The following is a 57671-nucleotide window of genomic DNA, read 5'->3' as shown; positions in this document are numbered from 1 at the left end:
GCGCACGTGGACATCGCGCTCTACGCTGTTCCGGAAAAGGAATTCGCAACCTTGGTCGAGACGGCGATGGCCCAAGAACGTGTGATCAGGGATGGTTTCATGGATTTGCGCGATGACGACTTTGGCAATGAAATCTATGGACGGCTCTCTGCTGACCAGATGCGTTTGGCCTGTCGCGACGATGACGGGCGCGGAAAGTGGATCCCGTCCGACCCGCGCAAACTTGAAGATTGGTTCCGTGATGCCGTACGGGAGCACGGAGACCAAGTTCGCTTCGTATCTCGTTACTTGAAGGCCTGGCGAGACGAACAAGACTTGGCTGGCCTTGCCTCGATCGCGCTTATGTGGGCGGTCGTTGAAGTGTTCGAGAACCATCAGGGTTATAGACCGTTCAGTGGCCGGGATGATCTTGCCCTTCTTGCCGTAGCACGCGAACTGCCCGAGATATTGCGCCAAGAGATACCGAACCCGGTTGTCTCAGGCGCGCGCCTTGACCAAGGATGGACCCAGGCCGACCGCCAGACGTTTACTGCAGCGGCAATCACATTGGAGGCACAACTTGAGGCGGCGCTGATCACATCGAGCACGCTACAGACCACGTTAAAGCATATGTTGGCCGCCCTCGGTTCAAGGTTTCCGACAGATGTGAGTCTTCTCGCTGACGACGTGGCCCAAGCGGTGGGAACTGTTGCGGCTCCGGAACTTCTAACCGTCAACTTGCTCGAGACTAAAGATGAGCGGCCCGCAGTGAAACTGGGCGGAGATGAACGCTACGCCTGAACTTGCGAACATGAGTGATGTGCTCGGGAGGGTAAGTCGGGCTGCTGAGACCCAATGGCGCGGGCAGAGACTTGCTGCCGACGAGCTGCGACTATTGCCAAAGGGGCCTTGGCTTGCAGGTTGGCGCTTCAGGGTGCCAATTGGGGCGGACGTCAAGGACGTCGACATGGTGATCGACGCCGCCTTCCCTTGGTCGGCACCACGGCTCTACATGCGGCGCCCGCCGACGCTCGGCACCCTTCCACATTTGGAAGCAGATGGGTTCATCTGTGCCTTTCCAAGCCGAACTCCAATAGATCCTGGCAATCCGGTCGGGATTGCACATGCCTACCTAAAGAGGCTGTTGGAGCTTGTAGCGGATTGGTCGAACCCAGCATTCGTCGAGCGTGAAATCTCCGAAGAGTACCTATCCTATCTTGGGCGTGAGAGCGCGCTGCGGCCGATCCGATCGCTTTTGGCGCCTAGCGATTACGCCGGGCCAATTGGTTACATATGGAGAGGTCAAACGGCTGTCGTTCTATCCGACAACGCGCAACACCTAACCGAATGGCTGAATCGTCGGCACGGACGCCAAACGCGGCCCTGGGTGTTCGAGCAGGCGGTAGTGCTTAGACCTGATGCCCTACCAAACCCGCAAGAACTACCCAGCAATGCCAAACAGCTATTGGACATGGCGGCACCGGGAGAGGAGCGCGCTGCCTTGATCGAGCCGCTTATGGGCGGCCCGGGTGCCTTGCTGGTGACTGTCGCGCTACCGACGCGACCACATGCGACGATGATCGCGTATGAGATCCCACGCGCGCTGAAGGAGACCGAGCGCGGGCGCAAGCATGTAACGGCCGGGTTCAGAGCCAATAAGATGCCGCGCGAAGTTTTGATCCGACGGAGAGCCGGCGCATCGTTAAAGATTTCACCCTTTGAGGTAGAGCGCCTTGATGCGGCATGGGTGCATGGGCGAGATCAACTGCGGGAAGTGCGAGCACTTCAAGGCAAGACTGTCACGGTGTTGGGATGCGGTTCCCTTGGATCTGGAGTTACCACTCTTCTAGCAAAAGCGGGTGTGGGCGGGCTAAACCTAATCGATCCCGAAGTCCTCGCGAGTGAAAATACAACCAGACACGACCTAGGTATGTCAGATGTGGGGCGCTGGAAGGCAGACGCGTTGGCTGAGAGGTTGCGCAATGAGTTCCCAGATCTCCCAAATGTGCGCGAGTATCATGTCCGTTGGCAGACGATCGCGGAGACCAAACCGGAGGTCTTGCGCGGCTCGGATATCATTCTCGTTGCGATCGGATCCTGGATGGATGAAGGCGCTTTCGAAGCATGGCGTCTTGCCCAAGATCGTTCGCCTACGGCGATCTACGGGTGGTTGGAACCACACGCAGTTGCCGCGCATGGTGTGTCGGTTTCGGAAGGAGGACCATGTTTCGGGTGCGGCTTAAGCACGTTCGGCGAAAGCCTACTCCGTGTCGCCGAATGGCCAGGAAGCACGATGACGCGGACGCATCCCGCGTGCGGCGGTGCTTTTCAACCCTACGGAGCATCGCAACTTGCGCGCGGCCACGGCCTGATAGCTGATCTGTGTCTTGAGCAGCTGATGGGCGACCCGACACATGTTCACCGGATCTGGTCCGGTCCTGCTCGTTTACTTGGTGCCGTTGGTGGAAACTGGTCCGAAGAATGGAAAAAGTTCGTTGGCCAGTCGTGCCAGGCCGGAGGAGAGTTTGAGCGCACTTGGACCCGCAGCGATCATTGTCGAATTTGCGGATGCAAATCATGACTGTCTGGGTATGTGATCGTTTCGGACTTCGATATAACCTTGCGCCTAAAGCGATGGAGGTTTTGTGGAAGCACCGCCAATTGAGGTGGAGAGACTGTGAAGCCGGTGGCCCGCTTTTTTCCAGTTCACCTGGGCGGCACTGCACAATCGATGTAGCGTCCGGACCTTTCCCCCAAGACCGTAGAACTCGGAATGGCTACATTCCTCACCGGACGAGCGTGCAAGCCGATGTTCTCCAAAAGCATGGGTCGGGTCTGCACTTCATCGGAACTTGGCACACGCATCCATCGCAGCGCCCAACGGCGTCGCCCTCAGATGCTACGTCCATCCTCAATCTCTATAGGGAATCAGACCACGATCTTGACGCGTTCATCATGTTGATTGTTGGCACTAACGTTGATCCAACAACATGGGAGCTATCGGCGCAAGGTAGCTTCGGCAAGGTCGTTCTCACGGCGACAGCATTGACCGCGACCAAGGGTTTTGCTGCTGGAGGCCGCGAGATCGAAGGCAAATCTCCAGACCGGTAAGTCAAACGAGACGGTTAACCCTTCTTTGATGTACGGTTCGCGGACAAAGCAGCCTTTCATTTTAGATCTCTGAATGACCGGTTTGCCGCGCACTCTGGTCGGTCAGTCGGCCGTCAATATCGCGGAAGGTGCAAACGGCTGCAATGCGAGCTGCGACCGCAACAGCCGGAAGTTCCACTGGATGTCGGCTTTGGGCCAGGTGCGTCGTCAACCCAACCTGAGGTCAAGCGCGAGCGGCTTCCTTTTCCAGCAACCCTCGCACCAGTGCTAACCGATCACCGCTGAATTCACCCTCCCTGAGGGTCAGCCCCTGCATTGCCCTTACGAAAAACTGGCGGAAATCCCTGCGCTCCTCGCACCAGGCAAGCAATTTCACCCCCTGGGGCGGATGCACCAAGGCTAGGGGCAGGACCGTGCGCGTCGTCTCTTTCCCCGAAAGGCCGGTGTAACCGAAGGCCACCGGCTGGCTGGCACGGATCGCCCCGTGGAGCGCGGAAAGATCTGCCGCCGCGGCCGCAGGCAGGTCTCCGCGCCAATAGGCGGCGGGACGCACGTCCAGCAACTGGTAGATTCGACCGAGAAGGGCGGCTTCAGGATCGGTTTCCGCCAGTCGAGCAATCGTTGCCTCGGCAGCTTTTGCGGCCACCGGATCGCCGCGATGGCTTGCCAAGGCGAGACCTCTGAGGGCTGCATCACGCAGTTCGCGATCTATAGCAGACGCTGGTTGGGCTGCCACGCTGGTCGCTGCACTTTGCCCAAAACCGATTGCGGCAGCAAACCCAGCAAGCCGGGTGCCGAGCGCGCGGCGCGTCAGGGTCAAGTGCGTGGGGCGACCGGGTCGCATTGCAAATCCTCGTGGGCATTGGAAAAGACGCCCTTGTTCGCACGGAAGGTGCCGATTAGTCCACTATTTTCATTGAAAACCATCGCCCCTGAACCTGGAAAATGCCTGCATCCGCAAGATCAAAGGTCAGCTCAAGATCGCGAAATGGGCCGAAGTTGATCCCCAGATGGCCCTAGAGCTCCAAGCCTGCGAGGTTGTGGGAGAACTTGCTTATCCTCGAAACCACGATTGTGATGGGTGGTCTCAAGGCTGCGAGATCAACCTCGGGCGCTGCGATGGCTTCGGCCTGTTCCACCGTGACGAGCACCTCAGCTGCGACTGCATCCAGCTCGGCCTCTGGCGCGACCTCCCCCCGCGCCACAATCTCGGCCGCAAGTTTCGGCTCTGGCTCGACGGGGGCTTCCGCCTTCACCTTCTCCGGCCTCACATAATCCACCACCATACGTTCGGCCAACCGTCGTTCCAGCGCCTCCATCCTTTGGGTCAGCACCTGCACGTCCGCAGCCTCCTTGGGCGGATAGGGCAGTGCACCCTTCTGAGCATCGAACAGCTTCTTGAACGTCGGATCCTGGAAATACACGATCCGGTGGACCAAGAGCGAGTTCTGCCGTTCAGGGATGAGGATTGCCTGATCAGGATTCAACCGCCGCACCTCATCGGGTGTCAGAAGTGGCCGCTCTTCCATCCGCCGACTGACCGACCGCCGCTGCATGAAATCCCTGTCCCTTGACACGCTGTCCGAGACTGAAAGCTTGGTGGTCTTGCCCAACGCATCCGAAATCTCACCCGCGGTCTTCTTGTCGTTCGCCGCGAGGTAGAGCTTCATGCCGGCCGCAGACTCGAGCGACAGGCGAACGTTTTCGCCATAGATGTTGTCGAGACCGGGGATCGACTGGGTGATGATGGACACCCGCGCACCGTGACCGGCAAGCTGCTTCAACGCCTGTTCGACGATGGGCATGGGCCCCAACTGGTCGAATTCATCCAGCATGACCATGACCGGCCAGGGCTCGGATTTCGGGTCGGGGAGGGTGGAGCGCATGGTGGCGATCAGCTCGCCGAAAAAAAGGCGCACCAGAGGTGACAGGGTGCGGATATCGTCTGCGTTGACCACAACATAGATCGACATCGGCCGCTTGCGGAGATCGGCAAAGGAAAAGTCGTTGCCGGAGGTGGCGCGATCCACGGCCGGGTTGTTCCAAAGCGTCATGCCCGCGCCACCAAGAACGGAAGCGTGGGACGACAAGGTCCGGTCAGAATAGCCCGCGAACTTGCGGAAGGTCTGGGCCGCGTTGGGGTGTTTTACCTCTTCGGCATGCTCGCCGTAAACCTCTTGGGTAGCACCCCGGCCAAATAGGATCCGGCTGATCTCGCCGATGGTCGGCTTGCACCTTTCAATCGCAAGCAACCCCGCGGCGACGAAGAGTTCACGCCCCTCGGTCAGGAAGTCGCCAGCCGTCCCTTTGTCCGAAACCGTCAAGAAGTAGTCGGAGATCTTGGCCAGTTCGGTGTAACGTTGTTCGAGATTTTCAACGCGGGCGACCCGCTCCAGCGGGTTGTAGCGATGCGTCGGATGTTCAAAGTCGAAGGGTGAGAAGCGGTAAACCGCATCGCCTTCAGCCTGACGGTGCCGGGAAGTGGCCTCAAAGATTTCGCCCTTCACGTCGAGCACCACGATGCTGCCGTTAAACAGAAGCGTGTTCGGGATTACATAACCCACGCCTTTACCCGCCCTGGTGGGGGCCACGACAAGACAATGCGGAAATTTCTGGAACGTGGCGCTGACGTAAGCTGCCGTCTTTGAGGGTGCCCCGAGCTTGCCGAAGACCATTCCCGCCCCCAAGGGCTGCAGAAGGCCATTTGCTTTCATCTCAGCGCGCGCCTGGAACTTAGCCTGACCGTATTCGGTGAGCTGCTGGCGGAAGGTTAGGGCGACGGCCGCAACCGTGAAGAGCACGGTCGATGCGCCGACGATCTGCCAAGGCAGGACCCAGGGCACGGAGGTCAGCCGGGCGAAACCGGGGAACTCAGCGATCAGGACAAAGATGCCGGTTGCGTTCGGATCGCGCCCCAAGATCAGGTTGAGAACAAGGCCCCCGGCGATGAGACCAACCAGCAAGCCAGAGGTGAGACCAAGGGGAAGAAGCAGAGCAACGCGTTGCATGATCAAAACTCTCTGTCGTTGCCATGAGCGCGATCATGAACATGTGCCCGCGCGGGTTCCGGCGGTCTCGACGCCGCTTGTGCCACCATTCTGCGTTCCGCCGCTTCCGCTTCATGCGCGCTGAGGCCAAGCGAGGGATGTTCCTTTGCCGCCGAAACGACGGCAACTGCCATCGCCGCCCGTGCGGCCGGGTCCGGCACGTCCTTGGCCAGTGCCTCGGTCCGGCCCGCGGCGATGTCCTTCAGAACCGACGCCCCATAGCGCTCCTTCATTTCTTCCGCGAAATCCCGAGCCTGATTTTCATTTCGGAAGGCGACGGATCCCTGGCTGGCATGGACGCGCGCTAGTGAACCCAAAGCCTCAACCAGCGTGTCAGGTCCGCGGGTCACATCGATGCTGCGGGCGGACTGGATCAATTCGGCTGCACGCTCGTAGAAACGATCCACCCGCTCAGCCGCCGAACTGCGACCTTGAGCGCTGTCGAGATCAAAGCCGTGCCGCTTGGCGACATCGGCAATATCGGATTTCACCCACGACTCTTCTTCGCGGGCATTGGCGGCCCCGGTTTCCAGACGCTTCTGGAGTTTTTCGCCGTCGATGCCTGCCAAGCTGGCGTTGAGGCTTAGGTCTGCCTTGAGCGTATTGGCGCTGCCCTTATGAAACTCGCTCTCCGCGCCACCAACGACCAAAGTGTCAGCGCCGATGGATGTGCTGTAGAGCGTCGAACGGGGCGAGGCTGCTATTTCCGCCTGAACCTGATCCAGTCCAAAGGCTGCCGCCGCCTCTTTGGCGATCCCCTGCATTTCGGATCGCAGGTCGTCTTGTCGGTCCGACGGCAATCTGTCGATCTGGGCCGTCGATTGCGCCACCCAGGCCGAGATTGCCCGCGCCGGGTCTGCCGCAAAGTCACTCCGCTGCCGTTCTTCTTCGACAAAGGCCGCCATCACCGAACTTTGCGCCAGATGCTTTGCCAAGGCTTCACTGAGCGGACCCTCATCGGGGAACTTCGCCAAAACCTCAGCTCCGCCATCGCCACCGTAGGAGGTAACGGCCAAAAGCTCGTCGGGCAAAAAGCCGCTGGAGCCTTCGCCGTCGACAAAGCGACCGGTGCCAAGCGTTCTGTCCGCATTAGGGATATGCTCGGCCACCACCTTGCGAAATTCCGGGTCGGCAACGAGCCGCTCGGCTAGGTCACGGGTGTCTTCATTATCCCGGCCAAGGGTCAGGACGAGCTGCGCCTCGTCGCCTGCGTAGATTGCGGTCTCGGGGCGGGCGAACTCGGGCTGTGGCCGATGCTCAAGGACAAGCCCTTCTGGCCCGCGGTCGGGTTCTTCCAGCAACTCGCGGTCCATTTCGGCCGCGCGCTTTACCGCCAGCTCGAGACCTTCCTCTCCACCTTCATAGAAATCATAGGCATGACGCAGAGCCTCGCGCGAATTTGGGAAAGTGCGCTCAGAGACCGTAAGCTCATTCTCCCCTCCTGGCAGACTTGCTTCATAGCCCGTGTGAACCCCTCGGTCGGTAGCCACCGCCACGGATCGCAGATCGACATTTGCATCGGTGGTGACCCAATCGCCTGTGGCGATAATGGGCGGCTTTTCAGCTGGGGCTTCTTGACATGCGGCCACTTCGCGATCCACGATTTCTTCCCGGGATTGCACCGCCGCGCGCAATTCCGGCCCGGGCGGGACGGCATCACTGTGATCGGCCCAAAGCGCCGCTGCCTTTTCAGGGGCTCGGCGGGCGAAGGCCTCGAGATCATCTCTTAGGCCTGTATCGAGCCGCTCGGTCACGGCAGGACCATCCTTGCCCCACGCGACCTTGCCCAACCGCTCCGTCAGCGAGGCCTCCATCGCATTCAGAAACCCGGCGCGGAACTCCGCATCCGGGGCATGTGAGTCCGGCAGGCTTTTGAAATACCGCGTCTCGCCCGTCTCATGGACCCCGTGGATCTCTGTCCGGGCCATGGTGCGCGCGGTGTTGCCATCGATATGCGCGACCGAGGGCCGCTCGGCTGGATCGGCGCGGAAGAAGGCCTCGCCCGCCTGGCGGGGATCGTCGAATTCCTGCGCGGTCCCAGACAGCGTCAAACGGACAGAGAAGTATTCCTTTGGTCGCTCGACAGCCAAACGTTCCGCAGCGCCGCGCTCTGTTCGCGGGCGCGCCGCGCCTGCATTGATGTCGTTTTCCATGGTGTACCTGCGGGGCAAAGAGCCGGAAATGGGAAAGGGGAGGGCGGGTGCTGCCCCGATGTCAGTCGTCGAGGCCGGGGAAATACATCTCCATGATCCCGCGCTGATCGCCGATGCGGCCCATCTGGAGGATCACGTCGATCGAGGTCTGAAGATACCGGATGACCTCGCCAAAACTGAGCTTGGTGCCTTGGGCCATCACCAGAAGTGCCAGCCGGTCCATCGCCTTGCGGGCCGAATGGGCGTGCAGCGTGGTGAACGAACCCGAATGCCCGGTGTTGATCGCGTCCAGAAACGTGGCGGCCTCAGCCCCGCGCAATTCTCCGAGGATAATCCGGTCTGGTCGCAGGCGCAGAGTGGCCTGCAAGAGTTTGTCGGCCGAGCGGGGCGAGCCTTCATCTCGCTGCGCGATGAGGCTCACGGTATTGGGCTGGCCGGGCAGAAGTTCGAGGGAATCCTCAATCGTGACGATCCGCTCATCGGAGGCGACCATTTCCAGAAGCTTGCGGCCCAACTCTGTCTTGCCGGTCGAGGTGCCACCAGAAACGATGACGTTCAGCCGCTCGGACACCAGCTTGCTGAGGAAAGCCTCGACATCCGCCCCTTCAGAACCGGCGCGGATTTCCGCCACCATCGCGCGGCGCTCCTCTTCCAGGGAGTTTTCTTGGCCGCGCAGGAAGCTGAAGGATTTGGCCACGCGCCGAACATCCCCCTGCCGGGATCGAAACACCCGAATGCCAATCACCGTGCCGCCGGAAACGGCGGGTGAGCCCACCACCTGACAGCGTAGCATCAGATCGCGGTAGCGCACTGCCGCCGAGACCAGAGGCGCCGTTTCCGTGAAAGTGTTCGAGGTCGAATTGGCAATCTGGGAGGCCAAGTCGCGCACCGCCCTGGCGGGCAGGGCGGCAAGGCCGCTTGAGGTCATGTGAATCTGCCCCGCGCGCTCCAGCCAGATTGATCCATCGGCATTGATTGCCAGCTCGATGACGGCCGGGTCCGACAGGGCGGCATCAAGTTGCCCGAGATAGGTGTCGAGATAGCTCATCAGTAAAACGCCAGATCCGCATCGACGCGGATCATCACGACAGCGCCTTGGTTGACGCTGATCGTCGGCGGGATGCTGAGATAATCGGCCATCACCGTATTGACCGCCTCGCCGAGATCAGTGCCGACGTTTTCGGCGGTGTCGGAGGCCACCTCATTGGCCGCGTACTTGTCGGCTGCCAGTGTTGGCACGGCACCAATTAGGGAAATGAGCGCGGCGGTGCCAAAACGCTGGAGGAAGTGGTTTCGGACTGCGCCGGGCAGACCAGAGCGCCCGATGCGGTCCGTGCCATAGGCAGCAAGGGTGACGGATTGCCCGTCGGTCGTCACCAGCCTGTCCCAGGCGATCAGCACACGCCGCTGACCGGCATCGACCTCAGAGTCGTAACGACCGAAGAGACGCGAACCGCGTGGGATCAGCACGCGGGACATATCAAACGACCAAACATCATGGCTCACGATGGCAGAGACATTGCCGGCAAGATCTGTGCTGATCGCGGTCTCAAGCGCGGCCTCAATCAGCGTGCCTTGCATCACAGTATGGGCCGGATCGGCGATGACCTCTGCCTGCCGGACCTCGGCCGCCTTGGCCCCGGCCCTGCGAAACGCCTCATCTCCGGTGGCGGCCTGTCCGGGAGCACCGGGGGCAGGGGCCGCAGCGCCAGCCTCAAAACCCATGTCCATGCTGGAGCGCAGCGCCACCATGTCGGAATTGATTTGCGCCTCATTGAGCATCTCGGCTTCCTGCCTGCGCCGAGCCAGTTCTTCTTCCCGAGCGCGCGCCGCCTCAGCCTCAGAGTCGCCATCGATCAGCGCCTTGGTCTCAAGTTCGGTCTGCAGCCGGATGTTCTCGCGCTCTAGATCGGAGAGAGCAGCCGCCCGGGCCTTTGCATCGGCATCAAGAGCTGCGACCTGCGCTTTGAGGTCAGAGAGTGCGGCCTCATCCGTGACGGTCACCGGATTGGCTTTCAGATCGGCGATCTGGGCGTTCAACGCCTCGATCTCTGCCTGCAGCCGTTCCGCCTCCGAGGTGTCCGGCGCTACCGGGACGATCTGCGGCTTTGGCCGTGAAACGCTGAACCCGTCGGTTCCAGTTCCGTCGCCTTGGAAATCGCTGACCGAGGCCGTTTCAATGGCGGGTGCCGGGGCAGGGGCGTCAGGTGCGGCCAAAACCAGCCATGCCCCGACGCCAACACCGGCCACGGCCGTCACGGCGGAAAGCGCGTACGGGTTTATGCCCCGGCGGCGCTTGGGGGCCTCGGAAGGCCTCATGCGTTCCATGCGGGCAGTGAGTTTTTCGGCTTGGGTCTCGTCGCTCATTGGCTGACCCCCGGCTCGGCCGTGACGCAGACGTAGTCTTCGCCATAGCGCAGAACCCAGCGTTCTGACCGGGTACTGACGGTGATGGTGGTGCCGCGGACGGAAGAATTGACCGAGTATTCTTGACCCTTGGCATCGGCCCGGAAGATCGTCGGCATCGGCGCGCCCGGCGGGATGATGAAGGTGGTCTTGCGCCCATCATCCGAGATCGACACCGGTGCAAAACCGGGCAGGGCGCGGCCCTTTTTCATGATCTTGTAGGTCATGGGCAGCGAGGCGGGGATCTCGCTGCCGGCAGTGGCGGCGCGCGTGCTTCCCGGCACCGTGAACTTGACCGAATAGTTCGGATTGCCCTTTCCGCCTTCAGTTACCTGCAGGAAATAGATGTTGCGCTGCGTCTCCACCGTCAGGTTGGTCGTGGCCCCGGCGACCACGGGTTTGATGATGAAGAGGTTGGCCCGCTCCAACTTGTCGATCTTGAAGCTTTCGAGATCGCCGATGGCGATGGACTGGATTTTTTCACCCTCGCCAAGTTCAACAAGGGTCACGTTTCTGAGCCGGGTGTTGATCCGGTAGACCTGCCCTTCCTGATAGGTGGCATAGGTCACTCGGGCATCATGGCTGCCGGGCTTCGGCGCAGTTTCGGCCAAAGCGGGCAGGGCGGTCATCGAGATCAGAAGCCCGAGCGCAGGAAGGGTCAGTGGATGGGTCATGTCATTCCTCCGTGGGGGCGAGGGTTTCTGCGGTGATGCGGTAGTCCGTCACCAAAAATCCGGTCGGGTTCTGCCAAACGAGATCGAGCGCGGTTTGTTTGGAGGGCTCGAAGCGATAGGTGACAGTGGCGGTGAATTTGCCGATCCGGTCAGGCACGCCCTCACCATCGGAGACCCAGGTCTTGGTGAAGCGCACTTGCGCGGTGGTATCCGTCACCGGCGTGATCGACAGGATGTCGATGACCACCTTTGAATTCTGACCGTAGAGCTTGGGCGGATAGTTGGCGTTGCCTTCCGTCCAGAGGCTCACGAGGCCTTGGCGGGCATTGCCTTCGGACCAGGTGTAGGCGCGCAGAATGCGGCTTTCATTGTCATGCTGGTCATAGGTTTCACGGTCGGTGACATAGGCAAAGAGCAGGCTTTGGCGGATGGCCTCGGCCTGTTCGATCCCGGCCTTTTCCACTGCGACCACGCGTTCGGCGACCCCGGTGTCCTTGTCGACGATGGCGAGGAAGGCTTCGGTTTGCTTCAATGGGAGCATTGTGACGACAGCAATCATGCCCATGAGACCGATGGCCAGCCCGCCGCCCGCCACCAGATAGGCAATCCGCTCGCGCTTTTTGACGCCGTAGAACATCTCGGCTTCGAGAAAACTTCTCAATTCAGGGGGTGATCCTGTCATTGTCTTGCTCCGAAAATGGGAATTTGCGCGGTAGGCGGCTGTGTGGCGTGGGCCAGTTCGTCAGCGTCAACTGTCGCGGATGAATTGACCCAAACGCGCCCTTGCGGCCTGGCCGCGCTCGGCATCGGATCGCGCCTGATCGCGCAAATGGTGGTGTTCGGTCTTGCCGTGCATGAAGCCCGAGCGCACTTCGTTCATCCGGCGCGCCGAATAGTCGGAAGCCTTTTCCAGCGGTTTGCCCGCAACCCGCAGAGCCTGTGGCGCAATGCTTGCGAGACTGATCTGGCCGGTGATGTGCGTCACGGCGTTCGGGATCGCCATCAGGGCAAAAATGCCGACAAAGACGATGACGAAGAAGCCGAGGATCGAGCCGAGGTCGGTGACTGCATCCGCGTTTCGGAAGACGTCATGGGCAACCGTCACCACAGCGACAATAACGCCGGCAGAGGCGACCGGATACATCAGATAACCGATCATGGCTGAAAGCCAGGCCTCGAATATTCCCTTGGTCTTCTCGAAAATGGTGGCGCCGATGGCGAGCGGCGCGACCCCGAGAAGGAACGCGATCATCAACTTCGAGAAGCCAACAATGAATACATAGACGGCCATGAGGACGCCCAAGACCACATAAAGAACCGCAGCAACGAAACCGCGCATGATGGACGACATTGCTGAAGACACGGAATCCACGTTCCCTGCCATCATATTCGCCATGTCATCCATCGCCGCCGTGGCAGAGGACCCGACACCACTGCCGCCCAAGCGGAAATACTCCAGCGCAAGCGCGCTTAAGCCGTTGCTGGCGGCTTCATAGATCTGGGTGAAATTTGACCAGGTCAACCCAAACATCAGGACCATCACGATCCGAAACGACAGCTGAACCGCATCTCGCATCGAGATCCGATAGACATTCAAAGCCGCGTTGATCCCGACCATGACGAGGAGCAGGGTCAATAGGCTGGTGTAGAGCGGCCCAATCGCCCCCGCTGTCGCCTCGAAGTACTGCCGACCAGCGGCGGTGATCGCCGAGTCCAGCGTCGCCAGTATGGTCGAGACGCTGTCCATCAGAAGCTGCCCCCGCACATTGTCTCTGCGATCGGGAACAGGGCATTCGATGCTTCAAAGACTTCGAGCGTTTGCTGCCAGGTCAAGCGCTCGACGGCCTTCGCGTTCCGCAAGTCGGCGGCCAGGGCTTCGACAGCTTCCCAGTTCGCGACCTTCCCGCCACAAGAGCAGTCCTGAGTTTGAACCACATTCCTGACTTTGATGAACCCGTAGATATCCCGATAAGCGCGGGCTTCAGGGCCCTTCTGCGATAGCTCATACTCAGCAGGCCACAATGCCCGGCAGTTCCGGAATTCTTCGTTCACTGCTCCCGGGATTGGCTGCACATTTTCAGGGATCTCGACTTTGGGCAAAACGTCGAGATAGGCTTCCTCTTGGGCAAGGTTTGCCGGGGCTGGGGTTTCGGCCCAAGCCGCGGCCGAGAAAACCGCGATCAGCCCAAGGGCACCGCCCATCATTCGCACTTTGAAGGCGTTGGTCATGCTCATTCTCCCCCAAGGACCTTGATGAACTTCTGCTCTTCAGCGGCGGTGGCAGCATCCATGACGCCTGCCTCGCCCATACCCATCAACTGGGCGGATTCCATATTCCAGATATTTGCGAGCGCGATTGACAGTTCCGCCGTCACGCGGGTGTTGAGGTCGATGGCCTCTTTCAGCCCCTCGGTGTCCGGGATTTCCTGCACAAGCTCGTGGACCCGCTCGAGGCTTTCTGAGGCCTTGACCGAGGAGGTTTCTGCGGCGGCCGAGAGGAAAGCGGCGGTGTTTGCTTGCGTGCCAATCCGGGCGGCCCCCTCGTCTTCACTGTTCGCAAGAGTATCGACGGTGGCCACATCAAGTCCGGCCGAGGCGAAGAACTCCGAGACATATTGCGCGGCGGGCTTGTCGCCGACCTTGCCGGAGGTGGTCATCAGGGAATACTTGCCATCTTTCGCCGAGATCAGCCCGCCGGTCAGGTCCGCAACATCCGGAAGAATGTCATCGAAAAAGGTGTCCGGGTCCGGGATGCCCAGGGCCTCCAGAGTCAACCCGTTGCGCAAGGCGTCCAGCTGCGCCTTCAGGGTGGCGATCTGTTCGATTTGCTTCAGGATCTGCTCATCGAGCTTCAGGTTGGAGGCGATCATCTCCTTTACCTGCAGCTTGGCCTCGGTCAGCACTTCGCCAATCTTGGCGATGCTGGTGAGGTCAACTGTTGGCACGCCCTGCGCGAGGGCAGGGGAGAGCATCGCGGCAGAAATCAGAAGAGGGCCAAGACCCCGGACAAGATTGCGGATCATTCGGAACCACCCTTCACTTTGATGAATGTTGCGTCGATGGCATAGGCCTGCAGCCAGAGGGCGTAGCGCGCTTGATCGACCTTCACGCGGGCTGCCTTGACCCGCTCGACCATGAGCCCAATGCGGACGGCTTCCGCCCGGGCATAGCTGTTGAGGTCCAGCGCCTCTTTGGTCGATTTGGTTGTCGGGATGCGCTCGATGATGGCGCGCAGCCGCTTCAGCGACGCCTCAATCTCCAGAGAGGCGGCCATGCCATAGTGCAGGCCAGCATCAGATGTGTTGCTGGCCTCGGCGATCGCCATGTCGCGTGGATCGAAAGTGCCGACCTGATCCACGCCAGTGATCTTGCCGGCATAGGCATTGAAGAACCCGGTAATGCGGACGACGTAATTCTGCGTCTCTTCAAACGGCGGGATGCCGCCGTACTTTGTGACGTTGCCCGGACCGGCGTTATAGGCCGCCAAGGCCAGCGGCACCGAGCCGAAGGTGTTGAGCTGGGTCAGGAAGTACCGCGCGCCACCATCCAGCTGCAGCATCGGATCGTCATAGTAGGCGGGGTAAATGCCAAGATCCTTGGCGGTATCGGGCATAACCTGCGTCAGACCAAAGGCTCCGACGGGCGAACGTGCACCGATGGAAAACCCGGACTCCTGTTTCACGAGGCTTTGGAACCAGATGCGAAACTCGACCGGGTTCAATCCGGCACGGGCAAGGCCGGGGTGCCCTGCGTATTTCTGCGCGGTGGCGACGATCATCTCTTCGATGCTGGTCTTGGCATCGCCGAAAAGCCGGGCGGCATAAGGGTTGTTGTCCTCAACCGCATAGAGGACTTCCGCCTCGGCGCCGGGGATCACTTCGAGATCGCCGATCCACGGTGTCTGACCCGTCATCATCGCCAACGTGGCATCCAGCGCATCGAGTTGGTCCTGGTGCAATTCGTCGATACGACGCTTCTTGTCGGCCTCAAGTTCGCGCCCACCGGTCAGATAGGACATCTGCGCGATCTCCAACCCGTGCTGGATGATAGATTTCGGGTCGACAATCGGCACGCCTTGCGCCGTCGCAGGCCAAGGCAGGACCGCCGCGCCCAAGGCCAATGCCCCGATCATGCCAAGAGGTTTATTCGCAGGGAATGACATCAAGACCCGAAGTGTTGCCGCGTGAGACAAGCGCCGCATCCGGGCTTGCGCCCTTGGTGGAAGTGGTCACAGTGGATCCAGCGGTGGCCCAGCAATTGGTCTTGGCAATCGGCACGCCGGTGCAGGCGGCGAGACCGAGGGATGCACCCATCATGACAGCCCAAAATCGGACTCGCATAATCAAGGTTATGTAATATATTGATTTCATTGGACAATCATTCCTTCCAGAATTTGGGCCGGTTGGCATAGTCCGCGCCAAAGGCATTGAGCCCGGCCTGACCACCGCCAAGCGCTGTCAGAAGTGGCCCCAGAGCTTTGAGATCGACGTTCAGCACGGTCGAGCTGCGCGGCGTGCGTGACAGCACCATCCGCTGGCCTGGGATCGGGCTCAGGACAAAATCCAGCTCGCCATCGGACAGCCGGAACCCGTCATAGTCGGCACTTGCTGCTTCACCGTTTGGGAACAAGAGCTGGTTCGGCAGGGCTTCCAGGATCGAGCGGGCTTTTGAGCCCCGGATCTGGTTTGGAAACTGGGTCATCATCACCACGACGACGTTTTTCTTGCGCGCGGTCACCAACCATTCGGCGAGCTTCTTGGCGAAGTATTCGTCGTCGAGGACCTTCCATGCCTCGTCGATCAGAATGAGCGTCGGGCGCTTTTCTTCGATCAGCATCTCGATACGGCGGAAGAGATAGCCGAGGATCGCGGTGCGTTCGGTGCCGAGGTCGAGAATTTCTGTCAGATCCACGGCCGTCACATCATGGCTGGTGAAATCCACCACCGGCTCTTCGGCCTCGCCGAACACCCAGCCGTAGCGCCCTTCCGGCCCCCATTCGCTGATCCGCTGCGCGAGATCGAGCCCATCGCCGACATCACCGAAAAGCTCCTGAAACGCGCGGAAGTTCCGCAACCCTTCGCGGGCTTTGCCATTCTGAGAAATGGCGGATTTGAGGGCCTCAGACTGCATCGGTGTCATCGGCCCGCTGCGCTGTTCGAGAAGGGCCACCAGCCAATCCAGAAACCACGCCTCTCCGCGTTCGCCGGATTCTGTGGCAAGCGGATTCAGCCCGGTCGGCCGTCCGGCACGGATTTCTGCATAGCGGCCACCAAGGGCACGGACCGCCATTTTGAGCCCCGCTTCCTTGTCAAAGATGATCGTACGGCCCCCTACCCTTTGAGCCTGGGCCGCGAGGAAGGCGACAGTGGTGGTCTTACCACCGCCGGACTTGCCCAAGACGAGCGTATGGCCGTTGGTCGGCTCAGCTTTCGGGTCGCCGGGTTCATGGAAACTGAACCGATGCAGACTGCCCTGCAAAGTTTGAAACAACGTCAGCGGCGTTTGCCATGGCAGGCGCGCGGCTTCCGTCCCGGTATCTGCGGCATGTAGTGCTGCCATATCGGCGAAGTTCAAGGACGAGACCGTCATGTCCCGCGCCCGGTAGTCCATGTTGCCGGGGTGCATGGCGAAGAAGGCGGCCTCGAGCGCTGTGACTTCGCGAACCAACCGCATGCCGTTTTGATGCGCGATTCCGCGGATGCGGGCGACTTCGGTATCCAGTGCCGCCTGATCACTGGCAAAGACCGTGATGGTCATCTGATGGATACCAAAGCCGAGCTCGCCGCTTTCGGATTTGTCAGCAGCCTCAAAAAGTTGGGCCTCGATCGTCGCAGCGATGTCTTCGGAAGCCCGCATTTGCGCCACGCGGCGTTTCACGCGTTCGGTGATGCTGCCTCGCTCAATCGGCGTGTAGCTGTGGGTGATAATGGTATTGCGGGAGGCCCCGAGTGCATCCAGCATGCCGGGCCAGGTCGAGGTCGCATAGGATTTGACATAGAGAACAGCACCGACGCGCGGCGTATCTGCCCCCTCCTCCACCGCGAACTGACCTTTGCCGAAGCGAATGGCGGCATCGCTGGCATCTTCGGCGATGATGCCAAAGGGACTGCGTGGTTTGCTGCGCAACTCGCCGGTCAGGAGCGAGGCGTAAAAGCCGATCAGGCTGCCATCGCTGATCTTGAGCCGATGGGATTTGACGCCAAGTCCGGTCTCGAGGATCGAAACCACCTCGCGCAACTCTTCCAAGCGCCGGTCGGTATCCTCGCCCCAGACCTTTGCCGCCGCTTTGCCAAAGAGCGGGACAGCCAGCGGAGCAACTTGCCGCCGGACGACCGTGAGGATCAGCACGGATTCCTGCAGGTTGCGGCGCTGCAGTTCCGTGTTCCATGCCCGGTCGATATCGGCTGCAAAGCTTTGGCCGTGGATCGGTTTCAGCTGAGCTTGGGCCGGGCGCATCATCCGGTGCAGATAGAAGCTGAAACGTTCATCCAACGTGTCGAGCAGATGCGCGAACCCCGCCCGAAGGGCGGTGACCGCCGAAGACCCGGATGTGATCCCGTCAATGCCGGTCACTTCGAGCGAGATCATCAGCCCGTTGTCGCGGGTGCGCACCACCTCGTCATCAAGCTCAATGACATAAGGCAGATGCGCATAGATCTTCGGATCCGCCGGGATCAGCGCCCGCGCCCTGCCCCGCAGGCCTTCTCTCTCAAGAAACATGACGCCGCCCTTTCCGCAGGATGGCCATCGGCGTCACCTGCATCATAACGGCAAAGACGTGATGCCCATTCGGGTTCAGCTTCGTCGCAAAGCGGGCAAGCCCGTACCAGATCGGTGCGGTCAAGAACCACCAAACCGGCTTGAACAAGATGAAGGGCAGCACGGTCATCGCTCCCACTGCCATGGCATAGGGCATCGGCAGGCCAAGAAACTTGGCTTGCCGCGAGAGCCCGAGGATGACCGCGCTTTTCTCCATGGGTCTGGTCTCGCCTCAGCTGAAGGACGAGCGCAGGTTGGCGACAATGGCGGGGCCGGCAAAAACAAGGAAGGCACCTACCACAACCAATGCCACCCAGGCCCAGGAAATCCGGTTGAAGGCCGCGAGGAAGCCGGTCACCACGAAGGCGATGCCGAAGAAGGCTGTCGCGAGGGTGCCCCGGAAGGAGGCCAGAACGCCGGTGGCCACGGTTTCGGCCTTGGTGAAGACCACCTGCGCGAGTGCTGGCTCGGCTTGCGCCAGAAAAAGGGTGCAAAGGGTCAGGCCCAGAAGAGCCACGTTTTGGTTGCGCATTGGGTGAGTTGTCCTTCTTGGTTCAGAGCTCGGTGAGGATGCGGTCATAGACCGCCATCACCTTGACGATGTGGGATTGTGTCTCGGCGTAGGGTGGCACGCCGTCGTATTTGCGCACGGCCTCGGGGCCGGCGTTGTAGGCGGCAAGGGCAAGCTCTAGGCTGCCGAAGGCGGCCATTTGTTCCAGAAGATAGCGTGCGCCGCCGTCGAGGTTTTCGATGGGGTCCGAGGGGTCAACGTTGAGATAATCAGCCGTGCCGGGCATCAGTTGCGCGAGGCCAAGCGCACCGGCATGGCTGACAGCCTCTTGTGTGTAATTGCTCTCGACCTTGATCATTGCCTGAAAGAATGCGGCCCATTCAGCGGGCGAAAGCTCCAGTTGCGCCAAGGCCGGATGGTCTTGATAGCGGGTCGCAATCAGCCGGACCTGTGGCAAGACATCCCTTGGGGCTGCAACCCCTTTGGTGCTGAAGGAGACATCAGCGGCGACTTCTGCCCCCTCCCCTTCCCGCGTCTCTTCTTCAACTGGTTCAGGGTGAATAGGAACGATGAGCTGCCCCTGACCGTCATAGCGCAGGACGGATGAATCAAGTGCTGCAAGGTGGACTTCTCCGCCCTGCCCTTCCGGATCATTCCAGCGGATCACTTCCGCCTGGGCGGCTCCGCATGCCAGTGCAGACAGCGCCAGCGACAGCAGGCACGTCGAGATGGTCGAGGTTGAGCTTGCCGAAGGCGAGCCCGAACATACCGATCGGGGAATTGACGATACGTTCCCGCGCAAGCGCCGTGACCAGAAGGAAGCGTTCGCCCGCGGGGCTGACAACGTAGAACAGCCATTCCCCCGAGAACCGTTCGTCGGGGTTGGGCGCACTGACACACTCGATCTCAACAGTCGCTCCTTCGGATGCGGCCAGCTTGCGGAAGTCACGCTCCAGCAAGACAGGCAATGCGCGCCGTTTGGTATTCATGGGGTCCCCTCGGATCATCTGTTGGGAACGTTGTATCGCAGATTTCTTTGTGAGGCGATGCCTAACAGAAAGTATGGCGCATTCAACACAAAAATGACAAACACAATAGAAGAAGGGCGTATGCCCGAACCTGCGGTTGAACCGGACGGCGTGTCATGAAGGCAGCTGCACCGGTCGGTCCTCGAGAAAATGGAGCCACGTAATGAGACGCAGACGTTGAGAAAAGACCAAGAAATATTGGCATTTTTGCGGGTTCACGGATCGGTTCAATCGGCCGGATTAGCACTTCAGATGCGCAGACGAGAGATGAATTTGGCCGCGATCATTGTGTTCATGTTTATGAACTCCGCAGCCATTGCACAACCAGAGGTGATTCGTTGCCTGCCGCCCGAAGTGCCGGTCACCGACCTCCCCGAGGCGGTTCTCGCCGAGTACCGCGCAGAGATCGCGGCCGAGTTCGAAGCCTATTTTGCGGCCGTCAGCACCCACATCGCCTGCCTCGACACAGAGCGCAATCGCGCCCTGTCGGAAGCCCACAGGGCAACCGAGGCCTATTCAACCTTCCTCAACATCCAGCCAGCTCAGAAGGACCTCCCGTGAAACCTCTCCTCCCTGCCCTCCTCCTGGGTGTCGGTCTCTCAACCGTAACCGTCACTCCGGCAATGGCTTACCCAGTCGACTGCGCGATCCTTCTTTGCCTCGCAGGGGGCTGGCCGGCCTCGGCAGAATGCGCGCATGCCCGTGCAGTCTTCATCCGCCGCATCACGCCGTGGCCGATTGAGCCGCCGCTGCAGATCTGGAACTGCCCGATGCGGGTGAGTTTCCGGGGCGAGGCGAAACCGATAGAGCGCCTGTTCGACATCGCGCTCCGCGGTGAGCCTGTGCCGCTCGTCTCGGTCCCGGAAACGCCCTTCGCATTTCAGCTTGTCCAAGATCGGGCGGATGTCGACATATCGGACCCGGCGTTTGACTTCGTCCGCTCGATCCGCGTGTTCGAGATCACTTACCAGCAGCGGCGCAGCTCTGATGGCGACTGTAACAGTTGGGGCAGTGTCTACATGGGCAGCTACGGCGATCAAGGCGAATACAGCCGCCGTCGGAGCAGCGTTTCTGCGGTGCCGACCGCCTCAGACTTCGCCGTGCCGACCGACTGTCGCAGCTATTGGCACCGGTCGGTCTTCGTCGAGTGGCGCGACTATGAAGGCAGCTACGGACACGAAGAAGTTCACTACTGAGAACCTGAACGACTACCCCCTCCGAAACGATCTAAAGACGTAACCCCTAGAAACAGAAACGACGCCAGACCATAGGCCCGACGCCGCACTGATTTCCTCGTGGTAGTGGGACTTTAGCGCGAGCTTTGGGTCCGTTCAACCGGCAAATACCTTTGCCGGAACGAAATTTTGCACGCCTCGCGGTCTGATGTCGCCCCAAGACGGAACGACACATCATGGAACTCACCACGGGCGCTATCTTGCGCCGCATCACGGAAACCCCATTATCCACGGCGGCCCATAAGCTCGCGACGATCATCCTCGACGGGATTGCCTGGAAAGATGGGTACAACGGGCTCGAGCGCGGGACTGCCGCTTTCACGCTGGCTCATCTTGCGGAAAAAATGAGGGTGTCGCGGCAACATCTGACGGTGCTTTTGGTCGAGCTCGCAGCCTCTGGCCTGGCGCTGGTCCGGTGGAAGACGAACGGCAAGTTCGCGCCTTGGCTTTTCCGGTTCGCGGGGAGCAGCGATGTCGATGCGTTGCCAGATGTCGTGTCAGCCCCAGGCGACACATCACAATCTAGAGAGTCTAAGAACAAAACTATCTTTGCAGGAAAGATCGAGATCGGCGTAGGAACGAACGTCTATCGAACACCCTGGGCAGCCTTGATCAAGGCTGCGAAGACATCGCTGGCCTGCTGGAACGTCGACACGCAGGTCATCTGGGAACGTTTCCTGACCTTCAACCGGTCGCGCGGCAATGCCCATGTCCCGGCTGGCTACTTGCTCGGCTTCATGCGGCGCTGGCGGACCAGTTCGTCAAGCCGGGCTCCAACGGTTTTTTCTGAGCCGAAGCTGCTGGCCAACCAAGATCCCAAAACGCTTGAGCTCCATCAGCAGATTCGGGCTGCTCCGAGCGCCAACCGACAGTTTCACGAATCGGATTTGTGCAGCCTGATTGGCCAAACCGCCTACGATGCTCGTGTCCTAGATGTCGTGCGACAGTTTGGCTGTCCAAGGTTCGCTGCAATCCTCGCCGTGCACGGACGCGCCGTTTTGGCAGGAGAAATCTCCCGATGAGATGGCTTGACGCGGAAGAGAGACCTCGGAATTGCTTGCTCCAATCAGTTTTGCTGGGGTTTTTCCGACTACTTTCAGGCCAGGGATTGACCCATTGGCTTTACGACTGCACCACCCTTGGCAATGTCTTCTGCCTTCGCCAGCCCGCGCCCCTTGATCAGTGCGTAGACAGCCGGAATCACGACCAATGTCAGGATGGTGGACGACACCATGCCGCCAATCATCGGCACGGCGATGCGGCTCATGACCTCGGATCCAGTGCCATGCGCCCAGAGGATCGGCATTAGACCCGCCATGATTGCGACGACAGTCATCATCTTGGGCCGGACCCGTTCGACAGCGCCGACCATGATGGCGGCATCGAGATCGGCGCGGGTGAATGGGCGGCCTGCGCGGGCAACCTCGGCCCGGCGTTCGGCCAGTGCGTGGTCGAGGTAGATCAGCATGATCACCCCAGTTTCTGCCGCTACGCCTGCCAGCGCAATGAACCCGACGGCGACTGCCACGGAGGTGTTGAACCCCATCCACCACATCAGCCAGACCCCGCCGACCAGCGCGAAGGGCAGCGACAGCATGACGATCAGGGTTTCGGTCAGGCGGCGGAAGTTCAGAAAAAGAAGCAGGAAGATCACCGCCAGCGTGATCGGCACGACGATCGCCAGCCGGGCCTTGGCACGTTCGAGGTATTCGAACTGACCGCTCCAGCCCAGCGAATAGCCGGGCGGCAGGATCACTTCGCCAGCCACTGCCGCTTGTGCCTCGGCGACATAGCCGCCCAGATCGCGGCCCGCGATGTCCACGAAGATGTAGACGGCAAGCTGACCGTTCTCAGTGCGGATCGACGTCGCACCCCGTGTACGCTCGACAGCGGCGACCTCGCCCAAGGGGACAGTGCCACCACCCGGAAGCGCGACCTGAACCTCTTGCGCGATGGCATCGGGATCCTGTCGCAGCGCTGCGGGATAGCGCAGTGCTACGTTGTAGCGTTCGCGCCCCTCGACGGTCTGGGTGATCGCCTCGGCCCCAAGCGCCATGGCGATTACTTCCTGCACGTCCTGAATCGACAGGCCGTAACGCGCCAGCCGTTCGCGGTCTGGGACAATGTCGAGGTAATAGCCGCCGATCACCCGCTCGGCATAGGCGCTGGTGGTGCCGGGAACATTGCGCAACACCGCCTCGACCTGTCGCGCGACGGCCTCCATTTCTGTTAGGTCGGTGCCGAACACCTTTACCCCCACCGGCGTGCGGATGCCGGTCGCCAGCATGTCAATGCGCGCCCGGATCGGCTGGGTCCAGGCGTTCGAGACGCCGGGGAATTGCAGCGCGGCGTCCATTTCCAACCGGAGGCTTTCCATCGTGACGCCCTCGCGCCACTCATCCTTCGGCTTCAGCTGAATGATCGTCTCGAACATTTCGGTCGGGGCCGGGTCGGTTGCCGTTAGCGCACGTCCCGCCTTGCCGAAGACAGTCTCGACTTCCGGGAAGCTGCGGATGATGCGGTCCTGCATCTGCATCAGTTCCGCGGCCTTGGTGACCGAGAGGCCCGGCAGGGTGGTGGGCATGTACATCATCGTGCCCTCGTCCAGCGCAGGCATGAACTCGGACCCCAATTGGCGCGCGGGCCAGATCGTGGCGACCAGTGCGACCAGCGCCAAGAGTATGGTGAACACCCGCGCCCGCAGCACCCATTGGATGACGGGGCGATAGAGTGCGATCAGGACCCGGTTCACCGGGTTCCTGTGTTCGGGCACAATCCGCCCGCGCACGAAGATCACCATCAGCGCGGGCACCAGCGTCACCGACAAGAGTGCTGCTGCCGCCATGGCGAAAGTTTTGGTTGCAGCCAAGGGGCCGAACAGGCGGCCCTCTTGCCCTGCCAGCGCGAAGATCGGCAGGAAGGAGACGGTGATGATCAGTAGGCTGAAGAACAGAGCGGGGCCGACCTCGGATGCGGCTTCAATCAGCACCTCAACCCGTGGCTTGCCGGGTTCTGACCTCTCCAGATGCTTGTGGGCGTTCTCGATCATCACGATGGCGGCGTCGATCATGGCACCGATGGCGATGGCGATACCGCCAAGGCTCATGATGTTGGCCCCGATTCCAAGCGCGCGCATGGCTGTGAAGGCCATCAGAAGACCCACGGGCAGCATGATAATCGCCACCAACGATGACCGAACGTGTAGCAGGAACACGAAGGTGACCAGGGCTACGACGATACTTTCTTCAAGCAGGGTCGTCCGCAGGGTCTCGATGGCCGACAGGATCAGGTCGGACCGGTCATAGACCGTGACGATCTCCACCCCCTCGGGCAGGCTTTGCGCGATGGTCTCGATCTCGGCCTTGGCATTGTTGATCACGTCGAGAGCATTGGCGCCCACGCGCTGAAGCACGATGCCGCTGGCGACCTCGCCTTCTCCATTCAGCTCAGCAATGCCCCGGCGCTCGTCGGGCACGATCTCGACCCGCGCAACATCGCGCAAAAGGACCGGGACGCCGCCTTCGGCGCGGATCGGGACCATCTCAAGATCACCGATGCCGTCCAGATAGCCGCGCCCCCGCACCATGAACTCGAATTCCGACAGCTCGACCGTGCGCCCGCCGGTGTCCATGTTGCTGGCCGCAACTGCCTCTCCGATCTCGGACAGGGTGATGCCAAGCGCCCGCATCCGCACCGGATCCACGGTGATCGAGTATTGCTTCACAAACCCGCCGACACTTGCGACTTCCGACACGCCATCGGCACCGCTGATGGCAAAGCGCATCACCCAGTCCTGCAGGGACCGCAGCTCGGCAAGGCTCAGGTTCTCGCCCTTCAGCGCGTATTGATAGACCCAGCCCACGCCCGTCGCATCCGGCCCAAGCGCGGGCGTCACCCCGTCGGGCAAGCGCGCTGCGGCCGCGTTCAGATACTCCAGCACCCGTGAACGCGCCCAATAGGGATCCACGCCGTCTTCAAAAATGATGTAGACGAAGGAGATTCCGAAGAAAGAAAACCCCCGCACGACCCTTGATTGCGGCACAGTCAGCATGGCCGAGGTCAGGGGATAGGTGACTTGATCCTCGACGACCTGCGGTGCTTGCCCCGGGTATTCGGTCAGCACGATCACCTGCACATCCGAAAGGTCCGGAATGGCGTCGATCGGCAGCGTGCGTAGCGACCACAGGCCTGCCGCGACGGTAAAGACGGTGGCAAACAGAACCAGCAGCACATTGCGGGCCGACCATTCGATAATACGGGCGATCATGGGTTGGCCTTCGGGGTGGCTTCAGGCGCTGCCAGGGCAGCCAAAGCCGCATTGAGGTTGCTTTCGGCGTCGATCAGAAAGGTGGCGGCGCTGACAACCGTGTCACCCGCCTCGATGCCGCTGACGATCTCGATCATGCCGCCGCCTTTGCGCCCCACGATCACAGGTTCGGGCCGGAACCGCCCTTCGCCCAGATCAAGGATCACCACCTGCCGGTCGCCGGTGTCGATCACAGCACCCTCGGGCACCTGCACCACGGGTGCGCCGCCGAGCATGATTTCGACCTCGGCAAACATGTTGGCGCGCAGACGCCCGTCCGGGTTCGGCAATTCAATCCGCAGCTTTCCCGTGCGGGTCATCATATCGACTTCGGGGTAAATGGTGTCGATACGGCCCGAAATCGGGCCATCTGTGAGGCCCCGAAAACTCACGCGAACCTCTGCTCCTACCGCAATCTCCATCAGTGCCGCTTCAGGCACTTCGGCGATGACCCAGACGGTCGAGGTGTCAGCGATGCGGAACAAGGTATCGCCCGCCTCCGACATCATGCCCTCAACCGCCATTCTCTCCAGCACCACGCCGCTGCGCGGGGCCATGATTGGGATGCTGACCGTCGTCTGGCCCTCGGTCGCGATGCGGTCGATCACCTCTCCCGGCACGCCGAGGTTTTCCAATCGCTGCCGCGCGCCCTCCCTTAACCGCCCTTCCGACCGCACGTCGGTCAGGAACTGTGCAAGAGCGGCAGCGATCTCGGGTGAATAGAGCGTCACAAGCGGTGCACCTTCGACGATCGTGCTGCCAGTGGTCACATCGGCAACCGTTTCTATGAAGGCGTCTGCGCGCAGCGAGATGACACTGATCCGGCGTTCGTCCAGTTCCACGATTCCCGGCGCGCGCAATTTGGCCGCCAGGGGTGCCAACACCGCTTCGGCCGTTCGAACCCCGGTGCGCTGCAACTTGCCAGGTCTGACAGTGACCGAGCCGTCATCACTGTCTTCACCGTCATAGACGGGGATGTAATCCATCCCCATTGAATCCTGCTTCGGCACTGGCGAGGTGTCGGGCAGGCCCATCGGGTTGCGGTAGTAGAGGATGGTCCGCTCACCTGTTTCCGCCATGGCCGTTTCTGCGGCGGGCTCGGGAGCAAGGCCCAGTGACAGATCCTCGCTTGCCAGGACAGGCAGGAAGTCCCGCCCATCCGCCGTCTGCCGCTCGGATACCGACCATTCGGGCAACCCATCTGGATGCCTCCAATAGATCACCGGGCCGGTTGGCTCTGCTTCAGGGGCGTCACCACCTGGCATGGCGACTGCGTCATTGCCCATCAACGCGGCAAGCTGCATCTCGGCCATGCCTATCAGGCTGGCCACGGTGATTCCCTTTTCGCCAGCGGTCAGCCCGATCCATCCGGCACTGCCTGCAACAAGGACTGCGGCAGTCAGCTTGCCAACCGCGCTCATGGCTCGGCTCGCAATTCCAGTTCTGCCTTCACGGTTTCAGGTTCACCCTGCACCTTGGCCGCCACCGAAAACCGCCATCCGCCCGCCATGGTGAGATCCGTGCTGAACAAGTAAGTGCCCGGACCTTCGGCCGGCAATGCGGTGACGGGTGAGGTCATCATCTCCATCCCGTCGGGGGCCATGTCCATGCGCGTGGCATAGATAACCGCGCCCTCGACCGGCTGGCCGGTGCGAAGATCGGTCAGACGAAGTTCAATCGTCACCCCAGATCCGACTCGATGGTCGGTCGAGACGACTTCGAAACGGTAGTCGTCGGCACCTGCCCAGAGGGCAGATGCGCCGATGAGAAGTGCCAGAACGGAGCCGCAAATGCGGCGGAACATGCTTGTCATGAGGAAGACCCTTTGATTGCAACGATCGCGCACCCGCGAAGCCAACTGGCGCAGGTGCAAACGGCATCATCCGCGCGCTGACGCACGCGGCAGGGTCAAATGCGGGGAGGTCGCCTCAAGCCATCCGGCGGAAGCCCGGATGGAGGATGCCGGTCAGGAAGCATCAGGACAGCAGCAGATGCCTCCTCGGTAACGGACAGCCCTGGGACTTGTACCAGAGCGAGCATTGTCATTCCGCCACGCGCCATCATTTCGCAGGCGACGCCGCATGCCGTGTCCTCAGGGCAATCGCCTTCGCAGCACGGGTCGGCAGCTGCCGCAATCTCCGCTGCAAGTCCGGCCGATACCTCACTGACTGCGGCCCCGAACAGGGACACAGCCAAAAGCACCGCAAGAAATGATCGGACAATCCACGACATTCGACGTGCATGACATGAGGAGACAATTTCGACAACGCACAAACGGTTGACCGAGTGTTGTTGTTGATCAAGCCGCCCGGGGCGCAAGAAGGATGATTGCTGCGCCGAGCAAGCAAATCGCAGCACCCGTCATGTCCCAAGCATCCGGACGCTGCTTCTCGACAAGCCAAAGCCAGACGAGAGAGGCAGCGATGTAGACACCGCCATAGGCCGCATAAGCGCGCCCCGCGAAATCGGCCGGGGCAAACGTGAGAAGCCAGGCGAACACGGCGAGGCTAACCAGGCCAGGCAGCAGCCAGAGCGGGCTTGCGCCTTGCCGCATCCAGGCCCAGACGGCAAAGCAGCCGAGGATTTCGGCCAGGGCCGCTCCGGCATAGATGGCGAGTGTGCCGGGCGCGGTCATGACGGCACCTCGCTTTCTGGGTAGCGGTGATCTGTCGCGCACAGGGAATGGTCTCCCAGCACCTCTATGACCCGGCAGTCGGCGATCTTCCCGCCTGCGCATTGCACGACCATGCGTTCGAGTTCGGCCTTCAGCGCGGTCAGGCGGGCAAGGCGGCTTTCAATTTCGGCCAGTTGCGCCCTTGCGATGGCATCTGCGGCGGCACACGACTGGTCGGGTCTGTCCGACAAGCTGAGGAGATCGCGGATCGCTTCCAGCGTGAAACCCAGATCGCGCGCATGCCGGATGAACGCCAGACGCTCCATCGCCTTGCGGCCATAGAGCCGCTGGTTGCCCGCGCTGCGTTCCGCCTCGGGCAAAAGGCCGATCTGTTCGTAATAGCGGATCGTCGGAACCTTCACCCCGGCTGCCTCGCCCAGTTTTCCGATGGTCAGCATCAGATTCCCCTTGAAGCTATAGTTGCTAGAGACATTAGGTTCTTGATTCGATGAAAGCAACTGCCCGCCCTGCGGCAGGAGGAATGACAATGTCGGAAGCTGCACGCGAAACGTACTGCGACTGGACCGTGACGGGCATGGACTGCGGGTCCTGCGCGACCAAGATCAGGGATGCGGTGGCGCGTCTTCCGGGGGTAAGCGGCGTCGAGGTCGGGATCATGACGGAGCGCCTGCGGCTGACCCTGGACGAGACGCAGACCAAGCGGGACAAGATCGAGAAGACCGTCCGTGCGCTTGGCTATCAGATTGCGCCACGCGCGGCTGGGGCGAAGAAGGACTTCGTTCTGCCCGGTGCCCACGATGGGCATGACGATGACCATGCGGCACATGAGGGCCACGATCACGCCGGGCACGACCACGGCCCGAAGGCGGCCGCCGCAAAGCGCGACGACAGCGGTCACGGCAGCCCCGGCCATGTCCATGATGACCCCGCCGACCGGGGCAAGCGCTGGTATCAGACGGCCAAGGGCAAGCTGGTCATCTTCACCGCGCTGTTGCTCGGTGCGGCCTGGATCATCGAGTATCTTGCGCCCGAGATCGGCAAATGGGCCTTTGTCGCCGCCTGTCTGATCGGCGTGGCCCCAGTGGCGCAGCGTGCCTTCTCCGCCTTGCGCATGGGTCAGCCCTTCACCATCGAAAGCCTGATGACCATCGCGGCCATCGGCGCGCTGTTCATCAACGCGGCGGAAGAAGCGGCGCTGGTCGTTTTCCTGTTCGCCGTAGGCGAGGTGCTCGAAGGCGTGGCCGCTGGCAAGGCGCGAGACGGCATCAGGGCCTTGGCGAACCTTGTCCCGAAAACGGCACAACTGGTCACCGGCGACACCACGCGTGAGGTGCCCGCCGCAAGCCTGACCATCGGCCAGACCGTGCTTGTTCGCCCCGGCGACCGGATTCCGGCCGATGGCGAGATCCTGGATGGCACCTCGGGCGTGGACGAAAGCCCGGTCACCGGCGAAAGCGTCCCCAAAACGCGCGGGCCGGGGGATGCGGTCTTTGCAGGCGCAATCAACACTGAGGCCGCGCTGCGGGTGAAGGTCACCAAGGGCGCGGAAGACAACACCATCGCCCGCATCATCCGCTTGGTCGAAGAGGCCGAGGAGGCGCGCGCGCCGACCGAACGCTTCATAGACCGTTTCAGCCGCTGGTATATGCCCGCAATCGTCGCCGTTGCGGCGCTGGTCGTGGTGGTACCGCCGCTGGCATTCGGTCAACCCTGGGACACCTGGGTGTATCGCGGCCTTGCCTTGCTCCTGATCGGCTGCCCTTGCGCGCTGGTCATTTCGGTCCCCGCCTCCATTGCCTCCGCCATGTCCACCGGGGCGCGGCGTGGGCTGTTGATGAAGGGCGGCGCAGTGATCGAGGCGGCGGCGAAGGTGGAGGTCGTGACCTTCGACAAGACCGGAACGCTGACGCATGGCCGCCCGCAGGTGACGGATGTGGTGCCGTTCGGGGCAACGACCGAGGCCGAGCTTCTTGCCGTTGCTGCGGGCGTCGAAACAGGGTCGAGCCACCCGCTGGCGATTGCGATCCTGAACAAGGCCAAGGACGCGGGCGTTTCCGCGCTGCCGTCGCAGGATGCCAAGGCCCTGATGGGCAAAGGCGTTGTTGCAACCGTGGGCGGCGCGGTGGCCTATGTATCCTCGCCCCGTTATGCGATGGAGCATGGCGGGCTCGATGGCATCGGTCTTCGGCAGGCCACGATTTTTGAGGAGGACGGAAAGACCGCCGTCGCCGTGTTCCGCGAAAAGAACCCGCTGGGCCTTATCGCCATGCGAGACGAGCCGCGTGCGGATGCCAAAGACGCGGTGCGCCAGTTGACGGCCATGGGAGTGACATCGGTGATCCTGACCGGGGACAACCCGCGCACGGCCGCCGCGATTGCCGGAAGTCTTGGGCTGAAGTTCGAGGCCGACATGCTGCCCGAGGACAAGCTCGCCTATATCCGCGAGATCGGTACCCAAGGCAGCGTGATGATGATCGGCGACGGCATCAACGACGCCCCCGCGCTCAAACAGGCAAGCGTTGGCGTGGCGATGGGCTCGGGAACTGATGTGGCGCTGGAAACGGCCGATGCGGCCATTCTTCGTGACCGAGTGACCGACATTCCCGCCACGATCCGTCTGTCGCGCGCTGCGATGGCCAACATCCGCCAGAACGTGACCATCGCGCTCGGGCTGAAAGCCGTCTTCCTCGTGACCTCGGTATTCGGTCTGACCGGTCTCTGGATCGCGATCCTGGCTGACACCGGAGCGACTGTGCTGGTGACGCTGAACGCGCTGCGCCTGCTGCGGTTCAATCCGGAACGGGAGGCGTAGGACGATGATCTCCGGTTTCGGCTGGGCCGCACTGGCCCTTCTCTTCGGCTATCTGGCCCTGTTCTTTTGGGGCAGCGCGCTGGCCGCGAAAGCGGCGGGTCGGCCTGTATGGCTGTTCGCCCGCGCCACGGGGCGCGATCGGCTGGCGGCAATCGGGTTTCGCGTGGCCTTTGCCTTGGCGTTCTTCGGGCCGCTCCTCTGGCTCGCCGTGCCTATCCTGCACAAGATCGATCCGCTTTGGACCGAGGGGCGCGGCGTCCTCCTTGGTCTGATCGGGGTCTTTGTCGCGGGGCTTGGCGCGATGGTGGCCTTTGCCGCGCAGATGTCGATGGGATCATCCTGGCGCGTCGGCTTGGTGGGCGGCGAGACGGGCGATCTGGTTTCGGGCGGGCTTTACCGTTTCAGTCGCAACCCAACCTTTGTGGGTCAAGCGGCGCTGCTGGTGGGTGTTGCGATGGCGGTTCCGGCAATCCCTACGGTCCTGGCCCCGCTCCTGTTCCTCTGGTCGGCCAGCACGCAAGTCAGGTCGGAAGAGGCCGCCCTGCGCGCGGCGATCGGGCCGGACTATGATCGTTACGCCGCGTCGGTCCCACGCTGGATCGGCATCAAGAGCAAGGCCGTAGAATGACCAGGGTGATGCTGACTTCGCTGATTGCTGCCGCAGTGGTGGCAGACCAGTTGACCAAGACCGCAGCGCTGTCGCTGCTGTCGCAGGGGACTGCGGTCCCGGTCCTGCCGGGCCTCAACCTTTCCCTCGGGTTCAATACCGGCGCGAGCTTTGGCATGATGGGCGGGTTCATGGCGGGTAAGCCCCTTCTGATGGCTGCGCTGACGGGCGCACTGACCATCGCCTTCGCCGTCATGGCATTCCGGGCGCAACCTGCTTTGGAAAGGGCAGGCTTTGCACTGGTCGTGGGCGGGGCGCTTGGCAACATCATCGACCGGCTTCGGCAGGGTGCCGTGACTGATTTCCTTGATTTCTATTGGCGTGACTGGCACTGGCCCACGTTCAACGTCGCCGATATTGCGATCACTCTCGGCACGGTCCTGATCCTTGCCGCCTCGCTTCCCCTTCGTCGCCGCAAGGAGCCGGTTCTTGACCAAAGCTGACCCGCAGAGCCTGTCGCGTGACGACCTTTCCTTGACCGTCGCTTTCCTGATCGCACTGGCGGCCACGCTTGGTGCGCTCTTCATCGGAGAGGTGCTTGGTCAGATGCCCTGCACGCTCTGCTGGTATCAGCGTATCGCCATGTTCCCCTTGGTGCCGATCCTTGGCCTGTCGCTCTGGCGGGGAGACGGGATGGCGCGCACCTATGGCTTGCCGTTGGCTTTCGCCGGGCTCGCACTTGCGGCATGGCATTCGGGCCTGTACGCAGGGATCCTGCCCGCACCGATCGTGCCATGCACTGAAAATGGCCCCTCCTGCACCGGTGAGGCGCAGATGATCCTTGGCCTGCCGATCCCCTATCTCTCAGCGGTCGCCTTTGCGGCGATCCTTGCCTGTCTCATCCTGCCGAAAGGACACCGCACATGAACCGCCGCACCCTTATCCGGGTCATCCTCAATTTGTGTGTCACGGTCTGACCGAGTTTCACAGATTGAAGGGATCAGGCCGTGGTATCGAAGAAGCATTGGGCTCCAACCGCCAGCGTCGAGGTTGGTGAGGTCCGCCAGTCTGAGACGGGTGCATGGGTCGTATCTGGCAGACTGGCTCCGAATGGCACCTGCCCTGAGTGCGGGACGTCCTCAAGACAACGACATGGTTGGCGGCGCCGGCGGATCGAGGATTTTCCTGCTCAGGGCCAAGCGGTTTGGATCGAGCTCAGGGTTTGTCGATGGCGATGTTTGAACTCGGATTGCCGCCGCCGCACGTTCTCCGATCGCGAGGGGGCGGTGGCGACCCCTTATGCGCGCCGGACGTCGCGACAGGCACAACTCTTAGGCCATATGGCGCACGCCGCTGGCGGCACCCCAGCTGAACGGCTCTTGCGGCGACTGGGTATCCGGGTCAGTGACGATACTATTCTCCGACAGTTGCTACGCGCAGCTCAAGTTGTTCCACCACGCGCACGGATCATCGGGATCGATGATTGGAGTTGGCGAAAGTCGCAGAACTACGGGACGATCATCATCGACCTCGAGCGTCGCGCTGTCATCGATGTTCTCGAAGATCGTGATGTCGTCACATGCACCGACTGGCTAAGGCGTCATCCTGAGGTGGAAGTCATAAGCCGGGATCGCTGCGGTCTCTACGCCCAAGCCGCCCGACAAGGAGCGCCGCAGGCGGAACAGGTCGCCGACCGGTTTCATATCGTGCAGAACCTTCGCATGGCAATCGAGGAGCAAATGAACCTGCACGGTCGTGCAACTGGAAGGGCCTTGCTCTCCGATGCAGACAACATCAGCACAGCTCAGAACCTTCTGAAATCACGTCTTGCCCATCGCAAATCCCGAGAAGAGATTTTCAAGACCATTTCGGTACTTAGGCAGCAAGGGCTGACGTGCAGCGAGATCGGACGGCGAACGGGGTTTCCCCGGCGTAGCGTCGCGAAATGGCTGCAGTTCGAAACGCCACCTGACCGAAAGCGCGCCGTCCTCAAGCGCTCCTCCGCATGGTATTTTGAAGAGTACCTGAAGCAACGCTGGGAGAACGGTATTCGCAGCGGCAATGCGCTGCTCCCTTTGATCCAAGAACGTGGTTATGAGGGCAGCCTGTCAAACTTGCAGCGGCTCTTGGCCGGATGGCGCAGAGCCGAAAAAGAGGAACAGGAGGGACCCACCAAGGAAGATCAGGTCCTTGCACCGGTCCGGGACCCGGAAACGGGGCACGCGATTTCCCCGGTTATCGCGGCCGCACTCTGCATCAAACCAAGAGGAAGATTTACCTTGGAGCAGGCGAGAAAAGTCGAAGTTCTCAAGGAAGGCTCGCCTGCCTTCACAACAATGCGGCGCCTCGCCATGCGTTTCAATGGCATCTTGCGTGGTCGAAAAGCAGACCCGCTGCCCGCCTGGATCGACGATGCGATCGAAACGGACCTGGCGCCCATCGTGCGGTTCGCCCGAACCTTGAACAGAGACATTGATGCGGTCAGGAATGCCATCGAAATGGAGTGGAGCAATGGTCAAGCCGAAGGCCAGATCAACCGATTGAAGACCTTGAAGCGCGCGATGTATGGGCGAGCCGGCCCGAACTTGCTCAGGGCCCGAATGCTCCCTCTGCACCACACAAATTGAGGATGACCCTAATTAAGGGCTACGCGACATCTTGCGTTTTGACATGTTTTGATCTCCTCGTCCTAAGGACAAGCAGACTTCAGATCCTAACTTCCGTCATTGTCCGATTTTCGGGGGAGTAACTCATTTCGATAGCTGTTAATGCCATGAAGGACCATCACGCCTGACCACGATAATCCCGTGGCCTTCGTGCTGCGAACGCAGCGTAAAAATTAAGCTCATGCCAAGACCGTATCAGATCGGTTGCTGCATGGTAGCTGATCTAATCTGCGGTGCTGACCCAGTGTGGCGCATCAATCGGCGTTCGACCAGCCGCATAATGCCAATCAAGACCAGATTCAGCACCAAATAGAGCACCCCTGCGATGGCGAAAACTTCGAAAATCGCAAATGTCTGGCTCATCAAGCGTTTCGCGTAGCCGGTGATTTCCAGCACGGTGATGGTCGAGGCAAGGCTGGTGCCTTTGACCATCAACACAATTTCGTTGCCATAGGCGGGCAACGCCTGCCGGATCGCCAGCGGAAACTCGATGCGGCGAAAACGCGTCATGCGCGACATACCGCAGGCTTTGGCCGCTTCGACCAGACCAGCGGGCACGGCAACAAGTCCGCCGCGCAAAATCTCAGACGTGTAGGCTGCGGTGTTCAGCGCCAATGCCAGAACCGCGCAGCGTGAACCTTCGCTGACGACCCACCACATGGCTGGCGTGTCGTGGATGAATTTGATCTGCCCAAGGCCGTAATAAATTAGGAAGATCTGCACCAAAAGTGGGGTGCCGCGAAAAACAATACTGTAGTAGCGCGCAAACCCGGAAAGCCACGAATTGTCTGACCCGCGCAGGATCGCAAGGCCCAAGCCCAGATTAAAACCGATAGCCACGGAAAGGGCCGTAAGCGTCAGGGTCATCCAAAGACCTTTGAGCAGCACAGGCACGGCAAGCTGAATAAGCTCCATGGCTCAGGCACCTTTCCGAGGAGACAAAAGGGTTTCAACCCTATTGAAGCCGACCTGGCTTGTCAGAGTGATCATCAAGTAAACTAAGGCGGCAATTGAATAGAAGATCAGGGGATTATGGGTTGATCCCGCGCCGATAAAGGCCGTCCGCATCAACTCTTGCAGTCCAACCACCGACACCAATGCCGTGTCCTTGATCGTGGTTTGCCAGACGTTGTTTATGCCCGGGAAGGCAATGCGTAGCATCTGCGGGGCGATGATGCGCGCGAAGATCCGGCGACTTGGCAGGCCAAGCGCCACAGCCGCTTCGATGTGGCCTTTCGGGATTGCAGCAAGCGCACCGCGGATGACCTCGGTTGAATAAGCGCCCGAAATGGCGCTGATCGCGGCCACTGTGATGAAGAAGGCATAGCCCGCGTCGGCAAGTTCCGCAAAGCCGAAGGCCGTTGCAATCTTGGTAACAAATTCCACGGACCCGAAAAACAGCAGGTAGATGATCAACAGTTCCGGCACCCCACGGATGACCGACGTGTAAAGATCAACCATTTGTGACAGCCCGAAAACCGCGCGCCATTTGATCAGGCCGCAGATTGTCCCGATGATCAGCCCGAAGATCATGCTAGCCACACCGACGGCAATGGTGACTGCGGCACCACGCAGAATTGCACCGACCCAGCCACCCTCCCAGACCTGTACCAAACCGAATTCCATCGCTTCATCCTGTTTTCTGAAACATGCGCCCAGCCGATGCCGGGCGCAGTCTGCTCTTGAAATTTCGGCCCGGCGTTACTGGCAGGGGCGCGAGATATCCATGTTGAACCACTTCTCGCTGGAAGCCTTGATCGAGCCATCCGCGATAAGCTCGCAAAGCGCGGTGTCGATTTTCGCTTTCAGGTCCGCATCATCCTGCCGAATGCCGACGCCAACGCCTTCGCCCAAGGTCGGGTCAAAGGTGGAGATGATGTTCACATCGACAAACTGGAAGCCTGCGCCTTCGGGCTTGTCCAGAAAGCTCTGCAGGGCCGATACATCGGCAAAGCCGGCATCGACGCGGCCGTTCGCAAGGTCGATCTGCATTTCATCCAAAGTGGCGTAGGATTTCAGCGTTGCGGTCGGCGCCAGCTTTTCCATGAAATGGGCATGGGTGGTGCCTGCCTGCACGCCAACCGAATGGCCATCAAGAGCGGCCAGCAGCGCCGGAATCTCGGTGATGCCCGCGAGATCGGACTCCTTGGCGACGACAACCTTGTTGGCCAGTTCAGCATAACCGATCGAGAAGTTGATTTCCTTCTTGCGGTCGGCGGTGATCGACATGCCCGAAATGATGATGTCGAACTGGTTGGCCTGCAATGCCGGGATCAGCCCGTCAAATGCCTGAACCACGAATACACATTCCATCGCCAGCTTGGTGCAAAGCATGTTGCCTACATCGGCGTCAAAGCCGGTGACAGCACCGTTGGCATCGGCCATGCTCCACGGGGGATACGCACCTTCGGTCCCGATCTTCAGCTGGCCTTCGGCCTGCGCCCCAGACGCAGCCCCAGCGAGTAGCGCGATGAGCGAAAGAACTTTCAATTTCATGTCCGTCTCCTTGTTGAACTTCGTTTCCTTTTGGTCTTCACCGCACCGATTTCGCCCTGTTCTGGCTTGCCCGGTCGCGATGTCAGTCTCAGAACGTCCGGGCCAGGAACTGACGCAAACGTTCTGAACGCGGTTGACCGAACAGATCGGCCGGGCTTCCTTCTTCCTCCACGCGCCCCCGGTGGAGAAACATCACCTTGTGACTGACTTCGCGTGCGAACTGCATCTCATGCGTCACAAGGATCATCGTATTGCCCTCTTCGGCCAGTTGGCGGATGACACGCAGCACTTCGCCCACCAACTCGGGGTCCAGCGCCGATGTCGGCTCGTCGAACAGCATCACCTTGGGACGCATCGCCAATGTGCGGGCGATAGCGGCGCGCTGCTGCTGCCCGCCCGAAAGCTGACCGGGATAGTGCGCGTGCTTGTCCGAGAGCCCGACCTTTTTCAGAAGGGCGTGGGCGTGTTCGACCGCATCGGCGCGCGGCTCTTTCAGCACATGGATCGGTGCCTCAATAATGTTTTCCAAGACCGTCATGTGGGGCCACAGGTTGAAGCTTTGGAACACCATCCCGACGCGGGCCCGGATATGCTCGATCTGGCGCTGATCAGCGATAGTCGCGGCACCCTTGACCGCGGTTTTCATCCGCACAACTTCACCGTCGATCACGATGCGGCCGGAGTTTGGCTGTTCCAACAGGTTGATACAGCGCAGCATGGTGCTTTTTCCGGACCCGGACGAGCCGATCATCGATACGACTTCGCCCGGATAGGCGATCAGGTTCACACCTTGCAGAACCTCCAGCGGGCCGAAGGATTTATGCAGATCGACGACCTCGACAGCAGCAGTGCCTTTGGGCGCAATTGAAAGCGGGCTTTTCGGTGCGGCGGCTGTCCTTGGCAAGGCCTCGACCTTTTTCAGGGCGGAAAGCGCGTTATCGAAATGACGCAGGCTGGTTGCAAGGCAGATTTGTTGCCAGCTTTCATCCTGCGGAATGAAGCCCTGAACCAGTTCGGACTTGATCCGCTGGGCGCGATCAGAGCCAAGCTTGCCGAAAAGGTGCAGCCAGTTGTCCTCGACGACACGCCGCTGCATCTCGGCACTGCTCAGCGTGCCACATTCCATTACCAGCGGCAGCACACGCGCTTGAGGCATGGCCTCGCGCACGAAGTTTGACACATAGCCGGTAGCGGTGGCCGCGATGCCGGTTGTGGTGGTGGATGTTTGCCCGGTGATGACCTGACCCATCGCGGGGCCGAATATCTGCGCGCCCCAAGCCAACCCGGGATGATCGACCGGGCTGACCGACAAGAGGGCCGGATAGCCGTAGGGTCCCGCGCCGGTGTGCAGATCGAACACGATGACCTGCGCAGCCCTTTGCCCAAACTGTGCCAGGATCGCGGCCAGCACGCGGTTGGACCAGACCGGGGCATCTCCACCGTAGAACAACCCGTCGGGAAAGCCATATTGACCCGCCTCTATAATCGAGGAGATTTTCGTCTGACCCTTGGCATGGGTCTGTTCTGCCAGTGCATCATCGGCGGCAATCCTTTCGGGACCCTCCAGGGCGGGCACGACCAAAGCCGAGTGCAGTTCGGCATAGCCCGGGTTCACGGGCGGGCGGGTGGTCCAGTCAATGAAGTTGCGGTTCAAATCGACGTTGTCTTCGTTCACCCGACGAGACCAGGCGGTGCCCCAGGGGTTGATCAGGTGAACCATCAGAACCGCGGTGTCGTCGGGCAAGGCCCAATTGGCCTTTTGCGCCAGCCATGCCGTTTGGCAGGCAGAGCCGTAAGCCCCTTCCACCCCGTGCGTGCCGGAAATCAGAACCATAAGCTTGGCTGCATCCGCCTGCCCGATGAGCGCCACATCGGTGGCGATTGTCGTGCCATCTGGCCCGTGCAGCGGGTGAATGTGCTCTGAAAGAGCCGCACCTGCTGCTCGCGCGGCTGCCAAGAACCGATGACGCATCGTCGCGTAGTCCAACGCGAACGGTAGGCTGGTGTCGGCGGATTGCGTCAGGTCGCGCGGCTGTATCATTGGGATTTCTCGCGGGCTTGGGTGGGGATCGGCAGAACTTTGCCGGGATTCAGGGTCAGATCAGGGTCCAGAACCTGCTTGAACAGCATCATCGTGGCCAGCTTCGCCGGATCAGATGTGGCGACCAAGGCGGGTATGCGTTTGGACCCCACCCCATGTTCAGCGGAAAAGGACCCGCCGAGAGCGCGCAGGGCGGCATAAAGCACATGGTCCACAGCGCGGGACAGAGCGGTATCCAGCGGACCGACGCGGTTCAGCACGATATGCAGATTACCGTCGGCAAGATGCCCAAAAATATAGGGAACTAGATCGGCGTCGATCCGGTTTAGACCACTTGTCACATGTTCAACATAAGCCTCGATTTCGGAAAGCGGCACGGAGACATCATAGGACGGCGCTGCCGCATGGGCGCGGTAGAGCTGATCAGTATCCTCGCGCAATCGCCACAAATCGGATTCTTGGCGTTTGGATCCGGCAATAATGCCAGTGGCTGTTGGGTGACGGTCGAAGATGGCAGCAAAGATCTGCTCGATACCCTCGTTCAGACTAGCTTGGTTGGCACCGCCCAGCATCAGCAACAGGCAAATCGGTTGATCCAGTGGAAAGCTCGGTTCCGACCAGCCCTGGGCCCGCGCGGTCAGTTGAATATAGGACTGCCAGAGTCCTTCGGCCGCCCGCAAATGCCCCGCATCGACGCGCAGCGCGAGATTGATTGCCTCAAACGCCGCAGCCACCGATGGCAGGCCCAGCATCGCCGTGGCGGTGGACTGCGGCAAAGGCTCCAGTTTGATGACCACCCGCGTGACAATGCCAAGGGTGCCTTCAGCGCCGATAAACAGGTGCTTCAGATCGTAGCCCGCCGTATTTTTCACCACGCGGGTCATGTCGGAATAGATGGTGCCATCAGGCAGCACCGCCTCCAGCCCCAGCACGCGATGACGCATCACCCCGTAGCGATGCGCCATGATGCCACCCGCGTTGGTCGACACCATGCCGCCGATGGTCGCGGTTCCTCGCGCGGCCAGGTCGATGCCGGGTTCCAGCCCATGTGTCAGGGCAGCACTCTGCAAGGCTTCCAGTGCCACGCCCGCCTGCACGATCGCCACGCGCTCGTCGGGGTAAATGGCCTCAATCAATGCCATGCGTGTCAGTGACAGCACGATCTGGCCGGGATGAGACTGGCAACCGCCGACCAAACCGGTATGGCCGCCTTGCGCCACGATGCTGACACCGTGCGTCCGTGCAATGGCGACAACAGCGGCAACTTCGGCCGTTGATCCGGGCAGGACCAGCAATGTCGCACCATGGTCGGGGCCAGCATCATTGCGCACATGGCCAGCGCCAACAGCCGCCGTCAACGCTTGTTTCAACGCCAGAGGATCAACGCTTGCGACAGCCTGCGTCCTCATCCCGCCACCTGCTTTTGGAGCGAGGCGATCAGCCGATCATTGTCGGCAGGCTTGCCGATCGTGACGCGAAGCCATGTCTCATACCCCAATTCACGCCATGCCTTGACGATGATGCCGTCTTGCAGAAGTGCCGCGGCGACAATGGAACTGTCGTGCCTGGTGTCAAAGAAAAGGAAATTCGTCTGCGATGCGGCAGCATGAAGGCCCATTCCGGCCAAGGCAAGCGCAACGCGATCCCGTTCGGAACGGATGCGCGCAACCGAGGCCGTCATCCATGCCTCATCCTCAAGGGCTGCCACCGCGGCGATTTGTGCGGCCCCATTCACGTTGAACGGGGTCTTGGCCGCGGTAATCACCCGCGCAATTTCAGGGTCTGAACATACTGCATACCCGACGCGCAAACCGGCCAGACCATAGGCTTTGGAAAAGGTACGCAGCACAACGAAAGCAATGCCGCTATTGCGCAGGCTTTCAATTCCGTCGGGTGCATCAGCATCTGCATATTCGAAATAGGCTTCATCCAGAACGAACAAAGTCCCCGGCCGAACGGCTGCGATCAGGCGCTGCAGCGCAGACTTATCCAGCGCGGGCCCAACCGGGTTCCACGGCGAAGACAGAAACACCACGCGCGGCCCGGCGGCAATTGCCGCCTCCAGCGCCGCGAGATCAAAGCCTGCATCTACCGTCATCGGAACTTTCAAGACCGAGGCACCAGCAGCCAGCGGCTCGATCTCATGCAGACCAAAGCTTGGCACCACCGTCACCACCTGCGAGCCAGCCACCAGAACGCCACGCGAGATCGCGGCGATCATTTCCTCGGACCCATTGCCAGCCACAATCACACCTGCATCGACTCCGAGCCGCGCGGCCAAAGCTTCGCGCAATGCGGTGCAGGCCGGATCGGCGTATCGCCAAGGCTCAAAACCACCATTCGCCAAGGCAGCCAGGACTGCGGGCGCGCAGCCATCGGGATTTTCGTTGCTGGCCAGCCGTGCCAAATCGTCATGCCCGCTGAGCAACCGGGCGCGTGCAAGCGACATCCCTGCATTGTAGGCTGGCAAAGCAGCCACATTCGGATTGACCATCAGGGCCGCAGATGCCGCGCCGGGGTTTGGTTGGATTTTGGGCGAAGCGGTCATCACAGATCCAATACGATGGCGGTCTTTGGGAGCGAGCAACACAGCAGCAATTCGCCCTGCGCCAGATCTTCAAGCGGGTCTTCGAAATAGCTCACCTCGCCCGAAATGATCCGCGACGTGCATGTGCCGCAGATGCCCGCGCGGCAGCTGAATTCCGGCTTCAACCCGTGATCTTCTGCAAAGGCCAGCAACGACTGCGCGCTGGCATTCCACTCGGCAACGATTCCAGATTTGCGGAACTCGACCGTGATCGCCCCGACTGCGGGCACGGGAGTGGTACCGGCTGTCGGAGCGACCGGCTTCGGCTTGACCTCCGCGTCAAGCACCGTGGCTGGGCCGAAGAATTCATAGGCGATGCGGTCCTTGGCCACGCCAAGGCCGCGCAGCGTTTGGAACATCGCCTGCATGAATGGTGGTGGGCCACAGAGGTAGAAATCGTAATCGTCGAGGCACAGCAGGCTCTGCAGCACGTCGCGGGTGATGAAGCCTTCACTGTCAAATCGGTTTGCAATGCGATCTTCGGCACTGGGCGCACGATAGCAGTAATGGGCCGACAAGCCGGGACGCTGGCTGATCAGACCATTGACCTCATCGTGCAGGGCATGCACCTCGCCGTTTTCGCAGGCATGCAGAAACAGGGTGCGACGGGCCGACCGGTTGACCAGTGCGTGCAGCATCGCCACCATTGGCGTCAGCCCGACCCCGCCGCTAAACAGAACCACCGGGCGGTCACTGGCCTCATCCAGCACAAATTCGCCGCGCGGGCCGTCGGCGATCAAGACATCGCCGACGCAGACATTGTCATGCAGGTAGTTGGAACTTTGCCCGACCGGCAGGCCCGGCCCTGCTGACGGCTCACGCTTGACCGAAATGCGGTAATGGCAGTGATCGTCGGGCGAGCCGGACAGGCTGTAGTTGCGCAGCACATAGCCTTTTGGGTCGCCCGACGGGATCTTGAATACCAGAAACTGACCGGGACGGAAGGCTGGCAAGGCCGACCCATCCGCCGCTTCCAGATGAAACGAGGTGATGAGACTGCTTTCGACGATTTTTGCGGCAACCCTCAGACCGCGAAACCCAGCTTTGCTTTGCAGACCCTGGTCGATGTTCAGGGTCATTTAGCCGCGACTTTCTGTGCCTGCTCTGCCTCGATCAGTTTGGCCAGATTGCGGCGGAAGCGCATCGGGCCGACGTCGATCTTGAGATCAAGGTTCGGCGTGCGCTTGTTGGCCATGCCCTTGTGAACTGCAGTCAGAACGGCGCGATCCTCATCAAAGGCACCACGCACCGAGGTGGCAAATTCTGCAGAGATTTTTGCGTCGTCGGGCGCGAAATTGCGCATCTGGAACCAGTAGTATTTGGTGGTGTTCTCATCGATAGGGGTCATGAAATTGTAGCTGTCCATCAGGAACGTGTCCTCATGCAGCGGCCGGCCTTCGCCACCGCTGCCTGCAGGCGCGAAGATCGCCTTGATGATGGCATGGCTTGGGTAGTGCACTTCGTAGTGTTGCTTGCGGTCGGTGTTACCCTTGAACTTCAGATAGGGCGCATAGAAGGGCGCAGGCTCCACATCGAGCATCCAGCGCCAAACGGTAACGCCATTTTCGCCGATGGTGGTTTCCAGCGGCGCCTCTTCAGTTGCGGCATTGCCGAAGGACGATTGGTGAACCCAAGCCACATGAGACGGGTCGAGCAAGTTGTCGGTCATGTAAAGATAGTTGCAATCGATCGCCATCGAATCGCCGCGATTCAGGCCCCAGGCCGGATCGCCCCAATGGTCCACCTGGAAGATCAGCGCAGGATCGGCCTTTTCGGCGTCGCCCATCCAGACCCAAAGCAAGCCGTAGCGTTCATGGATCGGATAAGAGCGCACGCAGGCGACATGCGGGATTTTCTCGACTCCAGGAACCCGAGTACAGGTGCCTGTGCTGTTGAATGTCAGACCGTGATAGCCGCATTCAACCGTGTCGCCTTTGATGCGACCCATCGACAGCGGCAGCTTGCGATGCGGGCAGGCGTCCTCCAGGGCCGCCACTTCCCCATTGGTCTTCCGGTAAAGCACGATTTGTTCGCCCAGCATCTTGACTGGGAAAAGGTCCTTGCCGACCTCGTGATCCCACGCTGCGACATACCAGCTGTTGGTTAGGTACATGATCTGCTCCCGGCTTTATGTGTAGACATATTGCTAGTCTGCATTTACCGATTCAAAAAGCACTTGCTTCTGTGTTCTATTTTAGAAAATCTAAACTCTACTTCTGCCGGAATGACGAACTTGCAAAAACTTCCCTCCATGCGTGCGATCCAGGCCTTCGAGGCATTTGGCCGACTTGGCAGTGCTACAGCGGCCGCAACCGAACTGGGTGTGACAGTCGGCGCGATCAGCCAGCAGCTTCGCAAAGCGGAGGCAGAGGTCGGGCTGCGGCTGGTCGAGCGCAAAGGCAAGTCGATCGCGTTGACGACACGCGGGCGCCACTATCATGACGACGTCAAAGCTGCGTTTGATGCGCTGCGCGAGGCACAAAGCAAGATGCTGCGGGCTCGATCAGAGGCATCACTGACGATTTCGTGTCTGCCGTCGCTGGCCTCCAAATGGATTGGCGCGCAACTGTTCGACTGGCAATCGTCACATCCCACCGCAACAGTGCGCTTGATCGGGGACGACACCGAACCCCGCTTTGGATCTGATGAGGTAGACTTTCGGCTGTCTTACGGTGATCTGATAACGCGCTTTGATCATCGAACCGAGTTGTTCACGGATTGGGTCGTCCCGGCTTGTTCTCCGTCGCTTCTTGCAAGACTGAAGCTGCAAACGCCCGGGGACATACTCGATGCGCCGCTTTTGGGGATCGAATGGGATCGCGCGCAGGGTGCAGCACTTGGCTGGGGCGATTGGGCGGCACATGTTGGCGTACCTCGTCGGAAGGCTGTGGGCGAGGTTGCCTTTTCGATGTCCAGTGCGGCGATTGACGCGGCGATTAATGGTCGGGGGTTCGTGCTGGCACAACTTTCCATGGCAACCGAAGATATCGCCTCGGGGCGGCTTGTCGTGCCTTTCGACATCCGGCTCAAGCTCTCACAGGCTTACTCCCTGGCTTGGGACCCGAGCGCGCTGGAAAAACCATTTGGGGCAGAGTTGCGGAACTGGATTCAGACAATTTCTCGCCGCCAAAAGGCGATTTCGGCACCGCAGGCGGGATAGCCTGCCTGCGGTTGTTTATGTCCCAGTTCAGACGCGGTGCTGAACGGTCCAAGTTGCGATATAGTCCATCAGGCCCGGGTTCAGGCAATCAGAAGGTTCCAGCCCAATCGCCCTGAGTTGGCCGCGGATGGCGTCCATTTGCGACGGATCAACGCCCGCTTCGATCACCGAGGACACAAAAGCCGCAAAGCCAGGTTGCGCCCAACCCTTTTCTTCAAACCGCTCGGGATGGATGAAATCCAGTCCCTGAAACGGGTGCTCGCGGGTGACGGGCCCGTACATATGAACGCCGCAGGCCTGGCAAGCGTGGCGCTGGATCAAAGCGGCTGGATCAACAACGGAAAGCTTGTCACCGTTTTCAAGCACAGTCACCTTGTCATGCGGGGCCACCCCGACAATCGAAAAGATCGCGCCTTCGGGCTTCCAGCATTTGGTGCAACCACAAGCGTGGTTGTGGGCGATTTGGCCCTCGACGCGCACGCGCACGGGTTTGTCGGTACAAGCACAAACAAGCGTGCCGCCTGTGAAATCCGGCGAGGTCGCGGCGATGCCGCTGTCCAGTGCCGGGTGCAATTTCGGTTTGGTCATGTGGTGTCTCCTCCCATTTCCCCGGATAGTACGCGCCGGTCCGGTTCCGGTAATGTGATCTCAGAATACGACGACGGACCGGATGCTTTCGCCCGAATGCATCAGATCGAAGCCTTTGTTGATGTCTTCCAGCTTGAGGATATGGGTGATCATCGAGTCGATCTCGACCTTGCCCTCCATATACCAATCGACGATCTTCGGCACATCGGTGCGGCCGCGCGCGCCGCCGAATGCTGTGCCTTTCCAGACCCGGCCGGTGACCAGCTGGAAGGGGCGGGTTTCGATGGTGGCGCCAGCGGGTGCCACGCCGATGATGATCGACTGGCCCCAGCCGCGATGGGTGCATTCCAGTGCGTCCCGCATCACCTTGACGTTGCCGGTGCAGTCGAACGAGTAATCCGCGCCGCCGATCTTGTCGAACGGGGTCTTGGTCAGATCAACGATCGCCTGCACCACCGAGCCTTCGATCTCTTTCGGGTTGATGAAGTGGGTCATCCCGAACTTCTCGCCCCAGACCTTTTTGTCGTTGTTCAGATCGACGCCGATGATCATGTCGGCCCCGGCCATTTTCAGGCCCTGAATCACGTTCAGACCAATACCACCCAGACCGAACACCACGGCCTTGGCACCGATCTCAACCTGCGCCGTGTTCAGCACCGCGCCGATGCCGGTGGTCACACCGCAGCCGATGTAGCAGATCTTGTCGAACGGCGCGTCTTCACGCACCTTGGCCAGCGCGATTTCCGGCATCACCGTATGGTTGGCGAAGGTGGAACAGCCCATGTAATGAAAGATCGGCGTGCCATCGAGCATGGAGAACCGGGTGGTGCCATCCGGCATCAGCCCTTGGCCCTGCGTCGCGCGAATGGCCGTGCAAAGGTTGGTCTTGCGCGACAGGCAAGACGGGCATTCACGGCATTCGGGGGTGTAAAGCGGGATGACGTGATCTCCCGGCTTCAGCGATTTCACGCCGGGGCCGCACTTGATGACCACGCCTGCGCCTTCATGGCCGAGAATGGCCGGAAACAGCCCTTCGGGATCGGCACCCGACAGGGTAAATTCGTCAGTGTGGCAAATGCCAGTGGCCTTGATTTCAATCAGAACCTCGCCCTCTTTCGGGTCGTCGAGGTTTACCTCCATGATTTCAAGCGGTTTGCCGGGGGCGATGGCGACAGCGGCGCGAGTGCGCATGGGGACTTCCTTTCTACAGGGATGGCAAGCCGGAGTTCTTCTCCCGCCGGCGTTATCTGACAAGCGGCAAGGTGATCTCAGTTGCCCAGAATAGTCGGCAGGCGCAGACCACGTTCTTTGGCGCAGTCAATTGCGGTTTCATAACCTGCGTCGGCGTGACGCCAGACGCCTGACGCCGGATCGTTCCACAGGACGCGCTCCAGCCGCTTGGCAGCATCATCAGTGCCGTCGGCCACGATAACCACGCCAGAATGCTGCGAAAAGCCCATGCCGACGCCGCCGCCGTGGTGGATCGAAACCCAAGTGGCCCCCGACGCGGTGTTGACCAGCGCGTTGAGCAGTGGCCAATCCGAGACCGCGTCTGATCCGTCCTTCATGCTTTCGGTCTCGCGGTTGGGCGAGGCAACCGATCCTGAATCCAGATGGTCACGGCCAATCACGATCGGGGCTTTCAACTCCCCCGACTTGACCATCTGGTTGAACATCAGCCCGGCGCGGTGCCGATCCCCGAGCCCGATCCAGCAGATGCGGGCGGGCAGACCCTGAAAGGCGATGCGGTCGGCGGCCATATCAAGCCAACGGTGCAAGTGTTCATTTTCCGGGAACAGCTTTTTCATCGCGGCATCGGTTTTGTAGATATCCTCGGGGTCGCCGGACAGCGCCACCCAGCGGAACGGACCAATGCCCTTGCAGAACAGGGGCCGGATATAGGCCGGCACAAAGCCGGGGAAGGCAAAGGCGTTTTCAAGCCCTTCTTCCTGCGCGACCTGCCGAATGTTGTTGCCATAATCCAGCGTCGGCACGCCCGCATTCCAGAAATCCACCATCGCCGCCACATGGATGCACATCGAGGCGCGAGCGGCCTTTTCCACCGCCTTCGGGTCGGTTTCCTGTTTGGCCCGCCATTCGGCAACGCTCCAGCCTTGCGGCAGATAGCCGTGCAGCGGGTCATGGGCAGAGGTCTGGTCGGTGACGATATCAGGACGTGCGCCACCTGCGTTCATCCGGCGCACCAGTTCGGGGAACACATCGGCGGCATTGCCCAAGAGGCCGACCGACTTTGCCTCGCCCTTGGCGGTCCATTCGGCGATCATCGCCAGCGCCTCGTCCAAAGTCCGCGCTTTGGCATCGACATAACGGGTGCGAAGGCGGAAATCGATCCGCGTCTCGTCGCATTCAACGGCCAGACAGCAAGCCCCCGCCATCACAGCTGCCAAGGGCTGCGCCCCGCCCATGCCGCCAAGGCCACCCGTCAGGATCCACTTGCCCTTGAGTGATCCGCCAAAGTGCTGACGGCCCGCCTCCGCAAAGGTCTCATAGGTACCTTGCACGATGCCTTGGGTGCCGATGTAGATCCACGACCCGGCGGTCATCTGGCCGTACATCATCAGGCCCTTTTTATCGAGCTCGTTGAAATGGTCCCAAGTCGCCCAATGCGGCACGAGGTTGGAATTGGCGATCAAAACGCGCGGGGCATCCTTATGGGTGCGGACCACCGCGACCGGCCGGCCGGATTGCACCAGCAGGGTTTCGTCATCTTCAAGGTCTTTCAGCGTGGCGACGATCCGGTCGAAATCGCCCCAAGACCGCGCGGCGCGGCCAATGCCGCCGTAAACCACCAACTCATGCGGGTTCTCGGCAACGTCAGGATGCAGGTTGTTCATCAACATCCGCATCGCGGCCTCGGTCTGCCACGATTTCGCGGTGATTTCAGTGCCGGTGGCGGGATAGATGTCGCGGCTGTTCTTGCGATCAAGCATGGAAGGCTCCTTTAGCGGTTGAGCACACCCGAACGGGCAAGGGTGTCGAGGGATTGCAGGATTTGCGCCAGAACCGCGCGCAAAGGTGCGGCACTCTGGGCTGCATAGGTCCAAGGTGCGGCCTCGGCGGCCAGATAAGCGCGTTGGGCCAGTTCCATCTGAATGGCATGAACGCCCGTGCCAGGTTGACCATAGTGGCGGGTGGTCCAGCCGCCCTTGAAGCGGCCATTCAACACCGTGTCGAACGGAGTGGCCGCAAAACAGGGCACCGAGACAGCGTCCGACACCTGCGGCGCGCAGTTCTGCCCGTCATTGGTGCCGATGGAAAAGACCGGCAGCAGCCCCGCAAACAAGAAGGGGATGGTCGAGCGGATCGAATGGCAATCATAGACAATCGCCACACCATGCCGGGCTTTCACCCGATCTACTTCGGTGGCCAATGCGTCGTGATAGGGCGCGTGGTATTGCGTCCGGCGGGCGGCAATCTCGTCCGGGCTTGGCTCCTGCCCTGCGGTCCAGATATCCGATCCGTCGAAATCCGTTGTCGGGCACAGGGACGTGGTGTTGGCACCCGGATAAAGCGAAGCCCCGGCTGGATCGCGATTGGCGTCGATGACATAGCGGTGAAACGTCGCCTCGACTGTCGTAACGTCAGCCAAAAGCCCCTGATAAAGCTGAGCAATATGCCAATCCGTGTCTGACAGCCTTCGCCCACGGTCATTCAACCGGGCCATCAGCGCGTCGGGCACATACGTCCCCCCGTGCGGCAGGCCGAGAATGACTGGACTGTCGCCTTGCGTGACGTTGACCAGCATCATGCAGAAAGCTCGGGCAGTGCCAAGCCACTTGCCTGCGCCAAAGCACCATTGCCAATCAGACGTGCCGCTGCGGCCAGATCGGGGGCAAGGTAGCGATCATCGCCCAACGTTGCCACATCCTGACGCAGCCGCGCAACAACGCCCTGCAGCGGCGCACTGGTGTGCAACGGCGCACGGAAGTCGATGCCTTGGGCAGCACAAATCGCCTCGACCCCAAGGATCACGTTCAGGTTTTGCACCATCTTTCCCAAACGCACGGCACCGTGTGCTGCCATGCTGACATGGTCTTCCTGATTAGCCGATGTCGGCGTGCTGTCGGTCACGCAAGGCATGGCGATGTGCTTGTTCTCGGACATCAGCGCGGCAGTGGTCACCTCGGCGATCATGAGGCCGGAGTTCAGGCCGGGGCGCGGAGTCAGGAACGCAGGCAGGTTGAACGACAAAACCGGGTCCACCATCAAGGCGACGCGGCGCTGCGCGATCGCCCCGATCTCGGCCAAGGCCAGCGCAATCATGTCGGCGGCAAAGCCCACGGGTTCAGCGTGGAAGTTACCACCGGACACGATCAGCCCGGCCCCAGTCAGCACCAACGGATTGTCGGTTGCCGCGTTGGCCTCGATCACCAGAGTATGTGCTGCTTGACGCAAAACATCCATCGCGGCTCCGGTGACCTGTGGCTGGCACCGGATGCAATAAGGGTCCTGAACGCGCGCATCGCCCACGATGTGGCTTTCGCGGATTTCAGAACCCGCTAACAGCGCGCGCATAAAGCTTGCAGCCTCGATCTGTCCGGAATGACCACGCAGAGAATGGATTTCCGGCTGCAAGGGAGCGGTGGACCCCATAATCGCGTCGGTCGACAGCGCCGAAGTCACCAAAGCCGACTGCGCCGCATTCCAACCGTCGAACAGGCCGGCGAGCGCGAAGGCGGTCGAGAACTGCGTGCCGTTGATAAAGGCCAGCCCTTCCTTGGGGCCAAGCTGAATGGGGGTCAGGCCAGCCGCAGTCAATGCCTCGGCCCCCGGCAGCACGCGGCCTTGATATTCCGCCGCCCCATGGCCGATCAGAACAGCGGTCATGTGTGACAAAGGGGCCAGATCGCCCGAAGCCCCGACCGACCCTTGCGCAGGAATGACTGGCGTCACACCACGGGCCAGCATCGCTTCAAGCAGTTCAACAAACGCCCAACGCACGCCTGACGCGCCGCGCCCGAAGCTGAGCAGTTTCAGCACCATCAGCAACCGCGCATGGGCGCGCGGGATGGCGTCGCCCACACCGCAGCAATGCGACAGGATCAGGTTGCGTTGCAGGGTAGCCGTGTCTTCGGGGGCGATGCGCAGGGACGCCAGTTTGCCAAAACCGGTGTTTACCCCGTAGACTGGAACGTCGCCAGCAGCAGCAGCACTGATCGCAGCAGCGGCAGCCTCGATCCCCGGTCGTGCGGCGCGGTCCAGCGTGACGGCCAGTTCTTCGCGGTAGATGCGCGCCAGTTGCGCCAAGGTGGTCTGGCCGGGAACAAGGGTAAGAGCGGTCAAAGGACGCCTCCGATAATGCGTTGGTGAAGGGGATTGAAGCCGATGCGGTAGGCCAATTCGGCCGGGTGGCCGCAGTTCCAGACGGCAAGGTCCGCGATCTGGCCCACAGCCAGAGTGCCGCGATCTGCAAGACCAAGCGCACGGGCAGCATGGGTAGTGGCCCCGGCCAAAGCCTCGACCGGAGTCATCCGGAACAGAGTGCAGGCCATGTTCATCGCCAGAAGCAGCGAGACCATGGGCGATGAGCCGGGGTTCATGTCAGTCGCCACCGCCATCGGCACGGCATGTTGGCGCAGGAGATGAATGGGGGGCATCCGCTGTTCGCGTAAGGTGTAGAATGCGCCAGGCAGGATCACCGCCACGGTTCCGGCAGCGGCCATTGCGACCACCCCCGCCTCATCCAGATATTCCAGATGATCGGCAGACATCGCGCCATACCGCGCAGCCAGCGCAGCGCCGCCCAAGTTGGAAAGCTGCTCGGCATGCAACTTAACCGGCAGGCCAAGGCTGCGGGCGGCTTGAAATACGCGTTCGATTTGTGCAGGCGAAAAGGCGATGCCTTCGCAGAACCCGTCCACCGCATCGACCAGCCTTTCGGCATGGGCCGCGTGTAGCGCGGGAATGCAAACCTGATCGATATAGGCGTCGGCACGACCCATATACTCCACGGGGACAGCATGCGCCGCCAGAAAGCTTGTCCGCACCAAAACTGGCCGCAACCGGCCAATACGCCGCGCCGCACGCAGCATCCTCAGTTCGGTGTTCTGCTCCAGCCCATAACCTGACTTGATCTCGATCACCGCGACGCCTTCTGCAATCATCGCATCGACAAACGGCATCGCCGCAGCAACAAGGTCGTCTTCCGAGGCCCTGCGCGTTGCTGTCACTGTCGAGACTATCCCGCCTCCAGCCCGTGCAACCTCTTCGTAGCTTGCCCCATGCAGCCTCATCTCGAATTCCGCAGCACGGTTGCCGCCGTGAACAGTATGGGTGTGGCAGTCAATCAGAGCTGGTGTGATCAGCCTCCCGCTCATGTTCTGTACGGGCATAGCAGCGTATTCGCCGGGCAGATCTGCCTGCGCCCCAACCCATGCGATCTTGCCCCCAACCAAAACGAGCGCCGCCTCGTCAATCAAACCGTAGGGATCAGCGCCCGACACCATCGTTGCCGCCCGAAGTGAGGTCAAAACGACTGAGGGATTTTGCACGGGAAATGCTCCGCAAAAGGTGTTGCCTGCGCGTTATGTATGCAAGTATGATTATTATGTCTACACATAAGGAGTCGCCATTGTGATTTTTGCAGAACGCGCCTTGCTGCCCGACGGATGGGCCGAACAGGTCAGGATCACCGTGGCCGATGGGCATATCACCGGGGTGTGCAAAGCAGCCGCCCCGCAGCAGGGCGATACACTCGTGTCCGCGTTGCTCCCCGCACTTTCAAACCTGCACAGCCACGCCTTCCAGCGCGCGATGGCAGGCATGACTGAACACAGGATCGCAGGTCGTGATAGTTTCTGGACATGGCGCGATCTGATGTATCGCTTTCTGGATCGGCTGACGCCGGCGCAGATGGAGGCGATTGCCGCCCTTGTGTTCATGGAGATGCAAGAGGCCGGGTACGCCGCCGTTGGCGAATTCCATTATGTGCATCATCAACCGGGTGGAGACGCTTATGCCGACATCGCCGAACTGTCGAACCGCATCTTTGCCGCAGCCCACCTGACGGGTATCGGCCTGACGCATCTGCCGGTCCTGTACACCTATGGCGGTGCAGGGCAGCAACCGATGGCAGCCGGGCAGTTGCGGTTTGGCAATACAGTAGATGATTTTGCCGCGTTGCTGGAGGCCACACGCGCAGCTGCCCGCACGCTGCCCCATGACACCCGTGTTGGCATTGCGCCCCATTCGCTACGCGCCACCAACCCTGCCGATCTGGCCCGCGCTTTACCGTTGGCAAATGGAAACCCCATTCACATTCATGTCGCCGAACAGCCCAAGGAGGTGGCCGATATTTCAGCCTGGCTGGGTGCGCGGCCGGTGGAATGGCTGCTGGCGAATACCCCCATTGGCGCGGATTGGTGTGCTGTCCACGCCACCCACATGACCACGCAAGAAACCGCAGCACTGGCAAAATGCGGCGCAGTTGCCGGGCTTTGCCCGATCACCGAGGCCAACCTTGGCGATGGGCCATTCAATGGGCCAGGATGGCTGGCTGCAGGCGGGGCGTTTGGAATCGGATCCGATAGCAACGTCCGCATCAGCCTGACCGAGGAACTGCGCACACTGGAATACAGCCAGCGCCTGCGCGACATTGCCCGCAATGTCATGGTCGAAAAGGACGGCTCGGTCGGCCAGCGCCTTTATGTCGGTGCCGCACTTGGTGGCGCACAGGCTTTGGGGCGCAAATCGGGGCAGATCGCGGTCGGCAATCTTGCCGATCTGACAGCAATCGACTTGTCGCACCCGACGCTTTGCGCGCTGCGCCCCGATCACATTCTTGATGGTCTGGCCTTTGCGGCACCCGATACCGTGGTCACAGACCTGTGGTCCGCAGGCAGACACCGGGTGAAAGAAAGGCGTCACGTCTACAGGGAACAGATCATCGCGGGTTGGCGGAAGGCCCTGAAAGGCTTGATCGACGCTGTTTGACCGCTGTCAGGCCAGTTTCCGCAGGGTAATGCGTATCCCTGCGGCCCCAGCCGCAAGTTCTATGTCTGCGCCGTTCCCCAATGCGAACGCCCCCTCACGCAATCCATCACCGGCAACTGTGATGGCGCCTGAAAGGCAAAGGAGCCCAGTTGTTCCAGCTTCACAGTTCAGCGTGGCTGGCCCCAAAATCACCTCCACGGCAGGCTCGATAACCTTCGCGTTATAAATCAGATTCAGGTTACGGACAGGTCCGCCGACCAACCTGGCTGTCACATCGAGGTCACCGGAGAAGGGAGCAGGGCGGTGCAGGCGCGCCTCCAGAACACCGTCCGCAGACAGCAGATCAATCCCCGCTCCGTCAATGACCGTCAAAATCCGTGTCATTCCAGGAAAGACCGAAAATGGCCCGTCCGAGCCGACCTCAGCAATGCTGATACGCCACAGCCAACCATCGCCAACAGCGTGACGTGCAATCTCATGTGTGACTCCGCCCCCATTCTTCCAGGAGTTGGTCTGGAACTCATCTGCGTTCAGGATGCGAAACACGGGGCCAATCCTTGCCTTAAGCCTACACATAACCGTATCAAGGGCTTCATACGCGGCCAAGAGGCAGACCTGAATGGCGACCACACCAATCATCGAGAAGACCACCTTCAGGGACGTCATGGCAGAAATCCTGCACCGCATCACAGAAGGGCCTTGGGGTCCCGGAACTCTGCTCCCTGGCGAAGTGGAGTTGGCAGAAGAATTCAGATGTTCGCGAACGACAATGAACCGTGCGCTTCGCGAAGTGACCGAACTTGGATTTCTGGACCGCAAGCGCAAAGCTGGAACCCGGGTTCGCATGGCTCCGATCCGGCAAGCGCGTTTTGAGATGCCAATTGTTCGCGTGGAAATCGAAAAAACTGGGGCGTCTTACCGTTATGTGTTGGTCAGTCGCGAAATCCTTGCAGCTCCTGAATGGCTGCGGGCACGGATGAACCTTAAACTTGGCAGCAAAGTGGTTCATCTGGTGTGTTTGCACTCTGCCAATGGTGAAGCATTTCAGCTTGAAGATCGCTGGATCAACGCGGCAGCCCTACCGCAAGCGTTGCAGCAGGACTTTACGGTGATAGGTCCAAATGAGTGGCTGATAGCGACGGTCCCGTTTTCCGAGGTCGAGATTAGCTTCTTGGCAGCAGCCGCTGATGCAATGATCGTCACGCATCTCGACCATAAACTCGGCGAGCCGGTGTTCTGCGTCGAACGCTCCACATGGTGGCAAAACGCTGCAATCACTCTTGTAACCCTGAGTCACCGGCCTGGCTATCGTATGACGACACGCTATTGACGTTTGCCTTCTGCGCACCGGACATCCGCTCCATCGATGCGCAGCAACCGAGCAATAAGAAAATCTGCAGAAGCGCCCCGCGCAAGACTTTTGAATTTGTGACATGCGTAAGCGGTCGCTGGACAGCACGGTCGCGTTATCTTGACGGTGTGAAGTTCCACGGCAGCAGATCGTCGAGGCGGCTTTGCGGATGCCCGTTGGCGATGGCTGTCAGGGTTGCCTTGAGATAGGCGAAGGGCTCGATGCCGTTGATTTTGCAGGTTTCGATCAGCGAAGCAATGCGGCCCCAGGCGACGCCGCCTTCATCGTGACCGGCAAAGAGGGCGTTCTTGCGATTGAGGGCGATGGGGCGGATCAGGTTTTCGACCCTGTTGCTGTCGATCTCGACGCGGCCGTCGGTCAGGAAGGTTTGCAGCCCGTCCCAGTGGTTATGGATGTAGGTCAGCTTTTCGCCCAGCCGGGATTTGGCGGAGATCTTGCGGCGCTGTCCCGCGCCAGCGAACAGGTCGATCATCTTCTCGACAGCGTCAAGCCGCGCCTGCTCATCTTCGACGAATTCCACAGTGTTCGCCTAACCTTCCATGGCCCCCGATGGGCCTGCCAGGCCTGCATCGTCCAATTGCTCGGGGTCTGGCAGGTCGCGCAAGGACTCCATCCCGAAGGCAGCCAGGAACGCCTCGGTGGTGACGAAGGTATGAGGCGCGCCACGGCGGGGTTCGCGAGGGCCGGTGCCGATCAGGTCCCGCTCGGCAAGTCGGCCGATCAGGTCACGGCTGATCTCTTTTCCGAAGATGTCCTTCAACCCGTCGCGGCTGATCGGCTGGTGATACGCAATCGCCGCCAGCACGGCCAGATCGTATTCCGACAGGTTCAGCGCTTGGCCGTCCACATCCGCCGCGGCGCGGATCGCTGGGGCATAGGCCGCGCGCGTGCGCAGCATCCACGCCTTTCCCACCTGTGCCACCTCATAGGGTCGGCCTTCCAGATCCACTGCCAGATCCTCGATCAACAGATCGACTGAGGCCCCCTGCCCCACGACCCGCGCCAGATCCTCGCGCGCCACCGGGGTCGTGCTTGCGAACAGCACCGCCTCGATCCGACGCATCCATTCCCGCCAGCGCAGCTCAGGGGGAAGAACGGCCAATTCGCGGTCAAGTTCTGTGTCCTCGCGCCGCCCCATGCTCAGACCCCGTAAAGTCGGAACGTGTCCCGCCCTGTCAGTTCGCGCACGGCGCCGAGCGCCACCAGTCGGTCGCAGAGCCGTCGCGCGGCCCGATCCGACATGAAGGCCAATGCCCCCGGCACCAGCGCATCGCGCGACAGGAACAGATCGACCGCCCGGCCCGCCGCCTTGGCGCGCAGCTTCGGGGCCACTGCCCGAAGGCGGGCCGCCGCACGGGCCAGATCGCCGGCCAGCGGCAGCGCCTGCCGAACGGCAGAGACAACGGCGCGGTGACAGGCCAGCCGCAGATCATCGCCCCGCAAGCGTATATCGCGGGGCTTGAGCGTCAGCGCCAGAAGCGGCAGCACATGCGTTGCCCCCAACGCTTTTGCCAACGCGGCATCGGACAGGATCAGGGCGGCGGCCTCGGCTCGCGGACTATCGGTCAGCACCGCCTCGACGACCTGCGCCGCGCGGTCCACTGGGGTCGGTCCGGTGGCATCAAGGCAAAGCGCGATCCGCTCTGCCGTTACTCCGTCCAGCGTATTGACCAGATGCGCGACCGAAACCGGCCGCGCCGCCGCGCGTGACCACTGCCGTGCGATCCGCCCCGCCGGGCCGGGGTCGTCGCCCGGTCCCGTCAGGTGCAGGGCATCGCGCAAGGCGCCCTGCCCTTCCCTTCGCCCCGCCATCGCAGCGCAGTTCTCGGCCGCCGTCAGGGCCAGACGATCGCGCCACAGCGCCAGAGGCACATCCCCCGACGCCATTGCCTGACCCAGATGCGCCAGCGCGGCCCCGGACCGGAAGGCCGCAGCCTCCGGCGGCTCGGACGGCGCAGAGACGATCCAGCCCGGCAGCGGGGGCAGCATCGGCAAGGTTTCCAAAGACGCGGCGCGCGGTTTTCTCATGTCGGCAGCCTATATTGTGACGGCGCTTTCAACCAGCGGAATGAACCCATAGCGCCGCAGCTTTGTCGACTCCCCAATGTCCAATAAGATTGCATTATCGGACGTGCCGGGAGTATGCTCGACGGTATGACCGAAACGCCCGAGAAATCGCCTTCAGAACCCCCGGAACGTCCCGATCGCCATGAGCGGGACGACAGCGCTGATACGGAGCGCGACACGATCGCCCTGCCCTCCCATGTCGCTGGCTCGGGCACGCTCGACCGCCTGGTCGAAACGGCGCGTGACTATGCGCGTCAGGCGGCGTCGGAGAACACGCTGAAGGCCTACACCAAGGATTGGGCCCACTTCGCGCGCTGGTGCCGGATGCGTGGCGCGGACCCTCTCCCCTCGTCGTCCCAGCTGATCGGCCTCTACATCGCCGATCTGGCAGCGCCGAGCGGCAAAGCACCTGCCCTCTCGGCCTCCTCTATAGAACGGCGGCTGTCTGGCCTGACCTGGGGCTATGCGCAGCGCGGAGAGCGGCTCGACCGCAAAGATCGGCACATTGCCAGCGTCCTGGCTGGCATCCGCCGCAAGCACGCACGGCCACCAGCACAGAAAGAGGCCATTCTGCCGGAAGACCTGCGCGACATGCTGGCAACCCTCCCCCACGATTTGCGCGGCCTGCGCGACCGGGCGATCCTGCTGATCGGCTTTGCTGGTGGCCTGCGTCGGTCCGAAATTGTCAGCCTCGACCACGGCAAGGATGACACGCCTGACTCCGGCGGCTGGGTCGAGATCTTGGAGGACGGCGTGCTCCTCACCCTGCGCGGCAAGACCGGTTGGCGCGAGGTCGAAATCGCCCGCGGCTCATCAGATCAGACCTGCCCGGTCCATGCCCTGACGCAGTGGCTGCATTACGCAAGGATCGACTTCGGCCCGATCTTCGTCGCCACGTCACGCAACGGCCTGAAAGCCACGAGCGAGCGGTTGTCGGACAAGCACGTCGCCCGGCTGATCAAGTCCTGCGCCCGCGAGGCCGGGCTACGCCCTGATCTGCCTGAAGCCGAGCGCGTGCGGCTGTTCTCGGGCCATTCCCTGCGCGCAGGCCTTGCCAGCAGCGCGGAAGTTGATGAGCGCTACGTTCAAAAGCAGCTTGGTCATGCCAGCGCAGAGATGACCCGCCGATACCAGCGACGCCGCGACAGGTTCCGGGTGAACCTGACCAAGGCCGCAGGCCTGTAAGCCCCCTGCCCTTCCGTCGAGCCTTTGCTGAAATGCCAAGCTCCAACCAGACCGCTCAGGTTTCAGCTAATCGCTTCAATTGAAATCGGGAACCAAACGCGACACAGCCTGAGGAAACGAAGGGCATTTCGCTGACCTCGGCTACCGAGAGCGCCCTTGCTTACGTTTACAAACGGTCGTTTACTCCTGACATCCGCAATTGCAAAAAGGCCCCCTGCCCCGTGCCACTCATCGGATACGCGCGTATTTCCACCGAAGATCAAACCGCCCTGCCCCAAGTTCAGGAGTTGCGC

General features: G+C 61.1%; 53 protein-coding genes and 2 pseudogenes (1 of these 55 running past the window's edge). 14 read left to right on the top strand and 41 right to left on the bottom strand.

All coding sequences use genetic code 11. From position 1 onward, the window contains the following. Both GBJ34_RS15200 and GBJ34_RS15195 read left to right on the top strand, forming a co-directional pair. A protein-coding gene (locus GBJ34_RS15200; protein WP_151720055.1) for a CBASS cGAMP synthase crosses the window boundary here: on the top strand, window positions 1-780 show its 3' portion. Its footprint begins 504 nt before the window's first position; 780 of the gene's 1284 nt are visible here — the last part of the coding sequence; its start codon lies off the left edge, out of view; it ends in the stop codon at window positions 778-780. Then, entirely contained in the window at window positions 764-2560 is a 1797-nt protein-coding gene (locus GBJ34_RS15195; RefSeq protein ID WP_151720054.1) for a ThiF family adenylyltransferase, read from the top strand. The genes GBJ34_RS15200 and GBJ34_RS15195 overlap by 17 nt, the downstream gene beginning before the upstream one ends. Before the next feature lie 753 nt (window positions 2561-3313). Here GBJ34_RS15195 and GBJ34_RS15190 read toward each other — a convergent pair. The 17 genes from GBJ34_RS15190 to GBJ34_RS15115 all read right to left on the bottom strand — a co-directional run bounded on the left by GBJ34_RS15190 (window position 3314) and on the right by GBJ34_RS15115 (window position 19629). Continuing rightward, window positions 3314-3760, bottom strand: a complete 447-nt coding sequence (locus GBJ34_RS15190) for a WYL domain-containing protein (RefSeq protein ID WP_192931239.1) — start codon at window positions 3758-3760, stop codon at window positions 3314-3316. Between the two features lie 346 nt (window positions 3761-4106). Further along, complete coding sequence (locus tag GBJ34_RS15185) at window positions 4107-6098, bottom strand: type IV secretory system conjugative DNA transfer family protein (RefSeq protein ID WP_151720052.1); 1992 nt, start codon at window positions 6096-6098, stop codon at window positions 4107-4109. A gap of 2 nt (window positions 6099-6100) precedes the next feature. Next, entirely contained in the window at window positions 6101-7951 is a 1851-nt protein-coding gene (locus tag GBJ34_RS15180; protein ID WP_151720051.1) for a hypothetical protein, read from the bottom strand. Between the two features lie 400 nt (window positions 7952-8351). After that, window positions 8352-9338, bottom strand: a complete 987-nt coding sequence (locus GBJ34_RS15175; protein ID WP_151720050.1) for an ATPase, T2SS/T4P/T4SS family — start codon at window positions 9336-9338, stop codon at window positions 8352-8354. Beyond that, entirely contained in the window at window positions 9338-10657 is a 1320-nt protein-coding gene (locus tag GBJ34_RS15170; RefSeq protein ID WP_151720049.1) for a TrbI/VirB10 family protein, read from the bottom strand. The genes GBJ34_RS15175 and GBJ34_RS15170 overlap by 1 nt, the downstream gene beginning before the upstream one ends. Beyond that, window positions 10654-11265, bottom strand: a complete 612-nt coding sequence (locus tag GBJ34_RS15165; RefSeq protein WP_192931238.1) for a TrbG/VirB9 family P-type conjugative transfer protein — start codon at window positions 11263-11265, stop codon at window positions 10654-10656. Before GBJ34_RS15165 ends, GBJ34_RS15170 begins: the two co-directional genes overlap by 4 nt. Window positions 11266-11371: 106 nt before the next feature. Beyond that, entirely contained in the window at window positions 11372-12052 is a 681-nt protein-coding gene (locus tag GBJ34_RS15160) for a virB8 family protein (RefSeq protein ID WP_151720047.1), read from the bottom strand. 66 nt (window positions 12053-12118) lie between these two features. Then, window positions 12119-13117 (bottom strand): type IV secretion system protein, encoded by a 999-nt coding sequence (locus GBJ34_RS15155; RefSeq protein WP_151720046.1) that lies wholly within the window; start codon window positions 13115-13117, stop codon window positions 12119-12121. Beyond that, window positions 13117-13599, bottom strand: coding sequence for a hypothetical protein (locus GBJ34_RS15150; protein WP_151720045.1), 483 nt, complete (start codon window positions 13597-13599; stop codon window positions 13117-13119). Before GBJ34_RS15150 ends, GBJ34_RS15155 begins: the two co-directional genes overlap by 1 nt. Before the next feature lie 2 nt (window positions 13600-13601). After that, the gene (locus GBJ34_RS15145; protein WP_151720044.1) at window positions 13602-14393 is read right to left on the bottom strand and encodes a type IV secretion system protein; all 792 of its coding nucleotides are present in this window, start codon (window positions 14391-14393) and stop codon (window positions 13602-13604) included. After that, entirely contained in the window at window positions 14390-15388 is a 999-nt protein-coding gene (locus GBJ34_RS15140; RefSeq protein WP_192931237.1) for a lytic transglycosylase domain-containing protein, read from the bottom strand. The genes GBJ34_RS15145 and GBJ34_RS15140 overlap by 4 nt, the downstream gene beginning before the upstream one ends. Before the next feature lie 124 nt (window positions 15389-15512). Continuing rightward, on the bottom strand, window positions 15513-15686 hold the full coding sequence (locus tag GBJ34_RS20605; protein WP_192931236.1) for a hypothetical protein: 174 nt from the start codon (window positions 15684-15686) through the stop codon (window positions 15513-15515). Window positions 15687-15747: 61 nt separating this feature from the next. Further along, window positions 15748-17985, bottom strand: a complete 2238-nt coding sequence (locus GBJ34_RS15135) for a VirB4 family type IV secretion system protein (RefSeq protein WP_192931235.1) — start codon at window positions 17983-17985, stop codon at window positions 15748-15750. Between the two features lie 94 nt (window positions 17986-18079). Next, window positions 18080-18346 carry a VirB3 family type IV secretion system protein gene (locus GBJ34_RS15130; protein WP_008030690.1) on the bottom strand — a complete coding sequence of 89 codons (267 nt, stop codon included), beginning with the start codon at window positions 18344-18346 and terminating at the stop codon, window positions 18080-18082. 15 nt (window positions 18347-18361) lie between these two features. Beyond that, entirely contained in the window at window positions 18362-18661 is a 300-nt protein-coding gene (locus GBJ34_RS15125; RefSeq protein ID WP_159082587.1) for a TrbC/VirB2 family protein, read from the bottom strand. Between the two features lie 22 nt (window positions 18662-18683). Beyond that, window positions 18684-19307, bottom strand: a complete 624-nt coding sequence (locus GBJ34_RS20840) for a lytic transglycosylase domain-containing protein (RefSeq protein WP_226341211.1) — start codon at window positions 19305-19307, stop codon at window positions 18684-18686. Beyond that, window positions 19291-19629 carry a hypothetical protein gene (locus GBJ34_RS15115; protein WP_151720041.1) on the bottom strand — a complete coding sequence of 113 codons (339 nt, stop codon included), beginning with the start codon at window positions 19627-19629 and terminating at the stop codon, window positions 19291-19293. The genes GBJ34_RS20840 and GBJ34_RS15115 overlap by 17 nt, the downstream gene beginning before the upstream one ends. Before the next feature lie 312 nt (window positions 19630-19941). On the opposite strand from GBJ34_RS15115, the gene GBJ34_RS15110 reads away from it, so the two are divergent. The 3 genes from GBJ34_RS15110 to GBJ34_RS15100 all read left to right on the top strand — a co-directional run bounded on the left by GBJ34_RS15110 (window position 19942) and on the right by GBJ34_RS15100 (window position 21925). After that, the gene (locus GBJ34_RS15110) at window positions 19942-20229 is read left to right on the top strand and encodes a hypothetical protein (RefSeq protein ID WP_151720040.1); all 288 of its coding nucleotides are present in this window, start codon (window positions 19942-19944) and stop codon (window positions 20227-20229) included. Next, the gene (locus GBJ34_RS15105) at window positions 20226-20864 is read left to right on the top strand and encodes a hypothetical protein (protein WP_226341210.1); all 639 of its coding nucleotides are present in this window, start codon (window positions 20226-20228) and stop codon (window positions 20862-20864) included. Before GBJ34_RS15110 ends, GBJ34_RS15105 begins: the two co-directional genes overlap by 4 nt. 215 nt (window positions 20865-21079) lie before the next feature. Then, entirely contained in the window at window positions 21080-21925 is an 846-nt protein-coding gene (locus tag GBJ34_RS15100; RefSeq protein WP_108437570.1) for a hypothetical protein, read from the top strand. A 74-nt stretch (window positions 21926-21999) separates the two neighbouring features. On the opposite strand, the gene GBJ34_RS15095 is transcribed toward GBJ34_RS15100, so the two are convergent. The 5 genes from GBJ34_RS15095 to GBJ34_RS15075 form a co-directional block, all read right to left on the bottom strand. Further along, the gene (locus GBJ34_RS15095; RefSeq protein WP_151720039.1) at window positions 22000-25170 is read right to left on the bottom strand and encodes an efflux RND transporter permease subunit; all 3171 of its coding nucleotides are present in this window, start codon (window positions 25168-25170) and stop codon (window positions 22000-22002) included. After that, window positions 25167-26630 (bottom strand): efflux RND transporter periplasmic adaptor subunit, encoded by a 1464-nt coding sequence (locus GBJ34_RS15090; protein WP_151720038.1) that lies wholly within the window; start codon window positions 26628-26630, stop codon window positions 25167-25169. Before GBJ34_RS15090 ends, GBJ34_RS15095 begins: the two co-directional genes overlap by 4 nt. Beyond that, window positions 26627-27022, bottom strand: a complete 396-nt coding sequence (locus tag GBJ34_RS15085) for a FixH family protein (protein WP_108437567.1) — start codon at window positions 27020-27022, stop codon at window positions 26627-26629. Before GBJ34_RS15085 ends, GBJ34_RS15090 begins: the two co-directional genes overlap by 4 nt. A 486-nt stretch (window positions 27023-27508) precedes the next feature. Next, window positions 27509-27844: a YnfA family protein gene (locus GBJ34_RS15080; protein ID WP_108437566.1), complete on the bottom strand. Its 336-nt coding sequence runs from the start codon at window positions 27842-27844 to the stop codon at window positions 27509-27511. Further along, on the bottom strand, window positions 27841-28281 hold the full coding sequence (locus tag GBJ34_RS15075) for a MerR family transcriptional regulator (RefSeq protein WP_108437565.1): 441 nt from the start codon (window positions 28279-28281) through the stop codon (window positions 27841-27843). Before GBJ34_RS15075 ends, GBJ34_RS15080 begins: the two co-directional genes overlap by 4 nt. Window positions 28282-28370: 89 nt before the next feature. Here GBJ34_RS15075 and GBJ34_RS15070 point away from each other — a divergent pair, with 89 nt between their 5' ends. The 5 genes from GBJ34_RS15070 to GBJ34_RS15050 all read left to right on the top strand — a co-directional run bounded on the left by GBJ34_RS15070 (window position 28371) and on the right by GBJ34_RS15050 (window position 33890). Beyond that, entirely contained in the window at window positions 28371-30656 is a 2286-nt protein-coding gene (locus GBJ34_RS15070) for a heavy metal translocating P-type ATPase (RefSeq protein ID WP_404811434.1), read from the top strand. 4 nt (window positions 30657-30660) lie between these two features. Continuing rightward, the gene (locus GBJ34_RS15065; RefSeq protein ID WP_108437563.1) at window positions 30661-31284 is read left to right on the top strand and encodes a methyltransferase family protein; all 624 of its coding nucleotides are present in this window, start codon (window positions 30661-30663) and stop codon (window positions 31282-31284) included. Between the two features lie 8 nt (window positions 31285-31292). After that, window positions 31293-31766, top strand: coding sequence for a signal peptidase II (gene lspA / locus GBJ34_RS15060; RefSeq protein ID WP_226341209.1), 474 nt, complete (start codon window positions 31293-31295; stop codon window positions 31764-31766). Continuing rightward, on the top strand, window positions 31753-32190 hold the full coding sequence (locus GBJ34_RS15055) for a disulfide bond formation protein B (protein WP_108437561.1): 438 nt from the start codon (window positions 31753-31755) through the stop codon (window positions 32188-32190). The genes lspA and GBJ34_RS15055 overlap by 14 nt, the downstream gene beginning before the upstream one ends. A gap of 80 nt (window positions 32191-32270) precedes the next feature. Then, entirely contained in the window at window positions 32271-33890 is a 1620-nt protein-coding gene (locus tag GBJ34_RS15050; RefSeq protein ID WP_449727761.1) for an ISL3 family transposase, read from the top strand. 234 nt (window positions 33891-34124) lie between these two features. On the opposite strand, the gene GBJ34_RS15045 is transcribed toward GBJ34_RS15050, so the two are convergent. The 9 genes and pseudogenes from GBJ34_RS15045 to GBJ34_RS15010 form a co-directional block, all read right to left on the bottom strand. Further along, window positions 34125-34844 carry an ABC transporter permease gene (locus GBJ34_RS15045; RefSeq protein WP_151720037.1) on the bottom strand — a complete coding sequence of 240 codons (720 nt, stop codon included), beginning with the start codon at window positions 34842-34844 and terminating at the stop codon, window positions 34125-34127. 3 nt (window positions 34845-34847) lie between these two features. Next, window positions 34848-35555: an ABC transporter permease gene (locus GBJ34_RS15040; RefSeq protein ID WP_151720036.1), complete on the bottom strand. Its 708-nt coding sequence runs from the start codon at window positions 35553-35555 to the stop codon at window positions 34848-34850. Window positions 35556-35630: 75 nt separating this feature from the next. Then, complete coding sequence (locus GBJ34_RS15035) at window positions 35631-36425, bottom strand: transporter substrate-binding domain-containing protein (RefSeq protein WP_151720035.1); 795 nt, start codon at window positions 36423-36425, stop codon at window positions 35631-35633. 88 nt (window positions 36426-36513) lie between these two features. Continuing rightward, a complete protein-coding gene (locus GBJ34_RS20835; RefSeq protein ID WP_318843230.1) occupies window positions 36514-37329 on the bottom strand; it encodes an ABC transporter ATP-binding protein in 816 nt (271 codons plus the stop codon). Between the two features lie 69 nt (window positions 37330-37398). After that, a pseudogene (locus GBJ34_RS20830) lies at window positions 37399-38466 on the bottom strand (DUF2817 domain-containing protein); the annotation flags it as partial. Next, on the bottom strand, window positions 38463-39761 hold the full coding sequence (locus GBJ34_RS15025) for an FAD-binding oxidoreductase (RefSeq protein ID WP_226341208.1): 1299 nt from the start codon (window positions 39759-39761) through the stop codon (window positions 38463-38465). The pseudogene GBJ34_RS20830 and the gene GBJ34_RS15025, both read right to left, overlap by 4 nt. A 110-nt stretch (window positions 39762-39871) precedes the next feature. Then, window positions 39872-40915 carry an aminotransferase class I/II-fold pyridoxal phosphate-dependent enzyme gene (locus GBJ34_RS15020; RefSeq protein ID WP_226341207.1) on the bottom strand — a complete coding sequence of 348 codons (1044 nt, stop codon included), beginning with the start codon at window positions 40913-40915 and terminating at the stop codon, window positions 39872-39874. A 98-nt stretch (window positions 40916-41013) separates the two neighbouring features. Then, window positions 41014-42132, bottom strand: coding sequence for a 2Fe-2S iron-sulfur cluster-binding protein (locus tag GBJ34_RS15015; RefSeq protein WP_151720031.1), 1119 nt, complete (start codon window positions 42130-42132; stop codon window positions 41014-41016). Next, a complete protein-coding gene (locus tag GBJ34_RS15010; RefSeq protein ID WP_151720030.1) occupies window positions 42129-43166 on the bottom strand; it encodes an aromatic ring-hydroxylating dioxygenase subunit alpha in 1038 nt (345 codons plus the stop codon). The genes GBJ34_RS15015 and GBJ34_RS15010 overlap by 4 nt, the downstream gene beginning before the upstream one ends. A gap of 120 nt (window positions 43167-43286) precedes the next feature. Here GBJ34_RS15010 and GBJ34_RS15005 point away from each other — a divergent pair, with 120 nt between their 5' ends. After that, a complete protein-coding gene (locus GBJ34_RS15005; protein WP_226341206.1) occupies window positions 43287-44213 on the top strand; it encodes a LysR substrate-binding domain-containing protein in 927 nt (308 codons plus the stop codon). 27 nt (window positions 44214-44240) lie between these two features. Here GBJ34_RS15005 and gfa read toward each other — a convergent pair whose 3' ends face one another. The 6 genes from gfa to hutI all read right to left on the bottom strand — a co-directional run bounded on the left by gfa (window position 44241) and on the right by hutI (window position 51268). Further along, on the bottom strand, window positions 44241-44801 hold the full coding sequence (gfa, locus tag GBJ34_RS15000) for an S-(hydroxymethyl)glutathione synthase (protein ID WP_151720029.1): 561 nt from the start codon (window positions 44799-44801) through the stop codon (window positions 44241-44243). Between the two features lie 60 nt (window positions 44802-44861). After that, entirely contained in the window at window positions 44862-45992 is a 1131-nt protein-coding gene (locus GBJ34_RS14995; protein WP_151720028.1) for an S-(hydroxymethyl)glutathione dehydrogenase/class III alcohol dehydrogenase, read from the bottom strand. Between the two features lie 77 nt (window positions 45993-46069). Continuing rightward, complete coding sequence (gene hutU, locus GBJ34_RS14990) at window positions 46070-47752, bottom strand: urocanate hydratase (protein WP_151720027.1); 1683 nt, start codon at window positions 47750-47752, stop codon at window positions 46070-46072. 11 nt (window positions 47753-47763) lie between these two features. Continuing rightward, window positions 47764-48570, bottom strand: a complete 807-nt coding sequence (hutG, locus tag GBJ34_RS14985) for an N-formylglutamate deformylase (protein WP_151720026.1) — start codon at window positions 48568-48570, stop codon at window positions 47764-47766. Further along, window positions 48567-50105 (bottom strand): histidine ammonia-lyase, encoded by a 1539-nt coding sequence (gene hutH / locus GBJ34_RS14980; protein ID WP_151720025.1) that lies wholly within the window; start codon window positions 50103-50105, stop codon window positions 48567-48569. The genes hutG and hutH overlap by 4 nt, the downstream gene beginning before the upstream one ends. After that, entirely contained in the window at window positions 50102-51268 is a 1167-nt protein-coding gene (gene hutI / locus GBJ34_RS14975; RefSeq protein ID WP_151720024.1) for an imidazolonepropionase, read from the bottom strand. The genes hutH and hutI overlap by 4 nt, the downstream gene beginning before the upstream one ends. 127 nt (window positions 51269-51395) lie before the next feature. On the opposite strand from hutI, the gene GBJ34_RS14970 reads away from it, so the two are divergent. Beyond that, a complete protein-coding gene (locus tag GBJ34_RS14970; protein WP_151720023.1) occupies window positions 51396-52754 on the top strand; it encodes a formimidoylglutamate deiminase in 1359 nt (452 codons plus the stop codon). 6 nt (window positions 52755-52760) lie between these two features. Here GBJ34_RS14970 and GBJ34_RS14965 read toward each other — a convergent pair whose 3' ends face one another. Continuing rightward, entirely contained in the window at window positions 52761-53420 is a 660-nt protein-coding gene (locus GBJ34_RS14965; RefSeq protein WP_192931233.1) for a HutD/Ves family protein, read from the bottom strand. On the opposite strand from GBJ34_RS14965, the gene GBJ34_RS14960 reads away from it, so the two are divergent. Then, entirely contained in the window at window positions 53419-54084 is a 666-nt protein-coding gene (locus tag GBJ34_RS14960) for a GntR family transcriptional regulator (RefSeq protein WP_264177071.1), read from the top strand. The two genes, GBJ34_RS14965 and GBJ34_RS14960, sit on opposite strands and share 2 nt — an antisense overlap. A 136-nt stretch (window positions 54085-54220) precedes the next feature. Here GBJ34_RS14960 and GBJ34_RS14955 read toward each other — a convergent pair. The 3 genes and pseudogenes from GBJ34_RS14955 to GBJ34_RS14940 form a co-directional block, all read right to left on the bottom strand. Next, window positions 54221-54559: pseudogene (locus tag GBJ34_RS14955) on the bottom strand (transposase domain-containing protein); the annotation flags it as partial. Window positions 54560-54655: 96 nt separating this feature from the next. Continuing rightward, window positions 54656-55264: an SMC-Scp complex subunit ScpB gene (gene scpB, locus GBJ34_RS14945; protein WP_035714022.1), complete on the bottom strand. Its 609-nt coding sequence runs from the start codon at window positions 55262-55264 to the stop codon at window positions 54656-54658. A 2-nt stretch (window positions 55265-55266) separates the two neighbouring features. Further along, on the bottom strand, window positions 55267-56154 hold the full coding sequence (locus tag GBJ34_RS14940) for a DUF1403 family protein (RefSeq protein ID WP_151720020.1): 888 nt from the start codon (window positions 56152-56154) through the stop codon (window positions 55267-55269). A gap of 126 nt (window positions 56155-56280) precedes the next feature. On the opposite strand from GBJ34_RS14940, the gene GBJ34_RS14935 reads away from it, so the two are divergent. After that, on the top strand, window positions 56281-57378 hold the full coding sequence (locus GBJ34_RS14935) for a tyrosine-type recombinase/integrase (RefSeq protein WP_371879026.1): 1098 nt from the start codon (window positions 56281-56283) through the stop codon (window positions 57376-57378). Window positions 57379-57671 lie beyond the last annotated feature (293 nt).

This window comes from Gemmobacter serpentinus, assembly GCF_008973825.1.
In the GTDB taxonomy this organism is placed as follows: Bacteria; Pseudomonadota; Alphaproteobacteria; order Rhodobacterales; family Rhodobacteraceae; genus Gemmobacter; species Gemmobacter serpentinus.
Note: the sequence above shows the minus strand (reverse complement) of the source record. Positions and strands in the feature narration are given on the sequence as shown.

Bases quoted from the DNA above. Each gene is read 5' to 3' on its own strand.
- GBJ34_RS15160 (WP_151720047.1), bottom strand. From the start codon at position 12,052: ATGACAGGATCACCCCCTGAATTGAGAAGTTTTCTCGAAGCCGAGATG.
- GBJ34_RS15115 (WP_151720041.1), bottom strand. From the start codon at position 19,629: ATGAATACCAAACGGCGCGCATTGCCTGTCTTGCTGGAGCGTGACTTC.
- GBJ34_RS15125 (WP_159082587.1), bottom strand. From the start codon at position 18,661: ATGCGCAACCAAAACGTGGCTCTTCTGGGCCTGACCCTTTGCACCCTT.
- GBJ34_RS15065 (WP_108437563.1), top strand. From the start codon at position 30,661: ATGATCTCCGGTTTCGGCTGGGCCGCACTGGCCCTTCTCTTCGGCTAT.
- GBJ34_RS15185 (WP_151720052.1), bottom strand. From the start codon at position 6,098: ATGCAACGCGTTGCTCTGCTTCTTCCCCTTGGTCTCACCTCTGGCTTG.
- GBJ34_RS15010 (WP_151720030.1), bottom strand. From the start codon at position 43,166: ATGTACCTAACCAACAGCTGGTATGTCGCAGCGTGGGATCACGAGGTC.
- GBJ34_RS15180 (WP_151720051.1), bottom strand. From the start codon at position 7,951: ATGGAGGCCTCGCTGACGGAGCGGTTGGGCAAGGTCGCGTGGGGCAAG.
- GBJ34_RS15145 (WP_151720044.1), bottom strand. From the start codon at position 14,393: ATGATCCGCAATCTTGTCCGGGGTCTTGGCCCTCTTCTGATTTCTGCC.
- GBJ34_RS15140 (WP_192931237.1), bottom strand. From the start codon at position 15,388: ATGTCCTATCTGACCGGTGGGCGCGAACTTGAGGCCGACAAGAAGCGT.
- GBJ34_RS15095 (WP_151720039.1), bottom strand. From the start codon at position 25,170: ATGATCGCCCGTATTATCGAATGGTCGGCCCGCAATGTGCTGCTGGTT.
- GBJ34_RS15170 (WP_151720049.1), bottom strand. From the start codon at position 10,657: ATGAGCGACGAGACCCAAGCCGAAAAACTCACTGCCCGCATGGAACGC.
- GBJ34_RS15175 (WP_151720050.1), bottom strand. From the start codon at position 9,338: ATGAGCTATCTCGACACCTATCTCGGGCAACTTGATGCCGCCCTGTCG.
- GBJ34_RS15155 (WP_151720046.1), bottom strand. From the start codon at position 13,117: ATGGACAGCGTCTCGACCATACTGGCGACGCTGGACTCGGCGATCACC.
- GBJ34_RS15040 (WP_151720036.1), bottom strand. From the start codon at position 35,555: ATGGAATTCGGTTTGGTACAGGTCTGGGAGGGTGGCTGGGTCGGTGCA.
- GBJ34_RS14940 (WP_151720020.1), bottom strand. From the start codon at position 56,154: ATGAGAAAACCGCGCGCCGCGTCTTTGGAAACCTTGCCGATGCTGCCC.
- GBJ34_RS14995 (WP_151720028.1), bottom strand. From the start codon at position 45,992: ATGCGCACTCGCGCCGCTGTCGCCATCGCCCCCGGCAAACCGCTTGAA.
- GBJ34_RS15035 (WP_151720035.1), bottom strand. From the start codon at position 36,425: ATGAAATTGAAAGTTCTTTCGCTCATCGCGCTACTCGCTGGGGCTGCG.
- gfa (WP_151720029.1), bottom strand. From the start codon at position 44,801: ATGACCAAACCGAAATTGCACCCGGCACTGGACAGCGGCATCGCCGCG.
- GBJ34_RS15015 (WP_151720031.1), bottom strand. From the start codon at position 42,132: ATGACCCTGAACATCGACCAGGGTCTGCAAAGCAAAGCTGGGTTTCGC.
- GBJ34_RS15195 (WP_151720054.1), top strand. From the start codon at position 764: ATGAACGCTACGCCTGAACTTGCGAACATGAGTGATGTGCTCGGGAGG.
- GBJ34_RS15130 (WP_008030690.1), bottom strand. From the start codon at position 18,346: ATGGAGAAAAGCGCGGTCATCCTCGGGCTCTCGCGGCAAGCCAAGTTT.
- GBJ34_RS15085 (WP_108437567.1), bottom strand. From the start codon at position 27,022: ATGACAAGCATGTTCCGCCGCATTTGCGGCTCCGTTCTGGCACTTCTC.
- GBJ34_RS15075 (WP_108437565.1), bottom strand. From the start codon at position 28,281: ATGCTGACCATCGGAAAACTGGGCGAGGCAGCCGGGGTGAAGGTTCCG.
- GBJ34_RS20605 (WP_192931236.1), bottom strand. From the start codon at position 15,686: ATGATGGGTGCATCCCTCGGTCTCGCCGCCTGCACCGGCGTGCCGATT.
- GBJ34_RS14960 (WP_264177071.1), top strand. From the start codon at position 53,419: ATGGCAGAAATCCTGCACCGCATCACAGAAGGGCCTTGGGGTCCCGGA.
- GBJ34_RS15080 (WP_108437566.1), bottom strand. From the start codon at position 27,844: ATGACCGCGCCCGGCACACTCGCCATCTATGCCGGAGCGGCCCTGGCC.
- GBJ34_RS15100 (WP_108437570.1), top strand. From the start codon at position 21,080: ATGGAACTCACCACGGGCGCTATCTTGCGCCGCATCACGGAAACCCCA.
- GBJ34_RS14935 (WP_371879026.1), top strand. From the start codon at position 56,281: ATGACCGAAACGCCCGAGAAATCGCCTTCAGAACCCCCGGAACGTCCC.
- GBJ34_RS15150 (WP_151720045.1), bottom strand. From the start codon at position 13,599: ATGACCAACGCCTTCAAAGTGCGAATGATGGGCGGTGCCCTTGGGCTG.
- GBJ34_RS15020 (WP_226341207.1), bottom strand. From the start codon at position 40,915: ATGTCGCTTGCACGCGCCCGGTTGCTCAGCGGGCATGACGATTTGGCA.
- hutG (WP_151720026.1), bottom strand. From the start codon at position 48,570: ATGATGCTGGTCAACGTCACGCAAGGCGACAGTCCAGTCATTCTCGGC.
- GBJ34_RS15090 (WP_151720038.1), bottom strand. From the start codon at position 26,630: ATGAGCGCGGTTGGCAAGCTGACTGCCGCAGTCCTTGTTGCAGGCAGT.
- hutU (WP_151720027.1), bottom strand. From the start codon at position 47,752: ATGCTTGATCGCAAGAACAGCCGCGACATCTATCCCGCCACCGGCACT.
- GBJ34_RS15045 (WP_151720037.1), bottom strand. From the start codon at position 34,844: ATGGAGCTTATTCAGCTTGCCGTGCCTGTGCTGCTCAAAGGTCTTTGG.
- lspA (WP_226341209.1), top strand. From the start codon at position 31,293: ATGCTGACTTCGCTGATTGCTGCCGCAGTGGTGGCAGACCAGTTGACC.
- scpB (WP_035714022.1), bottom strand. From the start codon at position 55,264: ATGGGGCGGCGCGAGGACACAGAACTTGACCGCGAATTGGCCGTTCTT.
- hutI (WP_151720024.1), bottom strand. From the start codon at position 51,268: ATGGTGTCGGGCGCTGATCCCTACGGTTTGATTGACGAGGCGGCGCTC.
- GBJ34_RS15070 (WP_404811434.1), top strand. From the start codon at position 28,371: ATGTCGGAAGCTGCACGCGAAACGTACTGCGACTGGACCGTGACGGGC.
- GBJ34_RS14965 (WP_192931233.1), bottom strand. From the start codon at position 53,420: ATGACGTCCCTGAAGGTGGTCTTCTCGATGATTGGTGTGGTCGCCATT.